The 57,671-nt window shown below is 71.6% G+C and carries 48 protein-coding genes and 1 pseudogene (2 of these 49 cut by a window edge); 37 read left to right on the forward strand and 12 right to left on the reverse strand.

Translation table 11 applies throughout. The features are described from left to right. The 23 genes from QWU11_RS33000 to QWU11_RS33110 form a co-directional block, all read left to right on the forward strand. Positions 1–1,954, forward strand: the 3' portion of a protein-coding gene (locus tag QWU11_RS33000) for a magnesium chelatase subunit D family protein (protein ID WP_290118402.1). 74 nt of this gene lie to the left of the window's left edge; the window shows 1,954 of its 2,028 coding nt (coding positions 75–2,028); its start codon lies off the left edge, out of view; it ends in the stop codon at positions 1,952–1,954. Next, entirely contained in the window at positions 1,954–2,556 is a 603-nt protein-coding gene (gene cobO / locus QWU11_RS33005; RefSeq protein ID WP_290118403.1) for a cob(I)yrinic acid a,c-diamide adenosyltransferase, read from the forward strand. The genes QWU11_RS33000 and cobO overlap by 1 nt, the downstream gene beginning before the upstream one ends. Beyond that, entirely contained in the window at positions 2,553–3,878 is a 1,326-nt protein-coding gene (locus QWU11_RS33010) for a cobyrinate a,c-diamide synthase (RefSeq protein ID WP_290118404.1), read from the forward strand. The genes cobO and QWU11_RS33010 overlap by 4 nt, the downstream gene beginning before the upstream one ends. After that, on the forward strand, positions 3,875–4,408 hold the full coding sequence (locus tag QWU11_RS33015; protein ID WP_290118405.1) for a GNAT family N-acetyltransferase: 534 nt from the start codon (positions 3,875–3,877) through the stop codon (positions 4,406–4,408). Before QWU11_RS33010 ends, QWU11_RS33015 begins: the two co-directional genes overlap by 4 nt. Continuing rightward, positions 4,408–4,947 carry a GNAT family protein gene (locus QWU11_RS33020; RefSeq protein ID WP_290118406.1) on the forward strand — a complete coding sequence of 180 codons (540 nt, stop codon included), beginning with the start codon at positions 4,408–4,410 and terminating at the stop codon, positions 4,945–4,947. Before QWU11_RS33015 ends, QWU11_RS33020 begins: the two co-directional genes overlap by 1 nt. Then, complete coding sequence (gene cobI / locus QWU11_RS33025; RefSeq protein WP_290118407.1) at positions 4,944–5,663, forward strand: precorrin-2 C(20)-methyltransferase; 720 nt, start codon at positions 4,944–4,946, stop codon at positions 5,661–5,663. Before QWU11_RS33020 ends, cobI begins: the two co-directional genes overlap by 4 nt. 14 nt (positions 5,664–5,677) lie before the next feature. Next, complete coding sequence (gene cobM / locus QWU11_RS33030; RefSeq protein ID WP_290118408.1) at positions 5,678–6,472, forward strand: precorrin-4 C(11)-methyltransferase; 795 nt, start codon at positions 5,678–5,680, stop codon at positions 6,470–6,472. After that, a complete protein-coding gene (locus QWU11_RS33035) occupies positions 6,465–7,616 on the forward strand; it encodes a cobalt-precorrin-5B (C(1))-methyltransferase (protein ID WP_290118409.1) in 1,152 nt (383 codons plus the stop codon). The genes cobM and QWU11_RS33035 overlap by 8 nt, the downstream gene beginning before the upstream one ends. Continuing rightward, complete coding sequence (gene cbiE / locus QWU11_RS33040; RefSeq protein ID WP_290118410.1) at positions 7,613–8,788, forward strand: precorrin-6y C5,15-methyltransferase (decarboxylating) subunit CbiE; 1,176 nt, start codon at positions 7,613–7,615, stop codon at positions 8,786–8,788. The genes QWU11_RS33035 and cbiE overlap by 4 nt, the downstream gene beginning before the upstream one ends. After that, positions 8,785–10,503, forward strand: a complete 1,719-nt coding sequence (gene cobJ, locus QWU11_RS33045) for a precorrin-3B C(17)-methyltransferase (RefSeq protein ID WP_290118411.1) — start codon at positions 8,785–8,787, stop codon at positions 10,501–10,503. Before cbiE ends, cobJ begins: the two co-directional genes overlap by 4 nt. Then, positions 10,494–10,685, forward strand: a complete 192-nt coding sequence (locus QWU11_RS33050) for a 4Fe-4S binding protein (protein ID WP_290118412.1) — start codon at positions 10,494–10,496, stop codon at positions 10,683–10,685. The genes cobJ and QWU11_RS33050 overlap by 10 nt, the downstream gene beginning before the upstream one ends. Then, positions 10,682–11,269: a precorrin-8X methylmutase gene (locus QWU11_RS33055; protein ID WP_290118413.1), complete on the forward strand. Its 588-nt coding sequence runs from the start codon at positions 10,682–10,684 to the stop codon at positions 11,267–11,269. Before QWU11_RS33050 ends, QWU11_RS33055 begins: the two co-directional genes overlap by 4 nt. Then, on the forward strand, positions 11,266–12,111 hold the full coding sequence (locus QWU11_RS33060) for a sirohydrochlorin chelatase (protein WP_290118414.1): 846 nt from the start codon (positions 11,266–11,268) through the stop codon (positions 12,109–12,111). The genes QWU11_RS33055 and QWU11_RS33060 overlap by 4 nt, the downstream gene beginning before the upstream one ends. Then, positions 12,101–13,129, forward strand: a complete 1,029-nt coding sequence (gene cobC, locus QWU11_RS33065) for an Rv2231c family pyridoxal phosphate-dependent protein CobC (RefSeq protein ID WP_290118461.1) — start codon at positions 12,101–12,103, stop codon at positions 13,127–13,129. The genes QWU11_RS33060 and cobC overlap by 11 nt, the downstream gene beginning before the upstream one ends. Before the next feature lie 38 nt (positions 13,130–13,167). Then, a complete protein-coding gene (gene cobT / locus QWU11_RS33070; protein WP_290118415.1) occupies positions 13,168–14,247 on the forward strand; it encodes a nicotinate-nucleotide--dimethylbenzimidazole phosphoribosyltransferase in 1,080 nt (359 codons plus the stop codon). Between the two features lie 37 nt (positions 14,248–14,284). After that, positions 14,285–15,577 (forward strand): uroporphyrinogen-III C-methyltransferase, encoded by a 1,293-nt coding sequence (gene cobA / locus QWU11_RS33075; protein ID WP_290118416.1) that lies wholly within the window; start codon positions 14,285–14,287, stop codon positions 15,575–15,577. Continuing rightward, positions 15,561–17,279 (forward strand): AAA family ATPase, encoded by a 1,719-nt coding sequence (locus QWU11_RS33080; RefSeq protein ID WP_290118417.1) that lies wholly within the window; start codon positions 15,561–15,563, stop codon positions 17,277–17,279. Before cobA ends, QWU11_RS33080 begins: the two co-directional genes overlap by 17 nt. 43 nt (positions 17,280–17,322) lie before the next feature. Beyond that, positions 17,323–19,002 carry an ABC transporter gene (locus QWU11_RS33085; RefSeq protein WP_290118418.1) on the forward strand — a complete coding sequence of 560 codons (1,680 nt, stop codon included), beginning with the start codon at positions 17,323–17,325 and terminating at the stop codon, positions 19,000–19,002. Positions 19,003–19,630: 628 nt separating this feature from the next. After that, a complete protein-coding gene (locus QWU11_RS33090) occupies positions 19,631–20,173 on the forward strand; it encodes a single-stranded DNA-binding protein (protein ID WP_290118419.1) in 543 nt (180 codons plus the stop codon). A 2,004-nt stretch (positions 20,174–22,177) separates the two neighbouring features. After that, the gene (locus QWU11_RS33095) at positions 22,178–23,452 is read left to right on the forward strand and encodes a GGDEF domain-containing protein (protein WP_290118420.1); all 1,275 of its coding nucleotides are present in this window, start codon (positions 22,178–22,180) and stop codon (positions 23,450–23,452) included. A 310-nt stretch (positions 23,453–23,762) separates the two neighbouring features. Next, positions 23,763–25,463 (forward strand): energy-dependent translational throttle protein EttA, encoded by a 1,701-nt coding sequence (gene ettA, locus QWU11_RS33100; RefSeq protein WP_290118421.1) that lies wholly within the window; start codon positions 23,763–23,765, stop codon positions 25,461–25,463. A 183-nt stretch (positions 25,464–25,646) separates the two neighbouring features. After that, a complete protein-coding gene (locus QWU11_RS33105) occupies positions 25,647–26,084 on the forward strand; it encodes a thioesterase family protein (protein WP_290118422.1) in 438 nt (145 codons plus the stop codon). Positions 26,085–26,205: 121 nt separating this feature from the next. Beyond that, positions 26,206–27,606 carry a S28 family serine protease gene (locus QWU11_RS33110; RefSeq protein WP_290118423.1) on the forward strand — a complete coding sequence of 467 codons (1,401 nt, stop codon included), beginning with the start codon at positions 26,206–26,208 and terminating at the stop codon, positions 27,604–27,606. A gap of 58 nt (positions 27,607–27,664) precedes the next feature. Here QWU11_RS33110 and QWU11_RS33115 read toward each other — a convergent pair whose 3' ends face one another. Then, positions 27,665–28,258 carry a TetR/AcrR family transcriptional regulator gene (locus QWU11_RS33115; protein ID WP_290118424.1) on the reverse strand — a complete coding sequence of 198 codons (594 nt, stop codon included), beginning with the start codon at positions 28,256–28,258 and terminating at the stop codon, positions 27,665–27,667. An 86-nt stretch (positions 28,259–28,344) separates the two neighbouring features. On the opposite strand from QWU11_RS33115, the gene QWU11_RS33120 reads away from it, so the two are divergent. Next, positions 28,345–29,418: a Gfo/Idh/MocA family oxidoreductase gene (locus QWU11_RS33120; protein WP_290118425.1), complete on the forward strand. Its 1,074-nt coding sequence runs from the start codon at positions 28,345–28,347 to the stop codon at positions 29,416–29,418. A gap of 24 nt (positions 29,419–29,442) precedes the next feature. Further along, on the forward strand, positions 29,443–30,612 hold the full coding sequence (locus QWU11_RS33125; protein ID WP_290118426.1) for an MFS transporter: 1,170 nt from the start codon (positions 29,443–29,445) through the stop codon (positions 30,610–30,612). A gap of 13 nt (positions 30,613–30,625) precedes the next feature. Here QWU11_RS33125 and QWU11_RS33130 read toward each other — a convergent pair. Together QWU11_RS33130 and QWU11_RS33135 are read right to left on the reverse strand one after the other, a co-directional pair. Then, positions 30,626–30,997 (reverse strand): annotated as a pseudogene (locus QWU11_RS33130) (globin); the annotation flags it as partial. 12 nt (positions 30,998–31,009) lie between these two features. Then, the gene (locus tag QWU11_RS33135; RefSeq protein ID WP_290118427.1) at positions 31,010–32,023 is read right to left on the reverse strand and encodes a mechanosensitive ion channel family protein; all 1,014 of its coding nucleotides are present in this window, start codon (positions 32,021–32,023) and stop codon (positions 31,010–31,012) included. A gap of 794 nt (positions 32,024–32,817) precedes the next feature. On the opposite strand from QWU11_RS33135, the gene QWU11_RS33140 reads away from it, so the two are divergent. Together QWU11_RS33140 and QWU11_RS33145 are read left to right on the forward strand one after the other, a co-directional pair. Beyond that, on the forward strand, positions 32,818–34,458 hold the full coding sequence (locus tag QWU11_RS33140; protein ID WP_290118428.1) for an XRE family transcriptional regulator: 1,641 nt from the start codon (positions 32,818–32,820) through the stop codon (positions 34,456–34,458). Between the two features lie 4 nt (positions 34,459–34,462). Next, positions 34,463–35,002: a GNAT family N-acetyltransferase gene (locus QWU11_RS33145; protein ID WP_290118429.1), complete on the forward strand. Its 540-nt coding sequence runs from the start codon at positions 34,463–34,465 to the stop codon at positions 35,000–35,002. Positions 35,003–35,014: 12 nt separating this feature from the next. On the opposite strand, the gene QWU11_RS33150 is transcribed toward QWU11_RS33145, so the two are convergent. From QWU11_RS33150 to QWU11_RS33160, 3 genes are all read right to left on the reverse strand, one after another. After that, positions 35,015–35,218, reverse strand: a complete 204-nt coding sequence (locus QWU11_RS33150) for a zinc ribbon domain-containing protein (protein ID WP_290118430.1) — start codon at positions 35,216–35,218, stop codon at positions 35,015–35,017. A gap of 28 nt (positions 35,219–35,246) precedes the next feature. Further along, positions 35,247–35,756 carry an HNH endonuclease gene (locus tag QWU11_RS33155; RefSeq protein ID WP_290118431.1) on the reverse strand — a complete coding sequence of 170 codons (510 nt, stop codon included), beginning with the start codon at positions 35,754–35,756 and terminating at the stop codon, positions 35,247–35,249. 213 nt (positions 35,757–35,969) lie between these two features. Next, positions 35,970–36,485: a hypothetical protein gene (locus QWU11_RS33160; protein ID WP_290118432.1), complete on the reverse strand. Its 516-nt coding sequence runs from the start codon at positions 36,483–36,485 to the stop codon at positions 35,970–35,972. A 295-nt stretch (positions 36,486–36,780) separates the two neighbouring features. On the opposite strand from QWU11_RS33160, the gene QWU11_RS33165 reads away from it, so the two are divergent. The 3 genes from QWU11_RS33165 to QWU11_RS33175 all read left to right on the forward strand — a co-directional run bounded on the left by QWU11_RS33165 (position 36,781) and on the right by QWU11_RS33175 (position 41,233). Then, positions 36,781–38,877 carry a prolyl oligopeptidase family serine peptidase gene (locus QWU11_RS33165; RefSeq protein WP_290118433.1) on the forward strand — a complete coding sequence of 699 codons (2,097 nt, stop codon included), beginning with the start codon at positions 36,781–36,783 and terminating at the stop codon, positions 38,875–38,877. 5 nt (positions 38,878–38,882) lie between these two features. Then, complete coding sequence (locus tag QWU11_RS33170; RefSeq protein ID WP_290118434.1) at positions 38,883–39,635, forward strand: methyltransferase domain-containing protein; 753 nt, start codon at positions 38,883–38,885, stop codon at positions 39,633–39,635. A 113-nt stretch (positions 39,636–39,748) separates the two neighbouring features. Next, positions 39,749–41,233 (forward strand): glycoside hydrolase family 71 protein, encoded by a 1,485-nt coding sequence (locus tag QWU11_RS33175; protein ID WP_290118435.1) that lies wholly within the window; start codon positions 39,749–39,751, stop codon positions 41,231–41,233. Between the two features lie 422 nt (positions 41,234–41,655). On the opposite strand, the gene ilvD is transcribed toward QWU11_RS33175, so the two are convergent. Further along, on the reverse strand, positions 41,656–43,512 hold the full coding sequence (gene ilvD, locus QWU11_RS33180) for a dihydroxy-acid dehydratase (protein ID WP_290118436.1): 1,857 nt from the start codon (positions 43,510–43,512) through the stop codon (positions 41,656–41,658). Between the two features lie 98 nt (positions 43,513–43,610). Here ilvD and QWU11_RS33185 point away from each other — a divergent pair, with 98 nt between their 5' ends. Then, positions 43,611–44,204, forward strand: a complete 594-nt coding sequence (locus QWU11_RS33185; RefSeq protein WP_290118437.1) for a VOC family protein — start codon at positions 43,611–43,613, stop codon at positions 44,202–44,204. A gap of 3 nt (positions 44,205–44,207) precedes the next feature. On the opposite strand, the gene QWU11_RS33190 is transcribed toward QWU11_RS33185, so the two are convergent. After that, a complete protein-coding gene (locus tag QWU11_RS33190; protein ID WP_290118438.1) occupies positions 44,208–45,014 on the reverse strand; it encodes a nuclease-related domain-containing protein in 807 nt (268 codons plus the stop codon). Positions 45,015–45,218: 204 nt separating this feature from the next. On the opposite strand from QWU11_RS33190, the gene QWU11_RS33195 reads away from it, so the two are divergent. Together QWU11_RS33195 and malQ are read left to right on the forward strand one after the other, a co-directional pair. Continuing rightward, on the forward strand, positions 45,219–46,628 hold the full coding sequence (locus QWU11_RS33195) for an amidase (RefSeq protein ID WP_290118439.1): 1,410 nt from the start codon (positions 45,219–45,221) through the stop codon (positions 46,626–46,628). Between the two features lie 22 nt (positions 46,629–46,650). Next, positions 46,651–48,672, forward strand: coding sequence for a 4-alpha-glucanotransferase (gene malQ, locus QWU11_RS33200; protein WP_290118440.1), 2,022 nt, complete (start codon positions 46,651–46,653; stop codon positions 48,670–48,672). Here the strand turns inward: malQ and QWU11_RS33205 are convergent. Both QWU11_RS33205 and pepN read right to left on the reverse strand, forming a co-directional pair. Beyond that, entirely contained in the window at positions 48,669–49,691 is a 1,023-nt protein-coding gene (locus tag QWU11_RS33205; RefSeq protein ID WP_290118441.1) for a hypothetical protein, read from the reverse strand. The genes malQ and QWU11_RS33205 overlap by 4 nt on opposite strands. A gap of 51 nt (positions 49,692–49,742) precedes the next feature. Then, on the reverse strand, positions 49,743–52,274 hold the full coding sequence (pepN, locus tag QWU11_RS33210) for an aminopeptidase N (RefSeq protein ID WP_290118442.1): 2,532 nt from the start codon (positions 52,272–52,274) through the stop codon (positions 49,743–49,745). Positions 52,275–52,491: 217 nt separating this feature from the next. On the opposite strand from pepN, the gene QWU11_RS33215 reads away from it, so the two are divergent. Next, the gene (locus QWU11_RS33215) at positions 52,492–53,106 is read left to right on the forward strand and encodes a DsbA family protein (RefSeq protein WP_290118443.1); all 615 of its coding nucleotides are present in this window, start codon (positions 52,492–52,494) and stop codon (positions 53,104–53,106) included. 39 nt (positions 53,107–53,145) lie between these two features. On the opposite strand, the gene QWU11_RS33220 is transcribed toward QWU11_RS33215, so the two are convergent. Continuing rightward, positions 53,146–54,273, reverse strand: a complete 1,128-nt coding sequence (locus QWU11_RS33220) for a HoxN/HupN/NixA family nickel/cobalt transporter (RefSeq protein ID WP_290118444.1) — start codon at positions 54,271–54,273, stop codon at positions 53,146–53,148. Positions 54,274–54,393: 120 nt separating this feature from the next. Here QWU11_RS33220 and QWU11_RS33225 point away from each other — a divergent pair, with 120 nt between their 5' ends. Together QWU11_RS33225 and QWU11_RS33230 are read left to right on the forward strand one after the other, a co-directional pair. Then, complete coding sequence (locus QWU11_RS33225; protein ID WP_290118445.1) at positions 54,394–55,803, forward strand: aldehyde dehydrogenase family protein; 1,410 nt, start codon at positions 54,394–54,396, stop codon at positions 55,801–55,803. A 47-nt stretch (positions 55,804–55,850) separates the two neighbouring features. Beyond that, positions 55,851–56,333 carry a ribose-5-phosphate isomerase gene (locus tag QWU11_RS33230; RefSeq protein WP_290118446.1) on the forward strand — a complete coding sequence of 161 codons (483 nt, stop codon included), beginning with the start codon at positions 55,851–55,853 and terminating at the stop codon, positions 56,331–56,333. Here the strand turns inward: QWU11_RS33230 and QWU11_RS33235 are convergent. Further along, positions 56,330–56,527 (reverse strand): hypothetical protein, encoded by a 198-nt coding sequence (locus QWU11_RS33235; RefSeq protein ID WP_290118447.1) that lies wholly within the window; start codon positions 56,525–56,527, stop codon positions 56,330–56,332. The genes QWU11_RS33230 and QWU11_RS33235 overlap by 4 nt on opposite strands. A 197-nt stretch (positions 56,528–56,724) precedes the next feature. Here QWU11_RS33235 and QWU11_RS33240 point away from each other — a divergent pair, with 197 nt between their 5' ends. Next, positions 56,725–57,671 carry the 5' portion of a PP2C family protein-serine/threonine phosphatase gene (locus QWU11_RS33240; protein WP_290118448.1) on the forward strand. It continues 172 nt past the right edge of the window, so the window shows 947 of its 1,119 coding nt (coding positions 1–947); the start codon lies at positions 56,725–56,727; the stop codon falls past the right edge of the window.

The raw sequence follows: 57,671 nt of genomic DNA on the forward strand, positions 1-57,671 counted from the left end.
GCCATCGGTCGGCGGCGTGCTGGTGCGGGGGGAGAAGGGCACCGCCAAGTCGACCGTCGTACGGGCGCTCGCCGCGCTGCTGCCCGGCGTCGCCGTGATCGGGGCCTGCCGGTTCTCCTGCGACCCCGGCGCGCCCGACCCCGAATGCCCGGACGGCCCGCACGACACGGCCGAGACCGAGGTCCGCCCGGCCCGGCTCGTCGAGCTTCCCGTCGGCGCGTCCGAGGACCGCCTCGTCGGCTCCCTCGACATCGAGCGGGCGCTCACCGAGGGCGTACGCGCCTACCAGCCGGGCCTGCTCGCCGCCGCCCACCGCGGCCTGCTCTACGTGGACGAGGTCAACCTCCTGCACGACCACCTCGTCGACCTCCTGCTCGACGCCGCCGCGATGGGCCAGTCCTACGTCGAGCGCGAGGGCGTCTCGATCCGGCACGCCTCGCGGTTCCTGCTGGTCGGCACGATGAACCCCGAGGAGGGCGAGCTACGCCCGCAGCTCCTCGACCGCTTCGGGCTGACCGCCGAGGTCGCGGCCACGCGTGACCCGGACGAACGCGCCCAGGTCGTACGCCGCCGGCTCGCCTACGAGGCCGACCCCGCGCGGTTCGCGGCCGAATGGGCCCGCGCCGACGCCGAGCTGGCCTGGCACATCGGCCAGGCGCGCGACCGCCTGGCCGGCGTCGTGCTGTCCGACGGCGCGCTGCGGCAGATCACCGCGGTGTGCGCCGAGTTCGAGGTCGACGGGCTGCGGGCCGACCTGGTGATGGCCCGCGCCGCCATCGCGCTGGCCGCCTGGTACGACCGCGGCGCCGTCACACCCGCGGACGTACGCCTCGCCGCGCGCCTGGCACTGCCGCACCGGCGCCGCCGCGATCCCTTCGACGCCCCCGGCCTCGACGAGGACAAGCTCGACGACATCCTGGAGCGCACGGGCGACTACGACACCGAAGAGGACACCCCGCCCGGCGGCGAGCAGCCCGTGCCCGCCCCCCGCCCGCCCGACGACGCGGAGGAGACCGTCGAGGACCCGGACCTCGACCCGGAGCCGGACGGACCCGGCCCGGGCGCAGGACCCGAAGGCGAGCAGTCCTCGGGCGAGGGCGCCCTGGTCGACATCGGCCAGGCGCTGTCCGGCGGCGGCGAGAGCGCGGGCGAGGCGAAACCCTCACCGGCCGACGCCGCCTACCGCCCCCGGCTCTTCGTCGTCCCGGGCATCGGCGAGGGCGCCCCGGGCCGCCGGTCACGCTCGCGCACCCCGTACGGCCGCACCACCGGCGCCCGCGCGGGCTCCCGCACCGTGCACCTCACCGGCACCCTGTTCGCCGCCGCCCCGCACCAGCGGGCGCGCGGCCGCAGCGGACCCGGGCTGGTCATCCACGCCGACGACATCCGCGAGCCGGTACGCGAGGGCCGTGAGGGCAACCTCGTCCTGTTCGTGGTCGACGCGAGCGGCTCGATGGCGGCGCGGCAGCGCATGCGCGCGGTCAAGGGCGCCGTCCTCAGCCTGCTGCTCGACGCCTACCAGAGGCGCGACAAGGTCGGCCTGATCACCTTCCGCGGCACCTCGGCCGAGACGGCGCTGCCGCCGACCTCCTCGGTCGAGGCCGGCGCGCGCCGTTTGGAGGACCTGCCGACCGGCGGCCGTACGCCGCTCGCCGCCGGCCTGCTGCGGGCCGCCGGCGTCCTGCGCGCCGAGCACCTCCGCGACCCCGCACGCCGTCCGCTCGTGGTCGTCGTGACCGACGGCCGGGCGACGCACGGCTCGGTCGACGACGCGCTGCGCGCCGCCGGGCTGCTGCGCGACGCCGCCTCTGTCGTGGTCGACTGCGAGAGCGGCCCGGTGCGCCTCGGCCTCGCCGTGCGGCTCGCCGAGCACCTCGGCGCCGAGACGGTGCGTCTGGAGGACCTGCCGGCCGACGGGCTCGCCGGCGTCGTACGGGATCGGAGGGTGGCCTGATGCCCCAGGGCAAGCCGGACAGCGTGCCGGACGACGGCCTGACCACGCGGCAGCGGCGCAACCGCCCGCTCGTGATCGTCCACACCGGCACGGGCAAGGGCAAGTCGACCGCCGCCTTCGGGCTGGCGCTGCGCGGCTGGAACCAGGGCTGGCCGATCGGGGTCTTCCAGTTCGTCAAGTCGGCCAAGTGGCGCATCGGCGAGGAACGCGCGCTGCGCGTCCTCGGCGACTCCGGCGAGGGCGGCCGGGTCGACTGGCACAAGATGGGCGAGGGCTGGTCGTGGATCCAGCGGCCCGGTAGCGAGGAGGACCACGCGGCGGACGCCCGCGAGGGCTGGGAGCAGATCAAGCGCGATCTCGCCGCCGAGACCTACACCCTGTACGTCCTGGACGAGTTCACCTACCCGATGAAGTGGGGCTGGGTGGACGTCGACGACGTCGTGGAGACTCTCACCGCGCGGCCGGGCCACCAGCACGTGATCGTCACCGGCCGCGACGCCGACCCGCGCCTCGTCGGGATCGCCGACCTGGTCACCGAGATGGACAAGGTCAAGCACCCGATGGACGCCGGTCAGAAGGGGCAGAAGGGCATCGAGTGGTGACCCCGCGGCTCGTGATCGCCGCGCCCGCGTCGGGCAGCGGCAAGACGACCGTCGCCACCGGGCTGATCGCGGCGCTGACCGCGCAGGGCCTCGACGTCTCCCCGCACAAGGTCGGCCCCGACTACATCGACCCCGGCTACCACGCGCTCGCGGCCGGGCGGCCGGGCCGCAACCTCGACCCGTGGCTGACCTCGGAGGAGCTCGTCGCGCCGCTGTTCCTGCACGGCGCGCGCGACGCCGACCTCGCCGTCGTCGAGGGCGTCATGGGCCTGTACGACGGCGCCGCGGGCGCCGGCGAGTTCGCCTCGACCGCGCACGTCGCCAAGCTGCTCGCCGCGCCGGTCGTGCTCGTCGTGGACGCGGCCTCGGCGGGCCGGTCCGTGGCCGCGCTCGTGCACGGTTTCGTCACCTACGACCCTGGCGTGCGGATCGGCGGCGTCATCCTCAACCGCGTCGGCTCCGACCGGCACGAGGAGATCTGCCGCGCGGCGATCGAGGAGACCGGCCTGCCGGTCCTCGGCGTGCTGCGCCGTACCGGCGACGCCGCGACGCCCTCGCGCCACCTGGGCCTGATCCCGGCCGCGGAGCGGCGCCCCGAGGCCCTCGCGACCGTCGACCGTCTCGGCGCGCTCGTCGCCGGCTCCTGCGACCTGCGGGCCCTCGTCGCCCTGGCGCACACGGCCGGCCCTCTCACGGCGGAGCCGTGGGACCCGGCCGCCGCCGTCACCGCCCCGGAGGGCGGGCCGCGGATCGCGGTCGCCGGCGGCGCGGCCTTCACCTTCGGCTACGCCGAGAACGAGGAGCTCCTGGCCGCGGCCGGGGCCGAGGTCGTACGGTTCGACCCGCTCCGCGACACCACGCTGCCACCCGGCACCGGCGGCGTCGTGATCGGCGGGGGGTTCCCCGAGACGTACGCCGCCGAGCTGTCGGCCAACGAGCCGCTGCGGCGGGCCGTCGCGGCCTTCGAGGGGCCGATCTACGCCGAGTGCGCCGGCCTGTTGTATCTTTCCCGCCGGCTCGACGACGCCCCGATGTGCGGCGTCCTGGACGCGGAGGCGCGGATGACCGGCAGGCTCACGCTGGGCTACCGCGAGGCGGTCGCGGTACGCGACTCACCGGTGGCGCGCGCGGGCGAGCGGGTCCGCGGGCACGAGTTCCACCGTACGGTCGTGGCGCGCGGGACCGGCGCCGAACCGGCCTGGCAGTGGTCCGCCGAGGGACCGGACGGATTCACCTCGGCGAATTGCCTTGCCTCCTACCTCCATCTCCACTGGGCTGGGATGCCTCAGATGGCAACGCGTTTCGTGGGGGCGGCCGCATGACTTTCGACGAGGGTGTTCTGCTGGAGACCGAGCGGCTGCTGCTGCGGCCCTTCGAGGAGGGCGACGCCGAAGACGTCTACCTCTCCAGCCAGGACCCGGAGATCCGCCGCTGGATGCCGTGGGCGTCGGCGCAGACCAGGCAGACCGCCATCGACTGGTGCACGGCCCACGCGCACCCGGACCCGGCGCGGGCGATGAACTTCGCCATCGTCGCCGGTGACCGGTTCGCCGGGTCGATCGGCATCGGCCGTACGGACTGGACGGACGGCCGCGCCGAGGTGGGTTACTGGATCTCGCCGTGGGCGCGCCGCAAGCGGTACGCCGTGGAGGCGACGCGCGGGCTCGCCGCGTACGCCTTCGAGAAGGGGATGCACCGGGTCGAGCTGCTCACGGCGGTCACCAATTTCGCCTCCCAGGGGGTCGCCGAGAAGGCCGGGTTCACCCGGGAGAGCGTCCTGCGCGAGGCGATGCTCATCAGCACCGGGCGCGTCGACGCCGTCCTGTTCAGCCTCCTGTCGAGCGATCTGTGATGGGCGGTCTCGAGCCCGTCACGTTGCGCACCGAGCGGCTGACGCTCCGGCCGCCCGTGCCCGCCGACGCCGACGACGCCTTCGCGGCCGTGGACCAGGTGGTCCAGCGGTGGATGCCCTGGGCGGTCGGGTACACCCGCGACAAGGCGCGGCAGTGGTGCACCGAGGAGGCGTACCGCGACCCGCTCCGCGAGGCCAACTTCACCATCGTGCCGGACCGTACCGGCCGGTTCGGGGGCGTGATCGGCATCAGCAGGGCCGACTGGGAGAGCGGCGTGGCCGAGACCGGCTACTGGCTGGGCCCCGCCGACCGGCGCCACGGTTACGCCACCGAGGCCGTACGCGAGGTGGCCCGCCACGCCTTCGGGCTCGGCCTCCACCGCCTCGAACTGCTCGCCGCCACCGGCAACCTCGCCTCACAGCGGGTCGCCGAGCGGGCCGGCTTCACCCGCGAGGGCGTCCTCCGGAGCGCGCGGTACCTCCCCGGCGGCGTCCGCGCCGACATGGTGATCTTCAGCCTGCTGCGGGGGGAGCTGTGAGGCTCGTCGGCGTCGGGGTCGGCCCGGGCGACCCCGAGCTGGTCACCGTCAAGGCGGTCCGCGTGCTGCGCGAGGCCGACCTCGTCCTCGTCCCGGTCATGGCGCCCGGCGAGCAGGGCCGCGCCGAGGCCGTCGTACGCGCCCACGTCGACGCGGCCGAACGCGTCGTCTTCGCGCTGAACGACCGCGGCGGCGTCACCGAGCGCCGCGCGAACGCCTGGTCGGCCGCCGCGGACCGCGTCGCACGCGCCTTCGAGGAGGGCGCGGCCACGGTCGCCTTCGCCACCATCGGCGACCCGAACCTCTACTCCACCTTCACCTACCTCGCCCAGGCCGTACGCGGCCGGACGCCGGGCGTCGCGGTCGAGACCGTGCCGGGCGTCACCGCCATGCAGGACCTGGCCGCGCGGTCCGGGACCGTCCTCGCCGAGGGCACCGAGTCACTGTCGCTGCTGCCGCTCACCGGCGGCACCGCCGGCCTGCGCGCCGCGCTGGCGAGCGGCGACACGGTCGTCGCCTACAAGTTCGGCCAGGTCGCCGGCGAGGTGCTGGCCGCGGTCGCCGAGGCCGGCCGGCTGGACGAGGCGGTGTACGGCGCGCGGCTCGGCCTGCCCGGCGAGGACGTCCGGCGGGCCGCCGAGATCGCCGGGCCGGTGCCGTACCTGTCGACCCTGATCGTGCCCGGCCGCCGTACGGGCCTGGGCGGGAAACTGTGAGCGAGGGAGAGGCCATGGACGGCCGGGTGGTGTTCGTCGGTGCCGGCCCCGGAGCCGCCGACCTGCTGACGTTCCGCGCCGCGAAGGCGATCGCCGAAGCGGACGTCGTGATCTGGGCGGCCAGCCTCGTGCACGAGGACGTCCTCCAGCACGCGAGCGCCGATGCGGAGATCGTCGACTCGGCGCGGCTGCCGATGGAGGGCGTGCTGCCCTACTACGAGCGCGCCGCCGCCGAGGGACTCACCGTCGCCCGGATCCACTCCGGCGACCCGGCGCTGTGGGGCGCGCTGCAGGAACAGCTCGACCGCTGCCACGAGCTCGGCCTCGCCACCGAGATCATCCCCGGCGTGTCGAGCTTCTCCGCGGTCGCCGCCGCGGCCGGCCGCGAGCTGACCATCCCCGAGGTCGCCCAATCGGTGATCCTCACGCGCCTGGGCGGCGGCAAGACGCCGATGCCGCCCGGCGAGGAGGTGCGGGAGTTCGCCCGGCACGGCACGACGATGGCGCTGTTCCTGTCGGCGGCCCGGTCCCGTCAGCTCCAGGAGGAGCTGCTGGAGGGCGGCTACCCGCCCGGCACGCCGTGCGTCGTCGCGTACCAGTGCACGTGGCCGGAGGAGCTGATCGTCTCCTGCCGTCTCGACGAGCTGGCCGACACCGTGCGGGCGCACAAGCTGTGGAAGCACACGCTCGTCCTGGTCGGCCCGGCGCTGGAGGCGGGCGGCACGCGCTCGCACCTCTACCACCCCGGTCACTTCCACGGTCACCGGCGTGCCGAGCCCGGGGCGCGGAAGGTGCTCCGGGGTGGCTGACCGGCCCTACGAACCCGACCTGCCGCGCACCATGAAGGTGCGCCAGAAGGCGCTGCGCACCGGCTGGACCACGGGCACCTGCGCCTCGGCGGCGGCCAAGGCGGCCACCGAGGCCCTGACCTCCCAGCGGCCTCAGGACGTGGTCGAGGTGGCGCTGCCGTCGGGGCGGCGAGTGACGTTCGCCGTTGATTCGTGCCTGATCCGCGCCGACCGGGCCGAGGCAGTGGTGATCAAGGACGCGGGCGACGATCCTGACGTGACGCACGGTGCCCGGCTGACCGCGACCGCCTCATGGCGGCCCGAACCCGGCATCGAGCTCGACGGCGGAATCGGCGTCGGCGTCGTCACCAAGCCCGGCCTCGGCCTGGACCTGGGCGGCCCGGCGATCAATCCGGTGCCGCGCAAGATGATCGAACAGGCAGTGGGGGAGTCGGTGGATCTGAAGACGCGGGGCGTACGTGTCGTCATCTCGGTGCCCGATGGGGAGACGATGGCGCGCAAGACGACCAACAAACGGCTCGGCATCCTTGGCGGGATCTCGATCCTGGGCACGACCGGCATCGTGCGCCCGTTCTCGACGGCGTCGTGGCGGGCGAGCGTGGAGCAGGCGGTGGCGGTGATGGCCGCCCAGGGTGAGAAGACGCTCGTCCTGTGCACGGGGGGCCGGACCGAGAAGGGCGCCATGCGGCTGCTGCCGCAGCTGCCCGGCGTCTGCTTCGTCGAGGTCGGCGACTTCACCGGCGCGGCGCTGCGGCGCGCGGTGGAGCACGGCGTCCGGCAGGTGGTGTTCGTCGGCATGGCGGGCAAGCTCACCAAGCTCGCCTCCGGCGTGCTCATGACGCACTACACGCGCTCGCGCGTCGACACCGCCCTGCTCGCCGAGATCACCACGTCGATGGGCGGGTCGGAGGAGCTGGCCGGGCAGGTGGCCGAGGCCAACACGGCGCGGCACGCGTACGAGCTGTGGGAGGCCGGAGGGCTGCTCGGCCGCGCCGGGCGCGAGCTGTGCCGGCGGGTCGCCGGGGTCCTGGAGCAGTTCGCCGCCGAGGCCGCGCCGGAGAGCCCGGGCATCGCCGCACAGGTCGTGCTGGTCGACTTCACCGGGCAACGGATGATCGCGATGTACGGGCGGCTCGGCCGATGATCACGGTCGTCGGCTGCGACGGGTCGCCGTTGCCGCAGCGGGCGATGGACCGCCTCGGCGCCGCCGTCCTCGTCGCCGGCGGCCGGCGGCACCTGGAGGCGGTACGCCCGCCCGCGCACGTACGCCAGGTCGTCATGGGCGACGTCGCGGCGGCGCTGGACGCCGTCGAGGCGTCCGCCGACGACGGGGTGGTCGTGCTGGCGAGCGGCGACCCGGGGTTCTTCGGGATCGTCCGCGCGCTGCGCGAGCGCGGCCACGCGCCCGAGGTGCTACCCGCGGTCTCCTCGGTGGCCGGGGCGTTCGCCCGGATCGGGCTGCCGTGGGACGACGTCGTGGTGACGAGCGCGCACGGCCGCGACCCGCGCACGGCGGTGAACGCCTGCCGGGCGATGGCCAAGACCGCGGTGTTCACCGCGCCCGGCTTCGGGCCCGCGGCGCTCGGCGCGGAGCTCGCCGGCTGGGACCGTACGCTCCACGTCGCCGAGCGCCTGGGTGGTCCGGACGAGCGCGTCACCCGGTGCACGCCGGCCGAGGCGGCGGCCCGCGACTGGGCCGAGCCGAACGTCGTCCTCGCCGTACGAGAAGGTGCTCTGGGGGCTCCCGCACGGCGGCACAACCAGCCCGCGTCGCCGCCGCGCACCCACTCCGGCGACTCGTACCGGCACCGCGCCGGGATGATCACCAAGTGGGAGGTGCGCGCGGTCGCCCTGGCCCGGCTGCGGCCGACCCTGGGCATGCTCGTCTGGGACGTCGGCGCGGGCAGCGGCTCGGTCGGCATCGAGTGCGCCGAACACCACGCGGCCGTCATCGCGATCGAGCGCGACCCGGCGGCGCGTGATCTCATCCGCCACAACGCGGGCACGGCGGACGTCCGCGTCGTGGCGGAGAGCGCGCCGGAGGCCTTCGACGGACTGCCCGACCCCGATGCCGTCTTCGTCGGCGGCGGGGGCCTGGAGGCGCTGAGCGGCGTGCTGGCGCGTGGTCCGAAGACGGTCGTGGCGACGTACGCCGCCGTCGACCGGGCCGCCCTGGCCCGCCGCCTGATGGCCGACGCCGGCTACGCGGTGGAGGGCGGGCAACTGTCCGCCGCGCGCTTCGCCGACCTGCCGGGCGGCTCGTTCCGCCTCGACGCGCAGAACCCGGTGTTCCTGCTGGCGGGGAGCGCGTCATGATCGGAGTCGTCGCCGCGACGGCGAGCGGCCGTACCGCCGCCGAGGCGCTGCGGGCCGCCTGGCCGGACGAGGTGCGGCTGCTGACCGGGCAGAAGGCCGCCGACGCCCTGCGTGAGGCGTGGCGCACCTGCGACGCCGTGGTCAGCTTCCTCGCCGTCGGCGCGACCGTACGCGTGCTCGCGCCGCTTCTGGGCCACAAGAGCACCGACCCGGCGGTCGTGTGCGTGGACGAGTCGATGGCCTTCGCGGTGGCCGTGCTCGGCGGCCACCACGGCGCGAACCTCCTCGCCCGCCGCCTCACCGGCGTCCTCGGCTGCACGCCGGTGGTGACGACCGCGAGCGACCAGAGCAACGTCACGCCGCTCGACTCCTGGGGCGCCGAACTCGGCTTCACCGTCCACAACCCCGACCTCCTCGCCCACGTCGGCGCGGCGGTGCTCTCGGGCGAACCCGTGCGGCTCGACGGCGCGGAGGGCTGGCCGCTGCCGCCCCTGCCGCCGAACGTCTCGCCGCAGGCTCCCGCCGGCGGCCACCGCGTCCTCGTCACCGACCAGGCCGAGCACTCCTGCATGTGCCACCAAGGATGGTTCGACGGCGCGCTCGTCTACCGGCCGAAGTCGCTCGTCGTGGGCGTCGGCTCGGCCCGCGGCGTCGCCGCCGGCGAGGTCGCCGCGCTGGTCGACGCGGCGCTGGCCTCCGGCGAGCTCGCCGCGGAGTCGGTGCGCTGCCTGGCCACCGCCGACCTGAAGGCCGACGAGGAGGGCATCCTCCAGGTGGCCCGCGAACGCGGCTGGCCGGTCGTCACCCACCCCGCCGCCGCCCTCGCCGCCGTCGACGTGCCCAACCCGTCGGAGGTCGTACGCGCCGAGGTCGGCACGCCCAGCGTCGCCGAGGCCGCCGCGCTGCTGTCGGCCGGCGGCGGCGCGCTGGTCGTCCCCAAGCACAAGTCGGCGAACGCCACCGCGGCCGTCGCCCGGCTCCGCCCGCGCGGGCGGCTGTCGATCGTCGGCCTCGGCCCGGGCGCGCGCGACCTGCTCACGCCCCGGGCCGTGACCGCGCTCCAGCGATCGTCGGTGGTCGTCGGCCTGGACCAGTACGTCTCCCAGGTACGCGACCTCCTCCGCCCCGGCACGCGCGTGCTCGCCTCCGGCCTGGGCCAGGAGGAGGAACGGGCGCGTACGGCGGTCGAGGAGGCCACCGCGGGCCATGCCGTCGCGCTGATCGGCTCCGGCGACGCGGGGGTGTACGCCATGGCGAGCCCGGCCCTGGAGTTCGCCGGCCCCGGCATCGACGTCGAGGGCGTGCCCGGCATCACCGCGGCGGTGGCCGCGTCCGGGCTCCTGGGCGCGCCGCTCGGCCACGACCACGCCTACATCTCCCTGTCGGACCTGCACACGCCGTGGGAGGTCATCGAGCGCCGCGTGACCGCCGCGGCCGAGGGCGACTTCACGGTGTGCTTCTACAACCCGCGCAGCCGCGCCCGCGCCTGGCAGCTCGGCCGGGCGCTGGGCATCCTGGCCGGGCACCGCCCGCCGTCGACACCGGTCGGATTCGTCCGCAACGCCGCCCGTACGGACGAGAGCGTGACGCTGACGACGCTCGCGGAGTTCGACCCCGCGGCGGTCGACATGTTCACCGTCGTGGTCGTGGGATCGAGCCGCAGCCGCACGGTGGCGGGGCGTTTCGTCACCCCCAGGGGGTACCGATGGGCCTGAGTCCCGTACGGGTCACCTCCCGCTGCACGGGCTGCGGCGCGTGCCTGCTGACCTGCCCCGAGCGTGCCCTGCGTCCTTACACCGGCTGGACGGAGAGCCCGCTGTACGTCCTGGCGGACCGCTGCACCGGATGCGGTGACTGCGTCGAGGTCTGCCCCGCGGATGCGATCGAGGAGAAATGAGAACCATCCACCCGATTGAGACGAGGTCGCTGGAGATCCTGCGCTCGCGCGTCGACCTCACCTCGATGCCTCCCCTCAGCCGGGCCGTCGCCGAGCGCGTGATCCACGCCAGCGCCGACCTGGAGTACGCCACCGACCTCGTCACCGACGAGGCTCACCTGCGGCAGGGCCTGCGGGCGCTGCGCGACGGTGCCCCGATCGTCACCGACGTCGCGATGGTCGCCGCCGGGATCACCACGAGGTCGGCGATCTGCTCGATCGGCGACCCGGCGGTCGCGGCGCTGGCGAAGGAGCAGGACCTGACGCGGTCCGCGGCGGCGGTGCGGCTGTCCTACGTCAAGTCGGGGCCGGGCGCGGTGTGGGTCGTCGGCTGTGCCCCGACCGCGCTGGAGGAGATCATCGAGTGCGGCGTGGGCCCGGCGCTGGTCATCGGCCTGCCGGTCGGTTTCGTGGGGGCCGCCGAGTCGAAGGCGGCACTGCGCGAGAGCGGCCTGCCCGCCGTCAGCAACGTGTCGGAGAAGGGCGGCTCGGCAGTGGCCGCGGCCGCCGTGAACGCCCTGCTCTACCACGGGGGAGAGGCATGACGCCGCTGCTGCTGGTCGGGCATGGGACGCGTGACGAGGCGGGCGTCGCGGAGTTCGCCCGTTTCGCCGAGCGTCTGCGCGCCCGGCTGCCCGTGGACGTGGCGGGCGGTTTCATCGAACTGTCCCCGCCCCCGCTGACCGACGCCGTCGCCGAGCTGTACGCCGCCGGCCACCGCCACGTCGCCGCCGTGCCCCTCGTGCTCGTCGCCGCCGGGCACGCCAAGGGCGACATGCCCGCCGCGCTCGCCCGCGAGCGGGAGCGCCACCCCGGGCTCACCTACGCGTACGGCCGGCCGCTCGGCCCGCACCCCACCCTGCTCGCGCTCCTGGAAGAGCGACTGGACGCCGTGCTGGACCGGGCCGACCGCGCCGACACCGCCGTGCTGCTGGTCGGCCGCGGCTCCACCGACCCGGACGCCAACGCCGAGGTCTGCAAGGCCGCGCGGCTGCTCTGGGAGGGGCGCGGCCTGGCCATGGTCGAGACCGCCTTCGTCTCCCTCGCGAGGCCGGGCGTGCCCGAGGGCCTCGAACGCTGCCGGCTCCTGGGCGCGGAGCGGATCGTCGTCCTGCCCTACTTCCTGTTCCCCGGCGTCCTGCCCGACCGCGTCGTCGCCGAGGCGCGGTCCTACGAGGGCGCCGAGGTGCGCTGCGCCGAGGTGATCGGCGACTGCGACGGCCTGGCCGACCTCGTGGTCGAGCGCTACGAGGAGGCCCTGCACGGCGACATCCGGATGAACTGCGACTCCTGCGTCTACCGCCTCCCGATGCCCGGCTTCGAGGACCGTGTCGGCGCGCCGCAGCACCCCCACCACCACCCTCACGACCATGACCATGCGCACTGACGTCGACCTGCGCCACCACGGCGACGCCGAGGTCGGCCCGGGCCTGGTCGACCTCGCGGTCAACGTACGGCCGGGCACGCCGCCCGCGTGGCTGGCCGCCCTGCTGCGCGACAGCGTGGCCGGCCTCGCCGCGTACCCGGACGCCTCCCGTGCCCGCGAGGCCGTGGCGCGCCGCCACGGACGGCCCGCCGACGAGGTCCTGCTCACCGCCGGCGCCGCGGAGGCGTTCGTGCTCCTCGCCCGTACGCTGGAGCCCCGCCGCGCCGTGGTGGTGCACCCACAGTTCACCGAGCCGGAGAGCGCGCTGCGGTCGGCGGGCCACGAGGTCGAGCGGGTCGTCCTCGGCGGTGACTTCCGCCTCCGCCCGGTACCCGAGGACGCCGACCTCGTCATGGTCGGCAACCCGACCAACCCCACCTCGGTCCTGCACCCGGCCGCGGCCGTCGCGGCGCTGGCCCGGGAGGGCCGCGTCCTCGTCGTGGACGAGGCGTTCATGGACTGCGTGCCGGGCGAGATCGAGAGCCTGGCGAGCCGCCGCCTGCCCGGCGTGATCGTCCTCCGCAGCCTCACCAAGACGTGGGGGCTGGCCGGGCTGCGCGCGGGGTACGTCCTGGGCGAGCCGTCGCTCCTGGCGCGTCTCGCGGAGGCGCAGCCGCTCTGGTCGGTCTCCGCACCCGCGCTCGTGGCCGCCGAGGCGTGCGTGAGCCCCCGCGCGCTCGCCGAGGCCGACGCGTGGGCCCGCGGCCTCACGGCCGAGCGCGAGCGTCTCGTGGCCGCGCTCGGCGGTCTCGGCGTTCGCGTGGTGCCCGGGGGGCGGGCGTCGTTCGTGTGTGTGCACGTGCCGGACGGCCTGGCCGTACGAGAGGCGCTGCGGGCACGCGGGTACGCGGTCCGGCGCGGCGACACCTTTCCGGGTCTGGGTCCAGACTGGCTCCGCGTCGCCGTACGCGACGAGGCGACCAACCGCGCGTTCGTGTCCGAGTTCGCCGGAATCGTAGGATCCCGGCACCCCGTCTGACCGTCGTTTCAACCATCTGTCACTGCCCGAGGAGAGACATGGACCTCATCGCCGAGACGATCGCCGCGATCCGTCCCCTGGACGAAGCGGCGATGCAGGCGGCACGGGAGCACCAGGACCGGCTGACCAAGCCGCGCGGCGCGCTCGGGGCGCTGGAGGAGCTGTCGGTACGCCTGTCCGGTATCGCGGGGGCCTGCCCGCCGCCGATGCCCGAGCCCGCCGCCGTCGCGGTCTTCGCCGCCGACCACGGGGTGCACGCCCAGGGCGTGACGCCGTGGCCGCAGGAGGTGACCGCGCAGATGGTGGCCAACTTCCTGGCCGGGGGAGCCGTGGTCAACGCCTTCGCGCGCCAGTTCGGCGCCGAGGTGCGCGTCGTCGACGTCGGGGTCAAGGCGGAACTGCCGCCCGCCGACGGCCTGGTCTCCCGCAACGTCGCGCACGGCACCGCCGACATCACGCTCGGGCCCGCCATGACGCCCGGGCAGGTCCGCCAGGCGGTCGAGGCGGGCATCGAGGTCGCCCGCGAGCTCGTCGCCGCAGGGAACCGCTGCCTGATCACCGGCGACATGGGCATCGCCAACACGACCGCCTCGGCCGCCCTCGTCGCCGCCTTCACCGGCCGCGCGGCCGAGACCGTCACCGGGTACGGCACCGGCGTCGACGACGCCACCCACGAACGCAAGATCAAGGTCGTACGCTCCGCGCTCGCGCGCGCCGGGCTGGCCGCCGCCGACGGCACGCCCACCACCGCCGACCCGCTGACCGTGCTCGCCGAGCTGGGCGGCCTGGAACACGCGGCGATCACGGGCTTCATCCTGGGCGGCGCCGCCGAGCGGGTCCCGGTCGTGCTCGACGGGGTGATCGCCGGGGCCGCCGCCCTCGCCGCCGCGGCCCTCGCCCCGGACGTACGCGCCGTGTTCGTCGCCGGCCACCGCTCCGCCGAGCCGGGCCACGCGGCCGCGCTCTGGCAGCTCGAGCTCCGGCCCCTCATCGACCTCGAACTCCGGCTGGGCGAGGGCACCGGCGCCCTCCTGGCCCTCCCGATCGTGCAGAGCGCCGTACGCGTGCTGCATGAGGTGGCCACGTTCGACTCCGCCGGTGTCGCGGACAAGGCTTGACCAGGTCCGAGTACCTTTGGGTGCTGAAGAACCATTGATGGCCGGCAACCATGCCCGCCCGACTCAGGAGACCCTCGCGTTGCCCCCCTACCTGCTAGGCCTGCGCCTCGACGGGCGGCGCGCCGTCGTCGTCGGCGGCGGACGCGTGGCGCAGCGGCGTGTGCCCGCGCTGCTCGTCGCCGGCGCGGAGGTGGTGCTGATCTCTCCCGAGGTCACGCCTGCCCTGGAGGACCTCGTGGCACGGGGCGAGCTGACCTGGCAGCGGCGGCCGTACACCGGCGGCGACTGCGACGGGGCCTGGCTCGTCCAGGCGTGCACCGACGACGGCAAGGTCAACGCGGCGGTCGCCGCCGAGGCGGAGGGTCTGCGGATCTGGTGCGTACGCGCCGACGACGCCCAGGCCTCCGCGGCCTGGACGCCGGCGAGCGGCCGGGTCGGCGAGACCACGGTCGGCGTGCTGGCGGGCGGCGACCCCAGGCGCGCGGCGGGCGTACGCGACGCGGTGCTCGACGGCCTGCGCGACGGCACCCTGAACGCCCGCCACTCACGGCACAAGCCGGTGGGCGTCGCCCTCGTGGGCGGCGGTCCCGGCGACCCCGGTCTGATCACCGTGCGCGGCCGGCGGCTCCTCGCCCAGGCCGACGTCGTGGTGACCGACCGCCTGGCCCCGCGCGAGCTGCTCGACGAGCTGCCGGGCGACGTGGAGATCATCGACGCGGCCAAGATCCCGTACGGCCGATCGGTCACGCAGGAGCACATCAACGCGGCGCTCGTGGAGCACGCGAAGGCCGGCCGGTTCGTCGTACGGCTCAAGGGCGGAGACCCGTTCGTCTTCGGCCGCGGGGCCGAAGAAGTGATCCACTGCGCGCGCGAGGGCATCCCCGTCACGGTTGTGCCCGGGATCACTAGTGCGATCGCGGTTCCCTCGGCGATCGGCGTTCCGGTCACCCACCGTGGGGTCGCCCAGGAGTTCCACGTCGTATCGGCGCACGTGGCCCCGGGTCACCCCGCCTCGACGGTCGATTGGGAGGCGCTCGGAAGGTCGAGCGGGACGCTGATTCTCCTTATGGCAGTGGAGCGGATGGGTGTGATCGCCGACACTCTCATGCGCTATGGTCGGTCGCCTGAGACACCTGTTGCGGTTATCCAGGACGGTACGCTGCAGAGCCAGCGCACGCTCATGGCGAGCCTCGCGACTGTGGCGGACGACATGACGGCCAGCGGAGTACGACCACCGGCGATCATCGTCACCGGCGAGGTCGTCCACGTGGCACGAGAGATCGAAATGCTGAGAGCGGATATGGGGCGGCTCCGTGACACCCCCGGCTGACCAGGGCGCCGCCAAGCACAAGGCGGCCTCCCTCCCACTCGACGAGGTCCTGGCTGACATGCGGGACCAGATCGCCTCCTTCCGGTTCGTCCTTGACGCACCGGGTGCGGAGGAGGCGGCCATCACCCAGCAAGACCTGCTGAACCAGCTCGACGACTACGTGCTCCCCCGAGTGCGCCGTACCGACTCGCCGCTGCTCGTCGTGCTGAGCGGCTCCACCGGTGCGGGCAAGTCGACGCTGGTCAACACGCTCGTCGGCGCGAGAGTCAGCGCCACCGGCGTGCTCAGACCGACGACGAGCAGCCCGATCCTGGTCTGCCATCCCGACGACGCCGACTGGTGGCTGGACGAGCGCTACGTCCTGCCCGGTTTCGGACGGGTGCCCGGCCCCGCGCCGGACGCCGTGGTCGGCGATCAGCTCGTCATCATGAAGAGCGAGGTGCTGCCCAAGGGGCTCGCCCTGCTCGACAGCCCCGACGTCGACTCGGTCTTCGAAGAACACCATGAGTTCGCGGCGCAGTTCCTTGCCGCCGCCGACATCTGGGTGTGCGTGACGACGGCGGCGCGCTACGCGGACGCGCAGGTCTGGCGGCTGCTGCACCGGGCGAGGGATCACGGCGCCACTCTCGGCATCGTGCTGTCCCGCATCCCGGAGGGCGGCGAGGAGGTCGTCGAGCACTTCGCCGAGATGCTCAAGGACAACGGCCTGGAAGCGGCGGCGGAGTTCACGATCGCTGAGACCAAGGTCTCGGGAGGCATGCTACCTGCGGAAATGGCCGACGAAGTTCACGGTTGGTTGACCAGAATCACCGAAGATGAAGATGGCCGTACCGCAGTGATCAGGTCCACCTTGGGTAGCGTGCTCGACACTTTCCGTACTCGCGTCCCCGAACTCGCCAAGCGGGTCGAGGAGCAGGTCGCGCTGCGTACGATGCTGCGCGAAGAGGTCGAGGCCACGTACGCCACCGCGCTCTCCGAGCTCGACGAGGCGACGCGCAACGGTTCCCTGCTGCGCGGCGAGGTCCTCGCCCGCTGGCAGGACTTCGCCGGCACCGGCGATCTCGAACGCGCCCTGCAGGCGCGCGGACAGGTCGGTCACCGTGGCGGCCGTCGCCGCCGCGCCCCCGCCCGCGTACGCGCGCTGAAGGTGGCGTTGCGGAGCGGTCTGGAGTCGCTGGTCATGGCGGCCGCCGAGCGCGCCGCGGAGGACGTCGTGAACCGGTGGCAGAGCCGCCCGGCAGGCGCCGACCTCCTCGAAGGGCGCACCGACGAGCTCGGCCGTGCCTCCGGCGAGCTGTCCCGCCGCGTCGCGCGTGCGGTCAGCTCCTGGCAGGACCACATCATCGAGCTGATTCGTACGGAAGGCGTCACCAAGCGGGCCGTGGCCAAGTTCGTCTCCTACGACGACGAGGCGTTGTCCCTGGTGATGATGGTGGGTCTGTTCGGTTTCGGGACCGGCGACGTCAACGTCGAGGCGGGCACCAGCGCGGTGCCGCAGCGATTGCTCAAGGCGCTGTTCGGCGCCGAGTCCTTGCGTAGCATGAGCGCCAAGGCCAGGGCCGACCTGCGCGGCCGGATCGGGATGCTCTACGACGACGAGGCCATCCGGTTCGGGCAGGCGCTCGACGGTGCCGGAGTGCCGGACGAGACCACGCCGGTCCAGCTCTACCAGGCCACATACAACCTTGAGGTCGCCCGGTGAGTCGCTCCCGGGCGCTTCTTCGACACCACGAGGAGCGCGACCGATGACGGCGACGACACCGCCGGTCTCCTCCCTTGAGGAGCCCGAGTTCGCACCGCGGTCCACCGCGTCCGGACTGTCCGCCCGCCTCGACGCTCTCGACCGCCTCGTCGCGCTCGGCGACGGACGCGTCGACCGGGCCCTCATGGCCGACGCGTCGAGACTCCTGGCCCGCGCGGGCGAACGCCTGCGGCTGTCCGGCGAGCACACGGTGGTCGCGCTGGCCGGCGGCACGGGCAGCGGGAAGTCCTCGCTCTTCAACGCCGTCTGCGGGCTGGAGCTGTCACCGACCGGCATCCGCCGCCCGATGACGAGTTCCGCCCACGCGTGCGTGTGGGGCCTCGAAGGCGCCGGCCCGCTGCTCGAGTGGTTGGAGATCGACCCGAGACACCGTTACGCCCGCGCGAGCGCGCTGGACGCCGACGGCGCCGGCTCGCTCCAGGGCCTGCTCCTGCTCGACCTGCCCGACCACGACTCCATCCGCGCCGCCCACCTGGCCGAGGTCGACAAGTACGTCAGTGTCGCCGACCTGATCATCTGGGTGCTCGACCCGCAGAAGTACGCCGACTTCGCCGTCCACCGGCGCTACTTCGAGAAGCTCTCGGGCCACACCGGGGTGACCCTGATCGTCCTGAACCAGATCGACCGCCTGGAGCCCGAAGAGGTCAGCGAGTGCGTCAAGGACCTCCGGCGCCTGCTGGAGGCCGAGGGCATGGGCGGTCCGGTCATCCTCACGACGTCCGCGAAGACCGGAACGGGCGTGGAGGGCTTCCGCGAGGTCCTGGCGGACGCGGTCGCCGCCCGCCAGGCGCGTCTGGAGCGCCTGGTCGCCGACATCGACCGCCTGGTCAACCGCTTCGAGAGCCAGTACGGCGACGCCGACCCGGCGTCGACGGTCGACGAGCGCCGCACCGCGGCCCTGGCCGAGGCCCTGTCGGACGCCGCCGGAGTCCCGGCCGTGGCCGAGTCGATGGAGAGCGCCTACTCCCTGCGCGCCCTGGACTACGTGGGCTGGCCGGTGGGCCGCCTGGTGGCCCGCCTGCATTCGGACCCGCTGCGGCGCATGCGCCTGGGCGAGCTGCGGCAGGAGCTGAGGGCCGCCTTCACCACTCCGGTCAACGCCCAGCAGGCCCACGTGGACAACGCGCTGCAGGAGGTGACGGAGGGCGTCATACGCGACCTGCCCCCGTCGTGGCAACGCTCGGTCCGGGACGCGGGCCGTTCACAGGCGGAGGAGCTCCCGGAGGCGCTGGGCAACGCGCTGCGGGAGGTCGTGCCGAGCTTCAACCAGGTGCCGGCGTGGTGGTGGTTCGTCCGAGCGTGGCAGTACCTCCTCATCGCCGCGACGGTGCTGGGCGTGGTGTGGCTGGGCGCCATCCTGGCGTACGGCGTGGTGAAACTGGGCGACCCGCCGCTGAGGCTGGTGGGGGACACGTCGGTGGCGCCGTACGTGGGCCTGCTGGTGGTCTGCACACTGGGGCTCGGTGCTTTTACCGGTTCCGCGGCCCGGAACATGATCGCTCTCTCCTCGGTCCGCCACAGCGAGCGCCTGGAGGAACAGATGCGCGCGGGCATCTCGACGGCGGCGAAGTCGCTGGTCATCGAGCCGGTGGAGCGGGAGCTGGCGGTGTACCGCAGCTTCCGCGAGGAGGTCTCCGCAGCGGTCCACGGTCTGGTCCCGTAGATCGTTTTTGAGGTGTGGATCCCGCGTTGTCGAGCCGGGGTTTCCGTGAGAGTCCTTGCGGCGGTCCGGGGCCGTTTGTGGGCCCTGGGCCGCCGGTCCGTCGAACGCCGCAGAGACTCCCTCGGGGTATGCCGCTTGCCGTCCGTTCGCGGGCTCGCAGCCGAATAAGGCTACGGATCGAACCGTGGATCGGCGGAAAGGCCCTCGCAAGGCTTTCTGTATGCCGCCGACTCACCACTCCAGAGCTCGGTTTGCGCAGGCCGCCGCCCTACGCGGGCTGACCGGAGCGCCGAGCGCGCCTGCTCACCCAGCGCTACCTCTCTCGACTCTCGTTGTATCCGGCAAACGTGTCGATCAAGGCCGACGGCGCCCACAGACTCGGCAGGCGTCCGGTCTCTGCCGTCCTCACCGACCGCTTCGCCGCGCCTGAAATCGCAGACAGCTCTCCGAGACGCCGTCGGCATCGCGCCGAATGGCCGCGACGCCGACCTCGGACCCGCCGACGGACTGTCGCTCACTCCGAGTTATCCACAGGTAACGCAGGGGTCTAGAACTGCCCACCCGACATCGGCCACGGTGGATGTCACACCGGCGGCACAGAGCCGCCGGACAGACCGGAGGACTCACCGTGAACGACGCAATCATCACCGTGGTCGGCTTCGTTGCCCAAGACCCCCACTTCGAGATCCTCTCGAGCGGCACGTCGCTGATGTCGCTGCGGATCGGCAGCACCCCGCGCCGCTACGACCGTGAGATCGGCCAGTGGCGCGACGAGGACCCGATGTTCCTGACGGTGAGTTGCTGGCGCAGCTTGGCCGACAACCTGCAGGGATGCGAGCTGCAGCGCGGCGACCCGGTGATCGTCACAGGCAAGCTCCGCATCCGCGAATTCACCAAGGACGGTCAACCACGCTTTTCCGCCCAGATCGAGGCCACCACCGTGGGCCACGACCTCAGCCGAGGAGTCGCCCGCTTCCAGCGTTCCCAGCGCACCGCCGGCCAGCCGGAAGACCGCCGCCAAGCCGACGACCTCGCCGACCGCTGGCTGGAGGAAACCCCGGACGATCTCGCTGAAGGAGCCACCGCGCTGACCAGGAACAGGAACACGACCGACGACGCCGACGAGACGGACGAAACCAGCGAGACGGGCCCCTTCCGTGCCGTCGCCTGACCGCAGAGCGAAGATCACCCGGCGACACCAGTCCCCACGATGCCACCGTGGCGGAGGCCTGCCCGCCGCAACCGCCCACGAAGCAATCCACGCCCGACGAAGACCTGACTGAAGGACCGGCCGTCACCGAAATGTCGCGACTCTCCCGTGATGCCCGGCAATGCCGGGGAAGAGCGGGAACACGACACCGACTACCGCCGTCACACACGAGAGGAGAGGCAATGACAGCGTCTCCTGGCCCAGGGAGGTCGCTGAGCCCGAGCAGAGCTCCAGCGAGCACCCGCCGGCCGAACACAACACCTCGATAACCGAAAATCCGCATGCGCAGTCAGCCCGTCACCGTTTCACGGGAAAGGAGCGAAGACATGATCGACCGCATCCGCCACGGCGTCTCCTGGACTCGCACGACCGCCTGAGCCCGGCCCGAAGCCCCGCGACGAGCCACACCGGACGCGGTCCCGAGCCGGCCCACACGCCCAACCGAGCCAGACCGCCGTCGGCCACGGCAGAGCCAGCGTCGGCCCCGCCGTCCGGCATGGACTCGCCTAGGGACAAAGACATCCAAACCCGAACCCCCCAGCCGCCTGACGAGGGGGCATGGCGAACTGAGGGAGACAGTACGGATAAAGAGGGGGCACCGCTGCCGGTGCTCGGCGCCTGGACACCCCGAGGCGCCCAGCCGCCGAGCACCGGCAGCACAAAACGCCGGCGCCCCTGTCCTGGACCCTGCCAATGGATGCCGGGCTGCCGATGCCGCTAAACGGCCAGTTGCCTGGGTGATCTCGGACGGCCCCGAAAGGCCATCGACTCACAGCACCGTAAGCCCCGGCCGGCCATTGCGCGCCCGGCAGGGCGCGCGGAGCTCACCCGCCCGTCCCACGGACCGCCAGGTCCCACGGGCCGGTTCCAGCGGGTCACCGAGTTGCGGGTCGCCGGGTGTCGCGGGTCGGTTCCAGGGGATTGCCGGGCCGCTGCGGGTCGGCCTCTCCTACGGGTCGGTCCCAGCGGGTCGCCGGGTAGCGCAGGGCGCCAGGATCCACGGGTTGCCAGGTCCCATGGGTCGGTTCCGGCGGATCGCCGGGTGCTGCACATCGCCAGGTCCCGTAAGGTCGCCTGGTCCTGCGGGTCGGTCCGTCCCAAGAGAGCGGTTCCAGGGGCGCCGGGTGCTGCGCATCGGCGAGGTGGTGGGCGTCGCCTGGTCCTGCGGGTCGGCCCGTCCCAAGGGATGGTTCCCACAGATCGTTGGCTGCGCATTGTCGGGGTCTCGTAGTTGCCAGGTCCTGCGGGGCGGTCGATCCGGCTGACGAGTCAGGTTGGTTCACGGGCCGCCGGCGCCTGCGGTCGCTGGGCGATCTCCAGTCCGTCGGTGGCCTTGCCGTCGGCCAGCCCACGCCAACCGGCCTGTCGCCGCGGCGACTGAACCGCCTGGCCAGAGGTGTAGCGGACTACGGTCACGATCATCGGTTCGTGGGTTACCCCCGTCAGGCCACGGGCCGCGCGGGCGTTTGACCCGTGAAGCGGTATGTGGCAGCGAACGGAGGTATGAAGATCGCCTTATTCGGCGTTGAGGACGTCGTCGGCGTGGCACCTCTTGCGCCGGCGCCCGGAGGCGTGGCGTACAGATGAACGTGCAGCTTGTAGTGGCTCGTCCCGAATGGATGGTGACCAGCGGGGTCGGGCGGACGGCAGGACTGACGCCCTGTCGGCGTCAGATCCAGGAGACTCCGCGCATCCTGATTTCCCTTTCCGGAAATGGTGCGTCCCACCCGGCGCTGGACCGGACGGGTACGGGGGGCAACTCAGGGGGGCGATGAGCGCCTGCGGGCCTGAGCGTACGCCCATCATCCCTCAGGCGCTCTAAGAAGGTACAGCTTTTCCTGCCCACCCCGCACACATTGCAACTATCCTATTACTGAATGTGATTCGATGACCGGGTGACGGGGGCTGCCCTCAGCCAGAGGGCTGCCCGTACCCGCGGCTCCGGCCCGATCCGTTGGGGGAACGATGACGGCAGTGCATCAGTCGGCCGCCGAGGACCGGGGCGACATGGCGAGGAAGCCTCGGCGCTGGCCGCTCCTGGCCCAGCCCGCTCCAGTGATCGCGTACGTCGCCGTGGTCGTGGGGCTTCACTTCGCGCTGATCGGCATCCTGGCGGCGCGGACCGAGTGGCGAACGGACGCGCTGCTCACGTTCGGCGCGTTGATGGCCGCCGGGGCCATCTGCATCGAGGCGTCCCGCCGTCTCGGCATGCCGGCCGGCATCGGGCGGGACCTCCTGTCCGCCTGGTGGCTCCCGGTGGCATTGCTCCTGCCACCTGTGTACGCCCTGTTGATCCCGATTCCGATGCAGGCCCTGCTGCAACTGCGTGTCCGGCGGACCTTGTTGCACCGCCGGGCGATCGTCTCGGCCGCTCATGGGCTGGCCGGCGCCGCGGCGTCGGCCGCCTTTCACCTGGTCGTGCCCGACCCGCTCAGCGGCAGCGCCCAGTGGCTCGGCGAACTTGAGGCCATCATCCCCGCGATGGTCGGCTGCGCCGTCCTGTTCACACTGATCAACACCACGATCGTCGCGGTCGCCGCGCACAGTTCCGCGCCCGGCTGCCGCTGGCACGAGCACCTCCGCAACCGCGAGCACCTGGTCCTCGACGCCGTCGAACTCTGCCTCGGCGTCCTGGTCACCATCGCCTGCGCGCTCACGCCTCTCCTGATCCTCGTCGCGCTCCCGCCCGTGATGTTGCTCCAGCGCAGCCTGATGCATCAGCAGCTCCAGGCCGCGGCACGTACGGACGCCAAGACCGGTTTGCTCAACGCCGCGGCCTGGCAGCGCGAGGCCGACACCGAGATCGCCCGCGCCAACCGCACCGGCGAGTCGCTCGCCCTCCTGCTGATCGACATCGACCACTTCAAAAGAGTCAACGACGCCCACGGACACCTGGCGGGCGACCAGGTCCTGATCGGCGTGGCCGGCACTTTGGTGAGCCAACTACGCGAGTACGACGTCGTCGGGAGATTCGGCGGCGAGGAGTTCGTCGTACTGCTCCCGGGCGCCGACATCCTGGAGGGCTGCCGCGTCGCCGAACGTCTCCGCAACCGCGTACGCCGCCTGTCCGTCCCCGCCGACGACGAGTCCGTCACCGTCACCGTGTCCGTCGGAGTCGCCCTCTTCAGAACTCATGGCCAGGATCTGCTCGAACTCCTCACCTCTGCCGACCTCGCCCTTTACCGAGCAAAGGAATCCGGCCGCGACCGAATCTGCCTCCCCGCCACCCAAAAAGCCTGACGCCAGGCAGGCGAGAGGGCTCAGCGGCCGCAAGACACTGCCTGGTACGTGGCTGATGGCACGGGCATATGGCGGCGCGCGAATGCCGGCGGTCTTTTCACCGACGGCGTGGCCGTCCGCGGTATCCCGGCCACGAGACCAAAGGGCCACATTCGGCCGGATGTCGCGCGACGCCCGCAAGGAGATATGGCCACCCCCGAGCGAGTCCGTCCCGAATCAAGGCGCCCGCCGCCCACCAAAGGCCCGACCGGCGCGCGACACCGGCTCGCAGCGGTAAGGCCACCATCTCAGAGGCCATAGGCTTGAGGACATGCCGGAGTACATCTACACGATGCAGCGCGTGCGCAAAGCGCATGGTGACAAGGTCATTCTCGACGACGTCACCCTCAGCTTCCTCCCCGGGGCGAAGATCGGTGTCGTCGGACCCAACGGCACCGGCAAGTCGACCCTGCTTCGGATGATGGCCGGCCTCGAGCAGGTCTCCAACGGCGACGCGAAGCTCATGCCCGGCTTCAGCGTCGGCATGTTGCAGCAGGAGCCGCCCCTCAACGAGGACAAGACCGTCCTGGGCAACGTGGAGGAGGGCGTCGCCGAGACCAAGGCGATGCTGGACCGGTTCAACGAGATCGCCGAGAAGATGGCGACCGACTACTCCGACGAGCTGCTCGACGAGATGGGCAAGCTCCAGGAGCAGCTCGACCACCGCAACGCCTGGGACCTCGACAGTCAGCTCGAGCAGGCCATGGACGCCCTCCGCTGCCCGCCTCCGGACGCGACCGTCACCCAGCTCTCCGGCGGTGAGCGCCGTCGCGTCGCCCTCTGCAAGCTGCTGCTCGAAGCCCCCGACCTCCTCCTTCTCGACGAGCCGACCAACCACCTCGACGCCGAGAGCGTGCAGTGGCTGGAGCAGTTCCTGGAGAAGTACGAGGGCACCGTCCTCGCCGTCACCCACGATCGCTACTTCCTCGACAACGTGGCCGGCTGGATCCTCGAGCTCGACCGCGGGCGCTGCCACCCGTACGAGGGCAACTACTCCACCTACCTGGAGAAGAAGGCCGAGCGTCTCAAGGTCGAGGGCGCGAAGGACGTCAAGAAGAAGAAGCGCCTGGAAGACGAGCTCGAGTGGGTCCGCTCGAACCCCAAGGCACGCCAGACCAAGAGCCGTGCCCGTCTGCAGCGGTACGAGGAGATGGCGGCCGAGGCCGCGAAGTACCGCAAGCTCGACTTCGAGGAGATCCAGATCCCGCCGGGCCCGCGCCTGGGCACGACGGTGATCGTCGCGGATCACCTCACGAAGGGGTTCGACGACCGGCTTCTGATGGAGGACCTGTCCTTCACCCTGCCGCCGAACGGCATCGTCGGCGTCATCGGGCCGAACGGCGTCGGCAAGACCACGCTGTTCCGGATGATCGTCGGCCAGGCCGGCGCCGGGGCGCCTCCCGAGGCGGCCGACGACGGCGAGAAGCCCGACGAGGGGGTGCTCAAGGTCGGCGAGACCGTCCAGATCTCCTACGTCGACCAGGGCCGCGGCGGCATCGACCCGAAGAAGAACGTCTGGCAGGTCGTCTCCGACGGCCTCGACCACATCAAGGTCGGCCAGGTCGAGATGCCGAGCCGTGCGTACGTCGCCGCGTTCGGGTTCAAGGGTCCCGACCAGCAAAAGCCCGCGGGTGTGCTGTCCGGCGGCGAGCGCAACCGGCTCAACCTCGCGCTCACCCTCAAGCAGGGTGGCAATGTCCTGCTGCTGGACGAGCCGACCAACGACCTCGACGTCGAGACCCTCGGCTCGCTGGAGAACGCCCTGCTGGAGTTCCCCGGCTGCGCCGTGATCACCTCCCACGACCGGTGGTTCCTCGACCGCATCGCCACGCACATCCTGGCGTGGGAAGAGGGCTCCACCTGGTTCTGGTACGAGGGCAACTTCGCCGACTACGAGAAGAACAAGGTCGAGCGACTCGGTGCCGAGGCCGCCCGCCCGCACCGCGTCACGTACCGCAAACTCACCCGCTGACCCACACCACCGCAGAACACGCCGGGCGCGCCCAAGGGCCGCCCGGCGTGAACCATTTATGGCAGCCGAAAGGCCGCCGATTAAATGGTCGGTGAAGATGGCAAAGCCGACCCCGCCGTACGGCGCCTCCAGCCCGGCAGGGGACACTGGAACGCCCCCGCACTCTCCTGAGATGGATCACGGATGGTTCAGCCAGCACTCGACGTCGACCGGCTTCACGAGGCCCGGCGGCACGTCCACGAGTTCCACGTACGGTTCGGCGACATCGACGCACTGGGCCACGTGAACAACTGCCGCTACTTCACCTACCTCGAAGACGCGCGCATCGCGATGTTCCGGCTCGACCCGATGCGTGAGGACCGCGACCAGCTCAACGGGCTCGTCATCGCCCGCCACGAGATCGACTACAGGCGCCCCATGCTGTTCGGGCCCGATCCCGCACGCGTCGAGACGTGGGTGACCGACGTGCGGCCCGCGTCGTTCGGCCTCGCCTACGAGATACGGGACGACCGGCACGTCTACGTGCAGGCCACCTCGGTCATGGTCGCGTACGACCTGGAGAAGACCCGCGCCCGGCGGCTCACGCAGCGCGAACGCGCCTTCCTCGACCAATATCGGTAAGCAGTACATGACTCACCGTCAAAGGGCGACAATTCAATAACAACCTCGTGCGGAGATCCCTTTTAAGGCCTCTTGCCCGTAATGTCACGCCTGCCTATTGGCGCGACACAAAGGGGTGACAATGCGGAAGGTCTCACGAGGGGTGCTGGCCGTGATGCTCGCGGCGGGTCTCAGCGGCGTCTCGGGTACCGCCCACGCGGCAACGGCCACGACCGACGGCGACATCCTGGCCCAGCTCAAGGCGATTCCCGGCATGACGGTGCAGGAGAAGACCTCCGCCCTCACGGGCTACCGGTGGTTCTGGCTGAACTACCGTCAGCCGGTCGACCATCGGCATCCGGAGAAGGGCTGGTTCGAGCAGCGGATTCTGCTCGAGCACAAGTCCGACGACCGTCCCATGGTCCTCTACACGAGCGGCTACAACACCCCCGGGACGATGTTCCTCTCCGAGCCGACCGGGCTCGTGGACGGAAACCAGATCTCGGTGGAGTACCGCTACTTCTCCCCGTCGATCCCGCAGCCCGCGGTGTGGACGAAGGACAACATCTGGCAGGCCGCCACCGACGAGCACGACCTCATCAAGGCGCTCAAGCGGATCTACCACGGCAAGTGGATCTCCACCGGTGCGAGCAAGGGCGGCATGACCGCCACGTACCACAAGCGCTACTACCCCAACGACGTCGACGGCACGGTGGCCTACGTCGCGCCGAACGACGTGAACAACAAGGAAGACAGCGCGTACGACAAGTTCTTCAAGACGGTCGGTACCGACCCCAAGTGCCGCGTCGACCTGGAGAACCTCCAGCGTGAGATGCTCAAGCGCCGCCCCGAGATGGAGGCGCGGATGACCGCCGCCGCCCAGGAGGCGGGCTACACCTGGAACATCATCAAGAGCGTCGACGTGGCCTTCGAGAACTCCGTGATGGACTTCGAGTGGGCCTTCTGGCAGTACCACCTGCAGTCGGAGTGCCCGGACGTCCCCGCGACGACCGCCTCGACGGATGACATCTACAACTACTTCGACCTGATCTCCGGTGCGCTGACCTACACCGACCAGGGCCTGGAGCAGTTCATCCCGTACTACTACCAGGCGGGCACCCAGCTCGGCTGGCCGTCGCCGTCGTTCAAGTACCTCCACCCCCTGCTCCGCCACGAGAGCACCTACCAGCCGCGGACGTACGTGCCGCGGGACATCCCGATGAAGTTCGACCCGACGGTGATGCCCGACATCGACCGCTGGGTGAAGACCAGCGCGAGCCACATGCTGTTCCTGTACGGGCAGAACGACCCGTGGGGCGCCGAGCCCTTCCGTGTCGGCCCGCACGCCCGTGACTCGAAGGTCTTCGTGTCGCCGGGCCTGAACCACAGCGGCCGGCTCATCGCGACGCTCCCCGCGGCGCAGAAGGCCGAGGCGACCGCCGACGTCCTCCGCTGGGCCGGCGTGTCCGCCCCGCAGAACAAGACCCTGCTCGGCCCGCAGGTGACCGAGGACCCGGCACTGGCACAGCACCCGCGTCTGTAGGAAATCCGCAAAACGCCCGGCCGGGAGTCCCGGCCGGGCGTTTTCGCGTCATGGGCGGTCAGACCGGACGGAGCCCGTCCAGGATGACGCCGAGATTGCGCTCCCACTGCTGATCATCTGCCTGTAGGTCCAGAGTGCGCTCGCCCGTCGCGGCGGCGGCGAACAGGAAAGGCACGTCCTGCCAGGCGAGGTCGGCGCGCATGACGCCGGCCGACTGGGCGCGCTCCACCAGACGCCGGATCCGGTCGCGCAGCGAGGCCAGGCGTACGGTCAGAGCGTCCCCGCCGGCGCCTCCGAGCGCCTCGCCGACCCCGCAGCTCTCGGCCCGCAGCCGCACGTACGCCACCGCGAACACGCGGAGCCCGTTCCACGGGTCCGGGTCGTCGAGGGCGCGGTCGGCCAGGTCCAGGATCTCGACGAGGATCTCGTCGAGCACCGTCCCGAGAAGTGCCTGGAGCGACGGGATCCGCCGGTAGAAGGTGCCGACGCCCACGCCCGCACGCCGCGCGATCTCGTGCGCGGACACGCCGACGCCGACCTCGGCGACCGCGATCCGGGCGGCCTTCACCAGCCGCTCGGCGTTGCGGCGCGCGTCGGCCCGGGGGAGGCGGCCCGACTCGTCGGCGAGCAGGCGATCCACCGCACTGGTCATGCGCCGATCCTAACTGGACCAATCTTGTCCGGTTGACTACGGTCATAAGCGGACCAGATGTGTCCGTTTAAGACGGGAGCCCGAAGATGAGGAAGATTCGCGTGGGCGTCATCGGCGCGAGCGCCGAGCGAGGCTGGGCGGCGCGGGCGCACGTCCCGGCCCTGACCGCACTGCCGGACTACGAGCTCACCGCCGTCGGCACCAGCCGCCCCGAGAGCGCACGGGTGGCGGCACGCCTGTACGGTGCCGCGCACGCCTTCACCGACGCCCGGCGACTCGCCGGGCACCCCGAGGTGGATCTCGTCGTCATCACCGTGAAGGTCCCCGCGCACGCCGCGCTGGTCGAGGCGGCACTGGACGCCGGCAAGCACGTCTACTGCGAGTGGCCGCTGGCCCGTACGACCGAGGAGGCGGAGACCCTCGCGAAGGCGGCACGCGCCGCGGGCGTCCACCACGTGATCGGGCTCCAGGCGAGGTACGCCCCCGCGATCGCCGGCGCCCGTGCGCTCGTCGCCGAGGGCCGGGTGGGGCGCGTGACCTCGGCCACCGTCCACGCCGCCCGTGGCAAGGGCGCCGGGGGGCGGATCCCCGCATGGGCGGCCTACACCCTCGACCGCGACAACGCCGCGGGCACGCTCGAGGTCGCGGGCGGCCACACGCTCGACGCACTGGAGTACGTGCTGGGCGACATCCGCGACCTCGCGGCCACTCTGGAGATCCGGCATCGCACCTCCACCGTGGCCGAGACCGGCGAGGTCGTCGAGGCGACGAGTCCCGACCGTCTCCTCCTCGAAGCGACCCTCGCCGGCGGTGCCGTCGTTTCGGCGGAGGTGTACGACGGCGAGGGCGCCGACGGTACCCGCATCGAGATCTCGGGCACCGAAGGAGACCTGGCCGTCGTCTCCGGCGGAGCGGCGGGCATCCAGATCGGTGAGCTCCACCTGCGGGGGACGGGCACCCCCGGGCGGCCGATCCACGGGATCGACCCGGCCGCGGAGGGCTTCAACGTCGCCCGGCTGTACGCGGAACTGGCCCGCGACCTGCGCACCGGCGCGCACACCGTCCCGGACTTCGACGACGCCCTGCGGCTCCACCGCCTGCTCGACGCGATCAGGATCTCCGCCGCCACGGGCACCCGTCAGACCCGGGACTTGTCTTGATATATGAGACACTAGTATCACAGTATGAACAGGCGGTGGTTGATCCTTATTGTCGGACTCTTCGCGATGATCGCCGGATGCGCCTATCAGTACGGTCTTCCGTACCTCATCCCCGCACTCCGAGCCGACCGCGGGCTCTCCCTCCGCGAGGCGGCCATCCTCATCTCCTGCCCGGTCGCGGGCCTGCTCGTCGCCCTCACCCTGTGGGGGATCGCCGCCGACCGCTGGGGTGAGCGGATCATCCTCTGCGCCGGCCTGTCCGTCGCCGGAGCGTCGCTGCTGTTCGCCACCACGACGTCCGCGACGAGCGCGCTGGGCGTCTGCTTCTTCGTCGCCGGGGCGGGCGGCGCGTCCATCCACGCGGCCAGCGGCCGGCTGATCCTCGGCTGGTTCGCCGCCCACGAGCGCGGCCTGGCGATGGGCGTACGCCAGACCGGGCAGCCGCTCGGCGTCGGGCTGGCCGCGCTCACCCTGCCGCCGCTGGCCGCCCGCGCGGGGCTGACCGCGGGCCTGTACCTTCTGGCCGGCTGCTGCCTCGGCGCCGCCCTGCTCGTGGCGATCCTCGTACGCGACCCGGAGCGCCCGGAGGCGGGCGACGGGCACCGCGGCGGCTCGCCGTACCGTACGCCGGTGCTGTGGCGGATCCACGCGGCCAGCGCGCTGCTCGTCGTGCCGCAGTTCGCGGTCTCCGCCTTCGCCCTCGTCTATCTCGTCGACGAGCGCGGCTGGGACGGCGCGACCGCGGGACGGGTGCTCGCGGTGGCCCAGGTCGCCGGCGCCGTCGCGCGGCTGGCCGTCGGCCACTGGTCGGACCGGGCGGGCAGCCGCGTACGGCCCATGCGCCTGCTCGCGGTCGGCATCGGCGCCGTCATGCTCGTCCTGGCCGCCGGCGCGCTGTCCGGCACGGACGTCGCCGTCGCCGCGCTGCTCGCGGCCGCGGTGATCACGGTGACCCCGAACGGCCTCGCCTTCACGGCGGTGGCGGAGTACGCCGGGCGCTCGTGGGCCGGCCGCGCGCTCGGCATCCAGAACACCGGGCAGAACCTCCTGGCCGCCGCGACCCCACCGGCGCTCGGCGCGCTGGTCACGAGCACGGCGTACGGCACGGCCTTCGCGGCGGTCGTGGCCTTCCCGCTGGCCGCCGCGGCGCTGATCCCGGCCCGCCTGGGTACGGGGCAGGCCGAGGACGCGTGAGTCAGTCCAGCTTGTTGATCATGCTGTTCGCCGCCATGACGAGGTAGTCCCAGAGCATCTTCTCCAGCGGCTCGGGGAGCTCCAGCTCGTTGACGGCGTCGCGCATGTGCGCCAGCCAGGCGTCGCGCTCCGGCCCGCCGATCGGGAACGGCGCGTGTCGCATGCGGAGCCGCGGATGGCCGCGCCGCTCGCCGTACGTGCGCGGGCCGCCCCAGTATTGGATGAGGAAGAGCCGAAGGCGCTCCTCGGCGGGTCCGAGGTCCTCTTCCGGGTAGAGGGGGCGGAGCAGCGGGTCGTCCGCGATGCCCTCGTAGAACCGGTGGACGAGCCGGCGGAAGGTCTCCTCGCCGCCGACCGCTTCGAAGAACGTGACTTCTTGTGCCATGGCGTGCCCAGCCTATGCGGCCGAGGTGTCCTGCTTGAACGTGGCCACGTTGAGGCCGGCGGAGTCGAACGCCTTCTTGACGCGTTCGCGCAGCTCGCGCGCTGCCTCGGCCTGCCGGCCCGGCGCGGTCTTGCAGACGACGCGCACGACGACCGCCTCGCCGGACAGCGCCTGCACGCCCCACACGGTGGGGTCCTCGATGATGTCCTCGTCCCAGGGCGGGTCGACGGCCATCGCCGTGGCGGTGTCGGCCAGGATCGTACGGACCTTGTCGAGGTCGACGTCGTACTCCACCGGCACGTCGAGCACGACGCGGGCCCAGTTCTGCGACTCGTTGCCGACCCGCTTGATCTCGCCGTTCGGGACGTACCAGACCACGCCGTTGACGTCGCGCAGCCGGGTCGTGCGCAGCGTCACGGCCTCGACCGTCCCCTTGGCCCCGCCCACGTCGATCACGTCGCCCACGCCGTACTGGTCCTCCAGCAGCATGAAGATGCCGGTGAGGAAGTCCTTGACGAGGTTCTGCGCGCCGAACGCGACGGCGACGCCGATGATGCTCGCGCTGGCCAGGAACGGTGTGAGGTCGAGCCCCATGTAGCCGAGCACGGTGATCGCGGCGGTGCCGAGGATGATGATCGAGGCGATGCTGCGCAGCACCGACCCCATCGTCTCCGCGCGCTGCCTGCGGCGCTCGCTGACGAGCACCGGGCTGCCGTCGAAGATCGTGCGGGTGCGCTCGCGGATGCGCTCGGACATCGTGCCCTCGGCCATCCGCAGTGTGATGCGGGTGATCATGCGGTTCACGAAACGGCGCAGGAGCAGCGCGATGATCACGCACAGGATGATCTTCAGGAGCATCGTGATCAGGCTGTCGCCGTCGAGCCAGTCACTGTAGGTGTGGGTGACGTGACCGTTGTGGCTGAGGTTCCAGGTCAGCTGGCACCCCATGCTGACCGGCTGACGGCAGTAGTCCACCGCCTTTCCCTTGTCCGCCAGGAACGGCAGTACAGAGGAAGCGGATGACACGAGCACAGAAGGAACCCTCCCCGTCGGCCCCGATCCTGGGGCCGCCTAGCCTGCGAGCCAACCCCCGATGTTAGGCGAAGGAGGAGGTGCGGGTGGCCGGTTGCGGTGTGTGCTCCACCACCGGAGCGGCCGTTACGAAGGGTCCCGCGGGGCCGGTCAGTCCGCGCCACCGGTCACGGCCCCGCGGGACGCGGTCGCCCCCTAGCCGCGATGAGCCTCCAGTACGCGCGCCACCTTGACGGCGGCCCCGGAGGGATCATCGACGACGTGTAAAGGCTCACCCCAGGACCACCAGAAGTACCAGGGCGGCTGGTCCGCGGCGCCGGGCGCCGGCGCGCACATGACGTTTTCGGAAAGACTCGCTGCGTCGGGGTTCACGACTCTGCAGAAGGCCGGCCCCGAGCGAGAGCGGACCACTCTGGCGATCAGACCGTGTTCGCATAACTCGCGTACGAGTCTCTCGAGATATCCCACCCGGCGTTCATCCGGCATTTACGCCAAATCCTCTCTTACACTGCGGACGCGGTCGGTCACGCGGTGCGAGACTCGCAAGATTCATGCGCCCTGGTCAAGGGCAGATTCCGGGCTCATGGACCACATTCACCCGACTTGGGGGAAGGATTCTCAACCGGCGCATGAGGAACCTCCGCTCCGGTGGATCTCCGGAAGCTACTCTCATGGTTGTTTCCGACGAATCGGTTGGCTTAGGGCAACACTAGAGTTACGCTGCGTACAGAAATATCTCCCCCGAAGCCACGATTACCGGTCGGGTCTTTTACCCGAGGAGGCCGGAAATGCCAGATCCTTCGGAGACCGACCCCTCTCGCAACGACACGGAGCCTCCGCGAAAAGAAGCCGAACTCGCCCGCGTCATCCGAGCCCGCGGGCTCGCTCAGGGGCACACACCACCTGAGATCGCCAAGGACATCCACGACGGATGTGCGCCGATCCACGGCACCACCCGGATCAAGGCGCACCGCCTCGCGCACGGCATCGCGCTCTCCGATGTCGTCGCCCAGGTCAGGGCGTTATACGAGCTGGACGGCCGACCGCTGCCCAAGCTCGGCGAGACGCTCCTGTCCGCGTACGAGAGCGGCTACAAGCGACCCGGTCCGGCCTATCAGCACGACCTCTGCCGGGTCTACCGCGTGGAGCCGGCGGACCTCGGGTTACCGGGGCCGTGCGTCTGCGGGCGCTCTCACGGCCTGCCGCGAGGCGGCGTGAGCGTCGTCTCCCCTCGCGAACCGGACGTCGTGCTCAGGCCCGGCGTTCCCCTCACCGACAACGCAAGACGACCACCGTTCTCCGCATCGCACATCTCCGGGGTCCAGTACCGCGCCGAGGACCTCCGTGGCGGTGCCGGAGAGGAGGAGGAGACAGTGCTTCGGCGAACCCTTCTGCAGATACTGGCCGGAGCGGGCGTGGCGCTCGATGGCCAGATCCTGGGGGCGGTGGACGGTGTCCGCCGCAGGATGGACGACACACTGGTGACGGCGTCGGTCTCCCCGACGATGCTGGACCAGTGGGAGGAGACCGCCCTCGGTTACGGCAAGCAGTACACCTCGACCCCACCGCTCCGCCTGCTCTGCGACGTCCTGCTCGACTTCAGCGAGGTCCGCCGCATGTGCGAGCAACGGCAGCCGATCGAGCTGCAGGAGCGCCTGTGCCGGCTCGCCGCCCAGCTCTCCGGGCTCGCCGGCGCGATCATGATCAACCTCGGCGACCACCGCCTGTCCCGATCCTTCTTCCGTACGGCCCGCACGGCCGCCGACGAGACCGGCGACCGCGGCCTCCGCTCGTGGGTGAGCGTGCGCGAGGCGCTCGTGCCGATGTACTACGGCGACCCTCGCGAGTCGCTGCACCTCGCCCGGCGCGCGCAGGACCTCGCAGGCCGTACGCCGAGCGCCGCCGCGGCGATGGCCCCGATCGTGGAGGCCCGCGCTCTCGGCATGCTCGTCAAGCGCGGCCGTACCGACGCCGCGAGCAGCGCCAAGCGCGCGATCGCCCGCGGGCAGGCCGTCTTCAGCCAGCTGAGCAAGGACCACGTCGCCGACACGGCGTTCGGCTACACCGAGCGGCAGCTCGCCTTCCACATCGGCGACACCCTCACCAACATGGGCGACCACACGCACGCCGACGAGTCGCTGCGCCGCGCCCTGACGCTCTATCCGCCCAGCTCCGAGCTCGACCGTACGCTGATCTCGCTGGACCGCTCGTGGTGCCGCCTGCAGAAGGGCGCCCCGGACGAGGCGCTCGACACGGCCAGACAGACCGTCCTCGCCCTGTCGCCGGGCCAGTTCACCGACATCATCGCCCAGCGGGCCCGTCAGCTCATCGGCGCCGCGGTGGCGGAGTACGGCGAGATCACGGCGGCCGCGGAGCTTCGCGAGGTGCTGGCCACACCGGTCAAGGCCGTCGACGAGAAGCAGACCTGAGCCCGTGGCGCGCGTGCTGGGTACCGCCGCCGCGCCCCGGCGCAGGCGAAGGGAGCCCCCGGTATGGACCTTCGCGGCGCTGCGCATCCGCAGATACTCCTCCGCGGACGGCGCGACGGTGCTGGCCCTCCACCAGGAGTGCCTGGCGCAGGTCGGCCTGCGCCCCGGTGACGGCGTCTACTACGACGACGACTTCGCCCACATCGAGGAGGTCTACCTCCGGGCGGGCGGGGAGTTCGTGGTCGGCGAGGTCAACGGCGTGATCGCCGCGATCGGGGGCCTGCGGCGGGTGAACGACGTGATCGCCGAGATGGTGCGCCTGCGGGTCCGGCCGGACCGGCAGGGCCGGGGGTACGGCGCGGCGATCGTCGCGGTGCTCGAAGAGCGGGCGGTGGAGCTCGGCTATCGCGTGCTGCACGCCGACACGACGGTCAAACAGCCGGTGGCCATGGAGCTGTATCGCTCGTCGGGCTGGCGAGAGATCAACCGCAAGGTCACCGGCGCGACCGTCACCGTCTACTTCGAGAAACGCCTGCCCCGCTGAGCGGGCGGGCGGTCAGCCGCAGCACCCGCCGCCGCAGCAGCCGCCACCCGCCTGGGGCGGAGCCGCGGCGCCGCCCGTCATGGCGACCGTCGAAAGGAGTTTCACCGTGTCGCCGTGGCCGTCCGGGCAGGTGGCGGGCGCGGACGCCTCGCTCATCGGCCGGCTCAGCTCGAACGTCGACCCGCACGCGCGGCAGCGATAGTCATAGCGTGGCACGGGATCAGAATACGTCCTTCTCCGGCGATCAGGCGGCCGGCTCGGAGACGTAGGGGGCCCACTGCGGGTCGCCGTCGTTGACCAGCCCGATCAGGCGCCAGTGGGCGCCACGCGGGACGGCGGGGGCGACGGGCAACTGCCAGCCCAGCTCGTCCAGGAGTTTGTCGGCCTTGCGGTGGTTGCACGGCATACAGGACGCGACGCAGTTCTCCCACAGATGCTTGCCGCCGCGGCTGCGCGGGATCACGTGGTCGATCGTCTCCGCGCGCCGGCCGCAGTAGGCGCAGCGGAAGTTGTCGCGCCGCATGAGGGCCGCCCGGGTGAGCGGCACCCGTTGTCGGTAGGGGATCCGCACATAGCGCAGCAAACGGATCACCGACGGCATCTCGACCACCACGGTCGCCGAGCGCAGCCGGGCACCGGAGACGTCATGGTGCACGATCTCCGCCTTCTCCCGGAGGACCAGGCAGACGGCGCGTCGCAGCGGCAGAGTGGTGAGTGGCTCGTATGTCGCGTTGAGGAGCAAAACCTGTCTCATCAGACGGCCTCCGGGACACAGGCGCCGGTAGCCCCGCGGGGCACGCTCCAGCGCGCCTCGGGACGAGGCTCGACGATCTCCAGCACCAGCGCACCCGCCACGAGGACCTCCTCACGGGTGATACCCGAACTGAAATCAGTGTGGCCGCTGAGATGTGGATTTCGCTACCCCATTAGCAGGCAATCGCTGTAAAGGGGTCTTCATCCCCGATGGTCAGCGGTGGTCCTGCCTGGGCTTGCGGCCGGAGGCACCGGCTCCGGGGGGAACGCCCCACGGCGCCGCGTCCACGGCGGACGGATCGTCGATACCGGGCAGGGCGGTCGGGGCCTCGTGCCATGACACCTGTGCGCTGACGCGCATCGTGCCGCTCACCGGTCCCAGCTTGGTCTTGATCCACCCGAGCCGCGTCTCGCCGGGCTTGATCGTGTCGTACCGGCAGACGACGTTGCTGCCCTCGGCGGTACAGGGCCGGGAGGCCCCGGCGACCTGCTGGCCGGCCGAGACCCGGTGCGTCGCGATGACGGTCTCGGCGCCCGCGGCGCCGCGGTTCGTCAGCATCCAGTGCCACGTGATGCTGGAGTTGTCCTTGGTGATCTGCGGGTTCTCGTAGACCATCCGCAGGTCCGCCGCCGGCGGCCTCGCGTCGGCGTGCGCCGCCGGCGTGACGGCCAGTAGTGCCGGCGCTATGGCCAGTACGGGAATCGCGAGTTGCGCGATGCTGCCTCTCATGCCAAACCCCCCGATCGACATGCGGAAACGTCCGCCGGGCCAGGCTATGGCTCACGGCACGGTCGCCGTGCCCGCGTCGCCGCCGGAGAGTCGCCGAACTTGGTCATGATTCGGTCAGTGAGGGGCCATGACCGGCGGTGAGGGGCCTCGCCTCATCCGCCCGTCGTGGCTCGGCCGCCACTCGGCGGCGGAAACGTGCAATCCGTCCCACCCATAAAACCGCTGCTTGCTCACATTTGCCGGTAAAGCACCCTGGACCGCCCTGACCATGGCGCTGATTTCGTAGAGTTCGCACATGAGCCGACCGCAGTACCCTTCCGCCCGCCGTGAGGATCTCGTCGAGGACGTCCACGGCCGCCGTGTCCCCGACCCCTACCGTTGGCTGGAGGACCCCCACGGCGAGGAGACCAAGACCTGGCTGACGGAACAGGACGAGCTGTTCCACCAGGAGGTCGACGGCCTGCCCGGCCGCGACCGTCTGCGCGCCCGGATCAGGGAACTGCTCGGCGCCGGCATGGTGGGCTCGCCGGTCTGGCGCGGCGACCGGCACTTCTTCATGCGCCGTACGGCCGACCAGGAGCACGCCGTGCTCTACACGGTCGACCCGCCGGCCGAGGGCGGTGCGGAGACCGAGCGGGCGCTGATCGACCCGATGACGCTCGACCCCTCCCACACCACGACGCTCGACTCCTGGCAGCCCGACAAGGAGGGACGGCTCCTCTCGTACCAGCTCTCCCATGGCGGCGACGAGGAGTCCAAGCTCTACATCATGGACATCGCCACCGGCGAGACGGTCGAGGGGCCGATCGAGCGGTGCCGCTACACCCCGGTCGCCTGGCTGCCCGGCGGCGAGGCCTACTACTACGTACGCCGGCTGCCCGCCGACCAGGTTCCGGCCGGCGAGGAGCAGTACCACCGGCGCGTCTATCTGCACCGGGTCGGCACCGACCCCGAGACCGACGACGTGATGATCTTCGGCGAGGGGCTGGAGAAGACCAACTACTACGGCGTCGGGGTCAGCCGCGACGGCAACTGGCTCACGCTGTCCTCCTCGCAGGGCACCGCGCCGCGCAACGACCTGTGGATCGCCGACCTGCGCACCTCGCCGCTGGAGAGCCCGGCGCTCGAGGTCGTCCAGGAAGGCGTCGACGCCGAGACGGGCCTGCACATCGGCCGCGACGGCCGGGCGTACATCTTCACCGACCGCGACGCCCCCCGGAGCCGGCTCTGCGTGACCGACCCGGCCACGCCCTCCCACGAGACGTGGCACGACCTGATCCCCGAGGACCCCGAGGCGGTCCTCACCGACTTCGCGATCCTCGACGACCTCGACCGGCCGATCCTGCTCGCCGGCTGGACCCGCCACGCGCTCAGCGAGATCAGCATCCACGACCTGGCGACCGGCGAGCGCATCGGCGAGGTGCCCGTGCCGGGCCTCGGCTCGATCGGCGGCATCGGCGAGCGCCCGGAGGGCGGCCACGAGGCCTGGTTCGTCTACTCCGACAACACCACACCGGTGTCGGTCCACCGCTTCGACGCCCGTACCGGCGAGATCAGCCTCTGGGCGTCCGCGCCGGGGGCCGTCGAGGTGCCCGACGTCGAGGCGACCCAGGTCACCTACACCTCCTACGACGGCACCGAGGTGCGGATGATCGTCGTGGCCCGCCCCGACGGCCGCGAGGGCCCGCGACCGGCGATCCTGTACGGCTACGGCGGCTTCAACATCCCGCTGACCCCGGCCTACTCCGCGACGACGCTCGCCTGGGTGGAGGCGGGCGGCGTGTACGTCGTGGCCAACCTGCGCGGCGGCTCGGAGGAGGGCGAGGACTGGCACCGCGCCGGGATGCTGGACAAGAAGCAGAACGTCTTCGATGACTTCCACTCCGCCGCCGAGAAGCTCATCGCCGACGGATGGACCACCGCCGAGCAGCTGGCGATCGCCGGGGGCTCCAACGGCGGCCTGCTGGTCGGCGCCGCGATCACCCAGCGCCCGGACCTGTACGCCGCCGCGGTGTGCTCCGCGCCGCTGCTGGACATGGTGCGGTACGAGAAGTTCGGGCTCGGCCAGACCTGGAACGTGGAGTACGGCTCGGCCGAGGACCCCGAGCAGTTCGAGTGGCTCTACGCCTACTCCCCGTACCACCACGTGACCGAGGGCGTCGCCTACCCGGCCACGCTGTTCACGGTCTTCGAGAGCGACACGCGCGTCGACCCGCTGCACGCCCGCAAGATGTGCGCGGCGCTGCAGCACGCGGCGGCCGGGGGACCGATCCTGCTGCGCAACGAGGCCCAGGTCGGCCACGGTTCGCGGGCGATCAGCCGTTCGGTCGACCTGACCGTGGACACGCTGGCCTTCACCGCCGCCCACACCGGCCTCACGGTCGACGGGTAGGCCCGGTGACCGAACGCGTTCTCAAGCTCCTCGACCCGGCCCCGCCCGAGCCGGACCTCGGCCACGGCTACCTCGACCTGCTCGGCGAGGTGGCCGGCCCGCACGACACGGTCGCCCAGCGGCTCATGCGCTCCGCCGGCCTGCCACGGATCTATGAGCACGTGTGGCGGCCGGTGGTCTTCGGCCTGTCCAAGGGCGGGCCGCTCGGCCCGAGCACGGCCGAGGAGTACGCCCTGGCCCGCGAGTGGCTGGGCCTGGCCGAGACGCCGGACGCGACCGTTCTCGACGTCGCGTGCGGCCCCGGCAACGTGAGCCGCGCGCTGGCCACGGGCCTGACCGGAGACGGGCTCGTGGTCGGCGTGGACGCCTCGGCGACCATGCTCGGCCGCGCCGTCGCGGACACCCCGCCCGGGTCCGGGGTGGAGTACGTCCGCTGCGACGCGGTCGACCTGCCGTTTCGTGAGGGCGCCTTCGACGCGGTGTGCTGCTACGGCGCGCTCTACCTCTTCGAGGACCCATGGGCGGCGCTCGCGGGCATGGCGAGGGTGCTGAGGCCGGGCGGACGCCTGGTCGTGCTGACCACCCGCCGCCCGGGCCTGCCGGTCGTCGGCCACGGGATGGGCGCCCTGAGCGATCTGACGGGAATCCGGATGTTCAGCCCGGCCGAACTCACGGAGGCCCTGGGCACGGCGGGCTTCTCCACCGTCCGCCGCCGCTCGTACGGCCTGATGCAGTTCGCCGGCGCCACCCTCGCCTAAGGCCCGTTCGAGAAGTGAATCACCTCCGCCGAACCGAGTGCTGCGCTACATTCTGGTCGGATTTAGTACGCCTTGCCCCCCTCGGGTGGCCAATTCAGCAGGGAGTCGGATCGGTGAGGAACCGAACAGTCGCTCTGGCCGCCGCCGGGCTCGCCGCCACATGGTTCGCGGTGAGCGGGACGACGCACGGCCACGGGGAGGCGCGGTCCGCGAGCCTCGCCGCGGCCGACGGCACGGCCGCGAACACCGGGCCGCTGCCGTTCGAACTGCCCGCCCAGAGCGTGCTGAAGGGTTCGGCGAAGAAGGTCTTCGCGCACTACTTCACGCCGTACCCGGTCTCGCTGGACGACAAGGCGGCGAGCGCCGACTACTACACCCGCAACTACCTGTCGGCGACCGGGGAGGGCGGGATCCACGCGGCGTACGGCGGGCTGCTGCGCGACCGCCCGCCGGCGCGTGACCCGATCGGCACCGGCTACCAGCTGAAGGACATGGAGACCGAGGTGTCGCGGGCGACCGCGGCGGGCCTCGACGGGTTCACCGCCGACCTGCTGTCGGTGAGTTCCTCCAGCGCCAACTGGGCCCGGGTCAAGACGCTCATCCAGGCGGCCGCGGCGACCGACCCGAACTTCAAGATCATGCTGATGCCCGACATGAACGGGCTCGCGAGTACGGACAGTGACACGCTCGCCGCCGCGGTCGCGAGTGTCGCCTCGTCGCCGGCCGTCTACCACCTCGCGGACGGCCGTCTGGTCGTCTCGCCGTTCAAGGCCGAGGCCAGGACCCCGGCCTGGTGGACGACCTGGATGAACACGATGAAGACCACGTACGGGATCACCGTGGCGCTGGTGCCGTGCTTCGTGAACGCCGGGTCCAACATGGACGCCTTCGCCCCGATCAGCTACGGCCTGTCCAATTGGGGCAACCGTAACCCCGCGGCGAACGCGAGCCTGAGCACGAACATCACCAAGGCACACAACCTGGGCAAGCCCTGGATGCAGCCGGTCTCGGTGCAGGACGAGCGGCCCAACCAGGGCGTCTACGACGAGGCGAACAACACCGAGAACCTCCGGCTCACCTGGACCGCCGCGATCGGCGGCGCCGACTGGGTGCAGATCCCGACCTGGAACGACTACTCCGAGGGCGCCCAGCTCTCACCGTCGGCCCGGCACGGCTATACCTACCTTGACATCTCGTCGTACTACCTGACCCGGTACAAGACCGGCGCGTACCCGGCGATCACCAAGGACGTCGCGTACCTCACGCACCGGATCCAGCCGGCCGCGGCCACGCCGACGACCGCGGAGACGAAGTTGATGGCGCTGCGCGGCGGCAGCAGCCCGGCACGTGACGACGTCGAGGTACTGACGATGCTCACCGCGTCGGCGACCGTCACGGCGACCATCGGCGGCGTGGCGCACACCTACACCGCCCCGGCCGGGGTGCACGCCGAGCTGTTCCCGCTGAAAGCGGGCGTGAACACGGTGTCGGTGAGCCGCGCCGGCGCCGTGACCCCCCAGGTCACGTCGCCGTTCACGGTCACGAGCACGCCGACGGTACAGGACGAGCAGTACTACGCGGTGGACAGCGGCCGGTAGCCCCTCGCGCTCCCAGGCGGTCATAGGGGCCCGGTCCGTCTCGTGTGGACGAGCGAGGCCGACGTGCCCGCACCGCCGTCGTGCGGTCAGGTGGTGACGGCGGCGGAGACGAGGCGGCACCCACGGCGGGCGAGCCGGGCGGTCGTGCTCAGGCCCGACGCGCTTTCAGGGACCGATCATGGTGGCGCCGATGGTGCGCCGGTCCTCCAGGTCGGTGTGGGCGCGCGGCCTGCTCCAGGCGGACCGTCCCGCCGATCGCGTCGAGACCACCGGCGCACCTCACCCGCCGGTCTCGGCCCGGACCGACGCCGCCCGGCCGGGCGCGATGTCGTCCAGGCCGTCGCCTGGTGGCTCGGACACGGCCGGCCGATGCCGCTGCGAGAGATCGCCGAGCGGACCGGCCGGCCGAGGCCTTCATCGCCTCAGAGCGCCGAGGGGTTCCCGAGCTGGGAGATGTCGCGCGCCGCGCCCGTCGAGGCGGACGTGGCCATCGCCGCGTACGCCTGCAGGGCCGCGCTCACCGGCCGGCGACGGTCGCGCGGGCGGTAGGAGCCCAGCTCCTTCAGGAGGCGCTCGCGGCGGGCGCGCAGCTCCTCCGCGGGCACGTCCAGGCTCAGCTCTCGGTTCGGGATGTCGATGACGATGCGGTCGCCGTCCTCGACCAGGGCGATGTCGCCGCCGCCCGCGGCCTCCGGGGACGCGTGGCCGATCGACAGCCCGCTGGTGCCGCCGGAGAAACGCCCGTCGGTGACCAGCGCGCAGGCCTTGCCGAGGCCACGGCCCTTGAGGAACGAGGTCGGGTAGAGCATCTCCTGCATGCCCGGACCGCCCTTGGGGCCCTCGTAGCGGATGACCACGACGTCACCGGCCTTGACCCGGTTGCCCAGGATGCCCTCGACGGCGTCCTCCTGGCTCTCGAAGACCACGGCGGGGCCGGAGAACGTCCACAGCTCCTCCTCGACGCCCGCGGTCTTCACGACCGCGCCCTCGACGGCGAGGTTGCCGTAGAGCATGGCCAGGCCGCCGTCCTTGGTGTAGGCGTGCTCGGCGTCGCGGATGCAACCCTCCGAGCGGTCGAGGTCGAGGGAGTCCCACCGGGTGTTCTGGCTGTACGGCTTGGTGGTGCGCACCCCGCCGGGCGCGGCGTGGAACACCTCCAGGGTCTCCGGCGAGACGTTCTCGGACCGGATGTCGGAGGAGTCCAGGAAGGCGCCGAGAGAGTCGCCGTGGATCGTGTGCACGGTGCGGTTGAGCAGCCCGGCGCGGTCGAGCTCGCCCAGGATGGCGGGGATGCCGCCGGCCCGGTGGACGTCCTCGATGTGGTACTTCGCCGTGGCCGGCGCGACCTTGCAGACGCACGGCACGCGGCGGGAGAGCTCGTCGATCTCCTTGAGGCCGAAGTCGACGCCCGCCTCGCGCGCGGCGGCGAGCAGGTGCAGGATCGTGTTGGTCGAGCCGCCCATCGCGACGTCGAGCGCCATGGCGTTCTCGAAGGCGTCGCGGGTGGCGATGCTGAGCGGCAGCACCGAGTCGTCGTCATCCGCGTAGTAGCGGTTCGTGATCTCCACGATCCGGCGGCCGGCGTCCTCGTACAGCTTCTTGCGCGCGACGTGCGTGGCCAGGATCGTGCCGTTGCCGGGCAGCGACAGGCCGATCGCCTCGGTCAGACAGTTCATCGAGTTGGCGGTGAACATGCCCGAGCAGGACCCGCAGGTCGGGCAGGCGTTCTCCTCCATCTGCGCGAGGGTCTCGTCGGACACGGACTCGTCCGCGGCGGCGATCATCGGGTCGATCAGGTCGAGCTTGGTGGTGCCGTCGACCGGCTTGCCGGCCTCCATCGGCCCGCCGGAGACGAACACGGTCGGGATGTTGAGCCGCATGGCCGCGATCAGCATGCCGGGCGTGATCTTGTCGCAGTTGGAGACGCAGATCATCGCGTCCGCGCAGTGCGCGTTGACCATGTACTCCACGGAGTCGGCGATCAGCTCGCGGGACGGCAGGGAGTAGAGCATGCCGCCGTGGCCCATGGCGATGCCGTCGTCGACCGCGATGGTGTTGAACTCCCGCGGGATCCCGCCTGCCTCCTTGACGGCGGCGGCGACCACCTGGCCGACCTCGCGCAGGTGCACGTGGCCGGGTACGAACTCGGTGAAGCTGTTGGCCACCGCGATGATGGGTTTACCGAAGTCTTCTCGCGCGACACCGGTGGCGCGGAGCAGCGCTCTCGCTCCCGCCATGTTCCTGCCGTGCGTTACCGTGCGTGACCTCAGCGGTGGCATGACCTCTCCATCCCCTTGTGCTCAGACTTCGATCGTACGGGGTAGGAGCAGAGGGCTGAGACACACCGTCTTACATAGCGGGCATAACCGGGGAATCCATGACACTTGACCATCTCGTCTACGCGACGCCGGACCTGGAAGAGAGCGTCCGGCTGCTGGCCAAGCTGACCGGCGTACGGCCGGTGGAGGGCGGGCCGCACCCCGACCTCGGCACCCGCAACCATCTGCTGGGCCTCGGCGAGCTGCGCTATCTGGAGATCATCGGCCCGGACCCGGAACAGCCCGAGCCCGAGCGGCCCAGGCCGTTCGGTATCGACGAGCTCACCGAGCCGCGGCTGGCCGCCTGGGCGGTACGCGCCGCCGACATCGAGGCGAGGGTCGCCCGATCGCGCACGCTGGGGTACGATCCGGGACCGATCGAGCCGTTGTCACGGCGGACGCCGGAGGGCGAGGTGCTCCGCTGGCGGCTGACCTTCCCGTACGAGCCGGTGGTGCCGTTCCTGATCGACTGGGGCCGCACGCCGCATCCGGCCCGCCGGCTGCCGGTCGTGCCGCTCACGGCCTTCAGCGGCAGCCATCCGCAGCCGGTGGAGGCCCGGAACCGGCTGTCCGCCCTCGGCGTTGAGTTCGACGTACGCGAGGGCGAACAGGGCCTGACCGCCATCCTCGGCGGCACCACCAAGCTGCGGTGAGCCTCAGCCTTCCGGGTACTTCGGCGGCAGTACGCGCGCCGCGGCGTCGAAGATGCGGTCGACGTCCACCGACGTGAGGATCTTCGGGCGGCGGCGCAGGTAGTTGCGGGCACGGGCGCCGGCGTAGACGTCGACCTCGCGGACCATCAGCACTTTCCACGAGATGGCCGGGCCGTAGATCGCAAGCGATGGCTGCACGGGCACCTCGTAGCCGAGCTCGCCGCTGATCAGCCGGCTCGCCTGCTCCGACTCCCAGCGGGCCTCATCGAGGCGCTCCTTCTTGTTGAAGGGGCCGAGGAACAGCTTGCGGTGCGACATCGCCCGCACCGGCAGCCGCTTGTCCCACTTTTCGGAGTCCACGGCGTAGACGCCGGTCGGGCCGATGACCAGATGGTCGATCTGCCCGTCGCTGACGCCCTCGTCGTCGCGCGGGACGGCGCGGGCGTGCAGGGCGCGGTAGCCGGCCTTCTCCATGCCGCGAAGCTGCCGCTCGGTCTTGCGCTCGGCGACGGACGGCTTGCGCCACGCCTCGACCGTCGACTCCTTGCGGTTCTTCAGCACGACGTCCACGACCACCACCAGGATGGCGACGGTGAGGCCGACCGGGATGTTGATGATGAGGGCGAACAGCAGGCCGAGGGCCAGCGCGGCGACGGACCGGCGGATCCACCTTTGCACCTGGGGGTCACCGATCAAGTCGCCGTACGTTTCCTCCTTCGGGCGCTCGAACGGGCTCTCCTCGGCGGGTCGCTCGTCGTCACGCTCCTGGGTGGAGGTGTGAGTTGACGTATCCCGCTCAACAGGGGCCATTATCGACACTCCGTGCTTGATCGACAGCAGCACACATGATCTTCCAATGGAAGCGTAACGAGCCTCAGCACCGAGTGCCTACCCGTGTAGGGTTGACACTTTTGTCTCCCCAAGATAGAGATTCGCACCCTTAGGACCGGGGTAGATTCATTGTCGTCCCCCAAGGTCGCCGTGCAACTTTCAGTGGGCGTACCGTCTACAGTTGTGACGCAAATTCATGACCTCAGCGCGCGCGAGCAGGCCGCAGCGATCCGTGACCGCGAACTCTCACCCGTCGACCTCACCGAACACTACCTGAATCGCATCGACCGGTTGAGCGACGAGGTCGGCGCCTTCGTCACGGTGACCGCCGAGATCGCCCGCGACCAGGCGAAAGCGGCGGAGAAGGCGGTCGGCCAGGGCGAGACCCCGCCTCTGCTGGGAGTGCCCGTCCCCATCAAGGATCTGAACATGGTGAAGGACGTGCCGATGACGCTCGGCTCGTCCGCCTTCGACGATTTCCAGGGATTCGCCGACGACCATGTCGTCACCCGGCTCCGCGAAGCGGGCACGATTCTTCTGGGCAAGACCAATACACCGGAATTCGGACTGCCCTGTTATACGGAAAACGCCGTTGCGCCACCCGCGCGTACTCCCTGGGATCTGTCCCGGTCCGCCGGGGGGTCTAGTGGCGGGGCCGCCGCCGCGGTCGCCGCGGGCCTCGCCCCGGTCGCCCAGGGCAGCGACGGCGGCGGCTCGATCCGGATCCCCGCGAGCGTGTGCGGACTGTTCGGCATCAAGCCGACCCGCGGCCGGATCAGCCACGGGCCGATCGTCCCTGACCTGGCCGGACTCTCGACCAACGGCCCGATCGCCCGCGACGTGCGCGACGCCGCGCTGCTGCTGGACGTCATGACCGGCAACGCCCCAGGTGACATGTATCACGCCGCGCCGCAGGAGGGGACGTTCCTGGCCGCCGCCGACCGCGAGCCGGGCCGGCTCCGCATCGGCCGCAGCGTCGCCTCCGCCGTGCCGGGAGCCGAAATCCACCCCGACTGTCTCGCCGCCTACGAGGCCGCGACCGAACTGCTCGTCGAGCTGGGCCACGAGGTCGAGGACTTCGACCTGCCCTTCACCTCCGACCTGGTGCCGCACTTCGAGACCCTGTGGGCGGCCATGGCCACGCTCACCCCGGTGGCGCCCGACCGCGAGGAACGTCTGCGCCCGCTCACGCGCCACCTCCGCGAGCGCGGCAACGCGATCACCGCGGCCGAGCTGTTCAGGGCGCAGGGGTCGCTGCAGCTCGCGGTCCGCCTGGCGATGCCGGCGGCCGAGGCGTACGACGTCATCCTGCACCCGACGCTCGCCCAGCCGCCCGTGCCGATCGGTTACTTCGAGGACGTCGACGCCGCGGAGAACTTCGAGCGGCAGAAGCGCTTCACGCCCTTCACCTCGATCTACAACGTGACCGGCCAGCCGGCGGTGAACGTCCCGCTGCACTGGACCGACGGCGGCCTGCCCATCGGCGTCATGCTCGTCGGCCGGATGAGCGAGGAGAACACCCTCATCTCCCTGTCCGCCCAACTCGAGGCCGCCCGTCCTTGGGCGGACCGGCATCCGCCGATTTGGGATTGATCCTGCGGGCATCGTTGACATCGTGAACGATCTCAACGAGCTGGCCGCCGCGTACGGCGTCGAGACCTCCTACAGCGACTGGCGCAGGCGACCGGCGGACGTCCCGCCCGACACGATCAGGGCGGTCCTGACCGCGCTGGGCGCGGACGTCTCCTCGCCGGGCGCCGTACGCGACGAGCTGGAGCGCCTGCGGCAGGAGCGTGAGGCCCGCCTGCTGCCGCCGGCCGTGGTCGCGTACGCGGGGGAGGACGTCACCGCGCCCGCGGGCGCGGCCCTGAGCGTCGCGCTCGCGGGCGGCGGGGAGATCGCCCTGCTGCCGGTCGGCGAGGCCTACCGGCTTCCGCCGGACATCCCGCTCGGCGGCCACATGCTCCACGCCCGCCTCCGCGACCGTACGGCGAGCGCGCCGCTGCTCGTCGCCCCGCCGCGCGCCCCCGATCCGGGGGAGCGCGCCTGGGGTTTCATGGCCCAGCTCTACTCCGTGCGGTCGCGCGGCTCGTGGGGGATGGGCGACCTGGCCGACCTGCGCCGGCTGGCGAGCTGGAGCGGCGCCGACCTCGGCGCGGGCTTCGTGCTGGTCAACCCGCTGCACGCGGGCGAGCCGGCCCCGCCGATCCGGCCCTCGCCGTACCTCCCGATGAGCCGCCGCTTCACCAGCCCCCTCTACCTGCGGCCCGAGGACGTGCCCGAGTACTCCTCGGCCGGCCCGGACGTCCGCCACCGCGTCGACGAGCTGGCCGGCCCGGCACGCCTGCGCGACCACACGACCGCCGAACTCGACCGCGACGCGGTCTGGGCCGCCAAGGACGCGGCGCTGCGGCTGCTGTACGCGCTGCCGCGCACGCCCGGCCGCGAGGCCGCCTACGCGGCGTTCCGCGAGCGCGAGGGCACCGCGCTGACCGCGTACGCCACCTGGTGCGCGCTGGCCGAGGTGCACGGCGCGGACTGGCGCTCGTGGCCCGGCGTCCTGCGCGACCCGGCGTCGGCCGGCGTGGCCGCCGAGCGCGAGCGCCTGGCGGACCGCGTCGGCTTCCACGCGTGGCTCCAGTGGCTCCTGGACGATCAGCTCGGCGCGGTGCAGGCCGCGGCACGCGCCGCCGGCATGCCGATCGGCGTGGTCCACGACCTCGCCGTCGGCGTCGACCCGGGCGGCGCGGACGCCTGGGCGTACCAGAACCTGTTCGCCCAGGGGATGACGGTCGGCGCGCCCCCGGACGCCTTCAACCAGCGCGGCCAGGGCTGGGGCCAGCCGCCCTGGCACCCGCAGCGGCTCGCCGCCTCCGGCTACGCGCCGTACCGCGACATGCTGCGCCACGTGCTGCGGCACGCGGGCGGCCTGCGCCTCGACCACGCCATGCAGGTGTTCCGGCTGTGGTGGGTGCCCGACGGCGCGTCCCCGGCCGACGGCACCTACGTCGCGTACCCGTACGAGGAGATGCTCGGCGTGCTGCTGTACGAGGCGCACCAGGCCGGCGCGGTCGTCGTCGGCGAGGACCTCGGTACCGTCGAGCCGTACATGCGCGAGGTGTTCGCCGACCGCGGGGTGTTCGGCACGTCGATGGCCTGGTTCGAACGCGACTCCGGCGGGGCGCCGCTGCCGCCGCCGAAGTGGCGCGAGCTCTGCCTGGCCACCGTGGCCACCCACGACATGCCGCCGGTCGAGGGCTTCCTGCACGGCGACCACATCGCGCTGCGCGAGCGGCTGGGCCTGCTGACCCGCCCGGCGTCGGAGGAGTACGCCGAGCAGGAGCGCTGGCTGCGCGAGTGGCGCGACCTGCTCGCCGCGCTCGGCCTGGACCCGTCCGACATGACGGCCGCACTGCACGCCTTCCTGGCGCGCACGCCGTCACGGCTGGTCGGGATCTCGCTGGCGGACGCGGCGGGCGAGCGGCGCACCCAGAACCAGCCGGGCACGACGGATGAGTATCCGAACTGGCGGGTGCCCCTGACCGGCCCCGAGGGACGCCCGGTGCTCCTGGACGACCTCCCGGCCGACCCGCACCTGCTGAAGGCGATCGAACCCGTACGCGCCCGCCTCGGTTAGCCGTCTTCGAGGATCGCCACGAGGCGGTCGGCGACGTCGCGCAGGAGGGTGTCCGGCCGGATCTCGCGGCCGGCCGCGATGGAGAAGACCTCCGGCAGGCCCGGCAGCGGGTAGCCGGACACCTCTCCCAGGACGCGCTTGCCGAGCGGCAGGCGGCCCAGAGAGGTGCGGGAGCGGGCCCAGGCGTCGGAGACCTCTTCGGGGTTGGGCACGCCGAACCCGTGGCCGACCGGGGCCGCGTGCCGCAGGCGTACGAGCGCGCCCTCCGCGAACTCGTGCGCGATCCTGCAGCGCTCGGACAGGTCGCTCCTGACGTCGGGCTCCAGGCGGTTGACGACGTCGCACGGCGTGCGGCAGGACACCGCGCAGGTGCACAGCGCGGAGGCGACCGTGCTGTGCTGCCGGTCGAGGTAGTTGCGCCAGCCCGGGCCCGGCTCGCCCGCGACGCGGAGCGCGCGCTCGGCGGCGGACTGCTGGGGGCGGGTCAGCGCGCAGTCGCGGAGCCGGGTCGCGCCGCCGGTCACGCCGAACCTGCTGCCCGGCCCCGACACGGATGCGGGCAGCCGCCCGGGATCGCCGGCGTGCCCGAGCACGGGCTCCCACGCGAGCAGCGGAAGGTATTCGGCGGCGATGTGCACCGCGGCCACCAGCGCCGCCATCTCACGGCGTACCCAGCGTGCCTCGATGACCTCGAGCAGCAGGCCGTACGCGGGGCGCAGCGTGCGCAGCGCCCCGCGGGAACGTTCCTTGGCCGACTGCGGCATCCGGCTGGCCCGGGCGCGCGCCAGGAGGTGCTCCGGCACGCGGTACGCGTCGACGACCGGGTCGCCGGTGCGCTCCGGCATGCCGAAGTCCTCCGCGTCGAGGTCGATCAGCCGCTGCCCGAACGAGCACAGCAGGCGCACCTCCGCCGCGACGGGCGACGGCAGCCGCGCCGCCCCGGCCTCGCACAGCGCGGCCAGATCGCCGAAGGCGTACCGCCGCGCGAGCGTCGTCAGAACCTCGCGGGCAGTCTCCACCCGTTCACTCTGTCACGGCAGGGCGCGCCCAAGCTGCCCTTATCCGGTATGTCAGCTTGCCGACCGGTCCTTGACCTGCGCCCGCATCGCGCGGGAAACGCCGTCGCGGCCCTCCATGAGAAGCCGCCGCAGCGCGGGCGGCGGATCCTGTTCGGCGAGGTAGGCGGTGGTGCGGTCGACCGTGCTCTGCTCGGTCACCAGGAACGGATAGGCCACCTCGGCGAACGTGCTCGACATGTCGCTGGACCAGGAGGACCAGATCCGCCCGACCTCGGCGAAGTACTTCTCGACGTACGGCTCCACCAGGGCGGTGTCGTCCACGTCGAGCAGGCCGCCGAGCGTGGCGCGGAACACCGCGTTCGGCAGGTCGCCGGCGACGATGCGCTCCCAGGCGGCCGCCTTGGCCTCCGCCGTCGGCACGGCCGCCTTGTCGCCCGCGGCGTGGCGCTCGCCCGCCGCGGTCGGGTCGCGCCGCAGCTCGGCGTCGATCTCATCCTCGGCGGCGGCGCCGCGTACGACGAGACGACGCAGCAGCGACCAGCGCAGATCGGTGTCGATGACCAGCCCGTCGAGCTCGACGGAGCCGTCGAGCAGCCCCTTGACGTAGGCCAGGTGCTCCTCCGACGTCGCCACCGAGACGAACGCCCCCGCGTAGGTGAGCTGGAAGTCCGAGCCGGCCTCGGCCTCGGTCATCAGCTCGTGCATCGCGTCGGCCAGCAGCGCGAAACCGGTCTCGCGCCACGACGGGTCGGCGTACTGCCGTACGGCCAGCCGCGCCTGCCGCAGCAGCGACTGGGCCACCGCGACGTCGGTCACGCCGCGGATGCCGGACAGCACCAGCTTCACGTAGTCGCGGGCGGCCACCTCGGCGTCACGGCACATGTCCCACGCCGAGGACCAGCACAATGCGCGCGGGAGCCCGTCGGTGATGCCGCCGATGCCGTCGATGAGCGTGGCCAGCGAGTGGTCGTCGAGACGGATCTTGGCGTAGGTCAGGTCGTCGTCGTTGACCAGGACGAGGTCCGCGCGCGCCTCACCGACCAGCTCGGGCACGTCCGTACGCGCGCCGACGACGTCGAGCTCGACGCGCTTGCGGCGCACGATGCCCTCGTCGGTGCGGTCGTACAGGCCGATCGCGACGCGGTGCGAGCGCAGCGTGGGGTACTCCTGGGGAGCCTCCTGCAGCACGGCGAACGAGGTGAACGCCCCGTCGTCGCCGACCTCGTACGAGGGGCGCAGGGTGTTGACGCCGGCCGTCTCCAGCCACTCCTTCGACCAGGACGTCAGGTCACGGCCGGAGGTCTCCTCCAGCGCGTCGAGCAGGTCCGACAGCGAGGTGTTGCCCCACGCGTGCCGGTCGAAGTAGCTGCGGACGCCGCTGATGAAGTTGTCCCGCCCGACGTAGGCGACGAGCTGCTTCAGCACGCTCGCGCCCTTGGCGTAGGTGATGCCGTCGAAGTTGACCTCGACCGCGCGGATGTCCGGGATGTCGGCGGAGATCGGGTGCGTCGACGGGAGCTGGTCCTGCCGGTACGCCCAGGTCTTCCACAGGTTCGCGAACGTCGTCCACGCGCCGGTCCACCGGGTGGCCTCGGCCTCGCACATCACGCTCATGAACGTCGCGAACGACTCGTTCAGCCACAGGTCGTCCCACCAGCGCATGGTGACGAGGTCGCCGAACCACATGTGCGCCATCTCGTGCAGGATCGTCTCGGCGCGGCGCTCGTACGCGGCGTCGGTGACCCGGGACCGGAAGACGTAGTCCTCCAGGAAGGTCACGCAGCCGGCGTTCTCCATCGCGCCCGCGTTGAACTCCGGCACGAACAGCTGGTCGTACTTGTCGAAGGGGTACGGCCGCGCGAAGGTCTTGCGGAAGAAGTCGAAGCCCTGCTTGGTGACCTCGAAGATCGCGTCGGCGTCGAAGTACTCGGCCAGGCTCGCGCGGCAGAAGGCGCCGAGCGGAATGACCTGGTCGCCCTGGCGGTACTCGTCGCGCACGACGTGGTACGGGCCGGCGACGAGCGCGGTGATGTAGGTCGAGATGCCGGGCGTGGCCGGAAAATGCCAGCGGCCGTTATCGGACGCGTCCGGCGCGTTGTTGGTGATGACCTGCCAGTCGGCCGGGGCGGTCACGCTCAGCTCGAAGCGCGCCTTCAGGTCGGGCTGGTCGAAGCAGGTGTACATCCGGTGCGCGTCGCAGGTCTCGAACTGTGAGTAGAGGTAGACCTGCTTGTCGACGGGGTCGACGAACCGGTGCAGGCCCTCGCCCGTACGGGAGTAGGTCGCGTCGGCGACCACGCGCAGCTCGTTGGCGGCGGCCAGCCGCGGGAGCGGGATGCGGCCCTTGTCCGGGTCGTAGGAGCCCGGGTCGAGACTCTGGCCGTTGAGCGTGACCTCGCGGACCTTGGCGCCGTGCAGGTCGACGAACGTCGAGCTACCGGGATCCGCGCAGCCGAACCTGATCGTGGTGTCCGAGACGAACGTCTCCGGCCCCGTCGTCAGATCGAGGTCGACGTTGTAGGCCTCCACGGTCAGCAGCCGGGCGCGGTCGCGCGCCTCATCGCGCGTCAGGTTGCCAGCCAAGTGAACTCCTCGCCTCAAATGCATGAATGCGACGTCATTGTCCATCCCACCGTACGGCCCGCTGACGGGCGCACGGAACGGCACGCTGCCACACCATCTAACCCGCCGGAATGGGATCTTGGTCCAAACTCTCAGCAAACCCTAAGGTTGGAATGCCCTGGAGCGTACGCGGGTTGGCCCGGTAGAGAAACATGTCCGAACGCTTTTGGAGGCTGCGGTGGCCGACGCCGAACGCACACCGGTTGACTTTTGGTTCGACCCGAGATGTCCATGGGCCTGGATCACTTCGCGATGGATTCTCGAGGTCGAGAAGCTGCGTCCGATCGAGGTGCGCTGGCACGTGATGAGCCTGTCCGTGCTCAACGAGGGACGTGACCTTCCGGAGCAGTACAAGGCCTTCATGGAGCAGGCATGGGGGCCGGTGCGCGTGTGCATCGCCGCCCAGGAGAAGTACGGCCCCGAGGTGCTAGGGAAGCTCTACACCGAGCTCGGCACCCGCATCCACAACGACCGGCAGCCGCAGAGCCGTGAGCTCATCGAGGACGCGCTGGAGGCCGCCGGGCTCGACCGCGCGCTGGCCGACGCCGCCGACACCGACGAGCGCGACACCGCGCTGCGCGCCTCGCACAACGACGGCATCGAGCGGGTCGGCTACGACGTCGGCACGCCGGTGATCTCGGTGGAGGGCGCGTCGTTCTTCGGCCCGGTCGTGTCGCCGATCCCGCGCGGCGAGGCCGCCGCGAAGCTGTGGGACGGCGTGCGCCTGGTCGCCGAGACGGACGGCTTCTTCGAGCTCAAGCGCAGCCGTACGCGCGACCCGATCTTCGACTGAGCCCGCGTGGGCGGCCCTCACCGGAGGAGGGCCGCCTCTTCAGCTCTCGGAGTCGCGCAGCGCGGCCGACCAGCGCTGCTCGATGCGCCCGAACTTCCACACCGCGAGGGCGCCGACCCACGTGAGCAGCAGCACGCCGGTGATGACGAAGCCGGCCGTGTTGAGGTCGAGGGCGCCGACCCAGTTCCAGAACGTCCCGTGCAGGCCGAAGCGGTCCTGGGCGACCTGCAGCAGCTCGGTGCCGCCGATGACGAACGCGAACGCCACCGAGATGCCGGTCAGCACGATGTTGTAGAAGATCTTGCGGACCGGGTTGGAGAACGCCCAGCCGTACGCGAAGTTCATGAACGTGCCGTCGAGGCTGTCCCACAGTGCCATGCCCGCGGCGAAGATGATCGGCAGGCACAGGACGGCGTACCAGGGCAGCGAGCCCGTGGAGGCGGCCGAGCCCGCCAGCGCCAGCAGGCCGACCTCGGTCGCGGTGTCGAAGCCGAGCCCGAACAGGAAGCCCAGCGGGTACATCTGCCACGGCTTGGTTATCGCCTTGGTGAAGCGGCCGAGAATGCGGTTGAGGAAGCCGCGGTTGTTGAGCTGCTCCTCCAGCGCCGCCTCGTCGTACACCCCGCTCCGCATCTCACGGAAGACCTTCACGATGCCGAGCAGGATGACGAGGTTGATGACCGCGATGACGGCGAGGAAGGTGCCCGAGACGGTCGGGCCGATCGTGCCGGTGACGGTGTGCAGGCCGGATTGGTCGTCGGAGATGCCATCCGAGAGATCATGGGACAGGGCCTTGATGCCGAGTCCGAGCAGCACGCACGCGATGAAGACCACCGACGAGTGCCCGAGCGAGAACCAGAAGCCGACCGAAAGCGGACGCTGGCCGTCGGTCATGAGCTTGCGGGTGGTGTTGTCGATCGCGGCGAGGTGGTCGGCGTCGAACGCGTGCCGCATGCCGAGCGTGTACGCGGTCAGCGCGATCCCGACGCCGAAGAGCTTTCCGTCGCCGAGGTGGTAGTGCCCCGGAACGACGAGCAGGAGCAGGAGTCCCCAGCCGACGACGTGCAGCAGGACGACGAAACCGGTCATGCCGGCCAGGCGTCCCCACTCGGCCCGGCTGGGCCTCGCGGGTCGTCGGGGGACCGCGGCGCCGGAGGGAGAGGACATGTCGCCATTCAATCCTTGTTGCGACTTGTTCGCAACAGCTACCTCCGCGCCACCTCCCACCCGAGTGTTCATTCACTGTTGTGGGTGGTCCGCGCCCGCTCGCCGGGGAAGGATGTGCACATGCGCGATGTGATTTATGCGGGCGGCGCCTGGGCGGACTCCTCGGCTCCGGAGACCATCGACGTCATCAACCCGGCGACCGAAGAGATCATCGACCGGGTGCCCGCGGGCACGGCGGCCGACGTGGACCGGGCGGTGGCGGCGGCACGCCGGGCGCTCCCCGGCTGGGAGGCGACGCCGCCGGCCGAGCGCGCGGCCTACCTGCGGGGGGTCCTCGACGCCCTGCGGGCCCGCCAGGAGCACCTCGCGACCCTCATCGCGACCGACCTCGGCGCGCCGTACCAGGTCGCCCTGAAGGTCCATGTGGGCACGCCGATCGCGGTGCTCACCGGCATCCTCGACATCCTGGAGGCGTACGACTTCGCGGGCCGGCGCTGCGGCAACTCCCTCATCGTCCGTGAGCCCGTCGGGGTGGTCGGCGCCATCACGCCGTGGAACTACCCGCTGCACCAGGTCGTCGCCAAGGTCGCGCCGGCGCTCGCCGCCGGCTGCACCGTCGTGCTCAAGCCGAGCGAAGTCGCGCCGCTCGCCGCGTACGCGCTGGCCGACATCATCGACGAGGCCGGCCTGCCACCGGGCGTCTTCAACCTCGTGTCCGGCCTCGGCCCGGTCGTCGGCGAGGCCATCGCCGCGCACGAGGGCGTCGACATGGTGTCCTTCACCGGCTCCACCCGCGCGGGCAGGCGCGTGGCCGAGCTCGCCGCGGCGTCGGTCAAGCGGGTCGCGCTGGAGCTCGGCGGCAAGTCGCCGAACCTCATCCTCCCCGACGCGGACCTGCCGACCGCGGTCAAGGTCGGCGTCGCGAAGGCCTACGTCAACTCCGGGCAGACCTGCAACGCGCTCACCCGGATGCTCGTGCCGAGCGTGATGCTCGAGGAGGCCGTCGAGCTCGCCGTCAAGGCGGCGGAGCGCTACACGACGGGCGACCCCTTCGCCGAGGACAGCCGCCTGGGCCCGCTCGCCTCCCGCGCCCAGCTCGAACGCGTCCGCGGCTACGTCGAGACCGGCATCGCCGAGGGCGCGCGGCTGGCCACCGGCGGCACCGAGGCGATCCCGAGCCGCGGCTACTACGTCCCGCCGACCGTCTTCGCCGACGTCACGCCGTCCATGACGATCGCGCGAGAGGAGATCTTCGGCCCGGTCCTGTCGATCCTGACGTACGAGTCCGAGGATGAGGCCGTCGCCATCGCCAACGACACCCCGTACGGCCTCGCCGCCGGGGTCTGGTCGGCCGACCAGGAGCACGCGGTCGCGGTCGGGCGGCGGCTCAAGGCCGGCCAGGTCGAGGTCAACGGCGGGCGGTTCAACCCGATCGCGCCGTTCGGCGGTTACAAGCAGTCCGGGAACGGACGCGAGCTCGGCCTGCACGGCCTGGAGGAGTTCCTGGAGCTCAAGTCGCTCCAGCTTTGACCGGGCGACGGTGTGCCGCGCCCGCCACACCTGACAGACTTTGCGCCATGCACGTCTATCTCGGTTCCGACCACGCGGGGTTCGAGCTGAAGCAGCACCTCGTCACGTGGCTCACCGCACAGGGCCACGAGCCGTTCGACTGCGGGCCGCCCGCCTACGACGGCGAGGACGACTATCCGCCGTACGTCCTGCTCGCCGCCGCCCGTACGGTCGCCGACCCCGGCTCGCTGGGCATCGTCATCGGCGGCTCGGGCAACGGCGAGGCCATCGCCGCGAACAAGGTCCGTGGCGTACGCGCCGCGCTGGCGTGGAACGAGCAGACCGCCGAGCTCGCGCGCGAGCACAACGACGCCAACGTGATCAGCCTCGGCGCGCGCATGCACACGGCCGACGAGGCGACGCGCTTCGTGGAGATCTTCCTCGGCACCCCGTTCTCCGGCGTGGAGCGCCACGCCCGGCGCATCGCGATGCTGGGGGATTACGAGAAGACCGGAACTCTTCCCGCGCCTCCCGCCGCGCCTTCTGTCTAGGCCTTGGCGGCGCGGCGCTTGGCGAGCCGCCGCTTTTCGGCGCGGCGACCACGGCTGGGCTGGGCGGACGGCTGCGCCGCGGGCTGCTCGGCGGGCTCCTCCGAGGGCAGCGGCGCCTCGTCCTGCGGCCGGATGCGGGAGATGTCGCGCGCCCGCATCGCCGCGTCGACCGTGACGCGCATTCCCTGGCCCATGGGCCGCCTCCCGACATCGTGGTGTGCTTCTGATCTCCCCGGGGCGGCTCGGGCGAAACCCGGACAGGGCGGGCGGCGGGCCGCCGCTTGCGGCCCTTCGGCCGGATTCGGCCAGTAGATTTCGGCCAGTCTTGATTTGTGTAGGGTGTGCCGCCTTCCAGCGCGGACGGCTCGATGCTCGATACAGTGCCCGCATCATGCTGAGCCGTCTCGTGCACCTGCTGCCGCCGAGAGTCCGCGCGTTCCTGCGCCGGATACCTCTTCTCGTGTGGCTCTACCGGTGGGCGCGGCGGGGGCATCTCACGCGAGACCGAAACGCCCTGATCGGACTGATCGTCGTCACGGCCGCGCTCGCCATCTCCGCACCGGCGTCGCAGACGTGGTTCTCCCCGAGCGCCGTGGTCCTCACGGTCCTGGCGGGCGGCCTGATCCTCCGCCTGCGCAGCCTCGGCGTACTCCTCGGTGTGGTCGCCGCGGCGCTGGTGTACGACGCCGTCGCGGTCGGCTTCCGCAAGGTCGGCCCCGGCGTGATAGCGACCATCGTCGTCACCGCCGTCCTCGCCATCGTGCTCGCGCGCAGCCGCCAGCAGCTCGGCGTCAAGGGCCTGCGCGGCGAGCAGATGCTGCTCGAACTCCGCGACCGGCTCCGCCGCCACGGCGAGATGCCGTCCCTGCCCAAGGGCTGGGGCGCCAAGGTCGTGCTGCTCCAGGCCGGCGGATCCTCCTTCGGCGGCGACTTCGTCGTGTCGGTCTGCGACGGCAAGACGCTGGAGGTCGCCCTCGTCGACGTGTCCGGAAAGGGCGTCGACGCGGGCACGCGAGCACTCATGCTCTCCGGCGCGTTCGGCGGCCTGCTCGGCTCGGTGGAGACCGACCGGTTCCTCCCGGCGTGCAACGACTACCTCCACCGGCAGCGCTGGGACGAGGGCTTCGTCACCGCCGTGCACCTGGTCATCGACCTCACCACGGGGGAGTACGTCGTGGAGTCCGCCGGGCACCCGCCGGCCGTGCAGTTCGACTCCGGCAGCGGCACCTGGCAGGTCAGCTCGGCCAAGGGCATCGTCCTCGGCGTCGTCCCGCGGATGAGCACCGAGCCCGAGCGCGGCACGCTCCGCCACGGCGACGCGATGCTCCTCTACACCGA

Source organism: Actinomadura sp. DC4, from assembly GCF_030406325.1.
Taxonomy (GTDB): Bacteria; Actinomycetota; Actinomycetes; order Streptosporangiales; family Streptosporangiaceae; genus Actinoallomurus.

Coding starts and splice junctions, on each gene's coding strand:
- cobO (WP_290118403.1), top strand. CDS start 1,954: ATGCCCCAGGGCAAGCCGGACAGCGTGCCGGACGACGGCCTGACCACG.
- QWU11_RS33015 (WP_290118405.1), top strand. CDS start 3,875: ATGACTTTCGACGAGGGTGTTCTGCTGGAGACCGAGCGGCTGCTGCTG.
- QWU11_RS33020 (WP_290118406.1), top strand. CDS start 4,408: ATGGGCGGTCTCGAGCCCGTCACGTTGCGCACCGAGCGGCTGACGCTC.
- cobM (WP_290118408.1), top strand. CDS start 5,678: ATGGACGGCCGGGTGGTGTTCGTCGGTGCCGGCCCCGGAGCCGCCGAC.
- cbiE (WP_290118410.1), top strand. CDS start 7,613: ATGATCACGGTCGTCGGCTGCGACGGGTCGCCGTTGCCGCAGCGGGCG.
- cobJ (WP_290118411.1), top strand. CDS start 8,785: ATGATCGGAGTCGTCGCCGCGACGGCGAGCGGCCGTACCGCCGCCGAG.
- QWU11_RS33050 (WP_290118412.1), top strand. CDS start 10,494: ATGGGCCTGAGTCCCGTACGGGTCACCTCCCGCTGCACGGGCTGCGGC.
- QWU11_RS33055 (WP_290118413.1), top strand. CDS start 10,682: ATGAGAACCATCCACCCGATTGAGACGAGGTCGCTGGAGATCCTGCGC.
- QWU11_RS33060 (WP_290118414.1), top strand. CDS start 11,266: ATGACGCCGCTGCTGCTGGTCGGGCATGGGACGCGTGACGAGGCGGGC.
- cobC (WP_290118461.1), top strand. CDS start 12,101: ATGCGCACTGACGTCGACCTGCGCCACCACGGCGACGCCGAGGTCGGC.
- cobT (WP_290118415.1), top strand. CDS start 13,168: ATGGACCTCATCGCCGAGACGATCGCCGCGATCCGTCCCCTGGACGAA.
- cobA (WP_290118416.1), top strand. CDS start 14,285: ATGGCCGGCAACCATGCCCGCCCGACTCAGGAGACCCTCGCGTTGCCC.
- QWU11_RS33085 (WP_290118418.1), top strand. CDS start 17,323: ATGACGGCGACGACACCGCCGGTCTCCTCCCTTGAGGAGCCCGAGTTC.
- QWU11_RS33095 (WP_290118420.1), top strand. CDS start 22,178: ATGACGGCAGTGCATCAGTCGGCCGCCGAGGACCGGGGCGACATGGCG.
- ettA (WP_290118421.1), top strand. CDS start 23,763: ATGCCGGAGTACATCTACACGATGCAGCGCGTGCGCAAAGCGCATGGT.
- QWU11_RS33105 (WP_290118422.1), top strand. CDS start 25,647: ATGGTTCAGCCAGCACTCGACGTCGACCGGCTTCACGAGGCCCGGCGG.
- QWU11_RS33110 (WP_290118423.1), top strand. CDS start 26,206: ATGCGGAAGGTCTCACGAGGGGTGCTGGCCGTGATGCTCGCGGCGGGT.
- QWU11_RS33115 (WP_290118424.1), bottom strand. CDS start 28,258: ATGACCAGTGCGGTGGATCGCCTGCTCGCCGACGAGTCGGGCCGCCTC.
- QWU11_RS33120 (WP_290118425.1), top strand. CDS start 28,345: ATGAGGAAGATTCGCGTGGGCGTCATCGGCGCGAGCGCCGAGCGAGGC.
- QWU11_RS33125 (WP_290118426.1), top strand. CDS start 29,443: ATGAACAGGCGGTGGTTGATCCTTATTGTCGGACTCTTCGCGATGATC.
- QWU11_RS33140 (WP_290118428.1), top strand. CDS start 32,818: ATGCCAGATCCTTCGGAGACCGACCCCTCTCGCAACGACACGGAGCCT.
- QWU11_RS33155 (WP_290118431.1), bottom strand. CDS start 35,756: ATGAGACAGGTTTTGCTCCTCAACGCGACATACGAGCCACTCACCACT.
- QWU11_RS33160 (WP_290118432.1), bottom strand. CDS start 36,485: ATGAGAGGCAGCATCGCGCAACTCGCGATTCCCGTACTGGCCATAGCG.
- QWU11_RS33165 (WP_290118433.1), top strand. CDS start 36,781: ATGAGCCGACCGCAGTACCCTTCCGCCCGCCGTGAGGATCTCGTCGAG.
- ilvD (WP_290118436.1), bottom strand. CDS start 43,512: ATGCCACCGCTGAGGTCACGCACGGTAACGCACGGCAGGAACATGGCG.
- QWU11_RS33185 (WP_290118437.1), top strand. CDS start 43,611: ATGACACTTGACCATCTCGTCTACGCGACGCCGGACCTGGAAGAGAGC.
- QWU11_RS33190 (WP_290118438.1), bottom strand. CDS start 45,014: ATGGCCCCTGTTGAGCGGGATACGTCAACTCACACCTCCACCCAGGAG.
- QWU11_RS33220 (WP_290118444.1), bottom strand. CDS start 54,273: ATGTCCTCTCCCTCCGGCGCCGCGGTCCCCCGACGACCCGCGAGGCCC.
- QWU11_RS33225 (WP_290118445.1), top strand. CDS start 54,394: ATGCGCGATGTGATTTATGCGGGCGGCGCCTGGGCGGACTCCTCGGCT.
- QWU11_RS33230 (WP_290118446.1), top strand. CDS start 55,851: ATGCACGTCTATCTCGGTTCCGACCACGCGGGGTTCGAGCTGAAGCAG.
- QWU11_RS33235 (WP_290118447.1), bottom strand. CDS start 56,527: ATGGGCCAGGGAATGCGCGTCACGGTCGACGCGGCGATGCGGGCGCGC.